This window comes from Candidatus Goldiibacteriota bacterium HGW-Goldbacteria-1, from assembly GCA_002839855.1.
GTDB lineage: Bacteria > Oederibacteriota > PGYV01 > PGYV01 > PGYV01 > PGYV01.
In genome coordinates this window covers 1-57,671 of record PGYV01000015.1, presented here as the reverse complement: position 1 = coordinate 57,671, position 57,671 = coordinate 1, and the positions used below count along the sequence as shown (strand labels likewise).

At 43.0% G+C, this 57,671-nt stretch carries 49 protein-coding genes (1 of these 49 running past the window's edge); all 49 read right to left on the bottom strand.

The features are described from left to right. Positions 1 to 116, bottom strand: the start of a protein-coding gene (locus tag CVV21_12260) for a hypothetical protein (GenBank protein ID PKL90568.1). The gene continues 613 nt to the left of window position 1, outside the view; 116 of the gene's 729 nt are visible here — the first part of the coding sequence; it begins with the start codon at positions 114 to 116; its stop codon lies off the left edge, out of view. A gap of 388 nt (positions 117 to 504) precedes the next feature. Continuing rightward, positions 505 to 1,866: a peptidase C69 gene (locus CVV21_12255; GenBank protein PKL90567.1), complete on the bottom strand. Its 1,362-nt coding sequence runs from the start codon at positions 1,864 to 1,866 to the stop codon at positions 505 to 507. Next, complete coding sequence (locus CVV21_12250) at positions 1,853 to 2,035, bottom strand: hypothetical protein (GenBank protein PKL90566.1); 183 nt, start codon at positions 2,033 to 2,035, stop codon at positions 1,853 to 1,855. The genes CVV21_12255 and CVV21_12250 overlap by 14 nt, the downstream gene beginning before the upstream one ends. Further along, positions 2,028 to 2,441 (bottom strand): ribonuclease H, encoded by a 414-nt coding sequence (locus CVV21_12245; GenBank protein PKL90565.1) that lies wholly within the window; start codon positions 2,439 to 2,441, stop codon positions 2,028 to 2,030. Before CVV21_12245 ends, CVV21_12250 begins: the two co-directional genes overlap by 8 nt. After that, the gene (locus tag CVV21_12240; GenBank protein PKL90564.1) at positions 2,438 to 3,280 is read right to left on the bottom strand and encodes a 3-deoxy-8-phosphooctulonate synthase; all 843 of its coding nucleotides are present in this window, start codon (positions 3,278 to 3,280) and stop codon (positions 2,438 to 2,440) included. Before CVV21_12240 ends, CVV21_12245 begins: the two co-directional genes overlap by 4 nt. Then, the gene (locus tag CVV21_12235; protein ID PKL90563.1) at positions 3,225 to 3,458 is read right to left on the bottom strand and encodes a hypothetical protein; all 234 of its coding nucleotides are present in this window, start codon (positions 3,456 to 3,458) and stop codon (positions 3,225 to 3,227) included. Before CVV21_12235 ends, CVV21_12240 begins: the two co-directional genes overlap by 56 nt. A 3-nt stretch (positions 3,459 to 3,461) precedes the next feature. Further along, positions 3,462 to 5,093: a CTP synthase gene (locus CVV21_12230; GenBank protein PKL90562.1), complete on the bottom strand. Its 1,632-nt coding sequence runs from the start codon at positions 5,091 to 5,093 to the stop codon at positions 3,462 to 3,464. A gap of 4 nt (positions 5,094 to 5,097) precedes the next feature. Continuing rightward, positions 5,098 to 5,826, bottom strand: a complete 729-nt coding sequence (gene kdsB / locus CVV21_12225; GenBank protein ID PKL90561.1) for a 3-deoxy-manno-octulosonate cytidylyltransferase — start codon at positions 5,824 to 5,826, stop codon at positions 5,098 to 5,100. 15 nt (positions 5,827 to 5,841) lie between these two features. Next, the gene (gene rfaE2 / locus CVV21_12220) at positions 5,842 to 6,333 is read right to left on the bottom strand and encodes a D-glycero-beta-D-manno-heptose 1-phosphate adenylyltransferase (GenBank protein PKL90560.1); all 492 of its coding nucleotides are present in this window, start codon (positions 6,331 to 6,333) and stop codon (positions 5,842 to 5,844) included. A 70-nt stretch (positions 6,334 to 6,403) separates the two neighbouring features. Further along, on the bottom strand, positions 6,404 to 7,387 hold the full coding sequence (rfaE1, locus tag CVV21_12215) for a D-glycero-beta-D-manno-heptose-7-phosphate kinase (protein ID PKL90559.1): 984 nt from the start codon (positions 7,385 to 7,387) through the stop codon (positions 6,404 to 6,406). Beyond that, positions 7,384 to 7,965 (bottom strand): phosphoheptose isomerase, encoded by a 582-nt coding sequence (locus CVV21_12210; protein PKL90558.1) that lies wholly within the window; start codon positions 7,963 to 7,965, stop codon positions 7,384 to 7,386. The genes rfaE1 and CVV21_12210 overlap by 4 nt, the downstream gene beginning before the upstream one ends. 112 nt (positions 7,966 to 8,077) lie before the next feature. Continuing rightward, complete coding sequence (locus CVV21_12205; protein PKL90557.1) at positions 8,078 to 9,061, bottom strand: hypothetical protein; 984 nt, start codon at positions 9,059 to 9,061, stop codon at positions 8,078 to 8,080. 120 nt (positions 9,062 to 9,181) lie between these two features. After that, positions 9,182 to 9,424, bottom strand: a complete 243-nt coding sequence (locus CVV21_12200) for a hypothetical protein (GenBank protein PKL90556.1) — start codon at positions 9,422 to 9,424, stop codon at positions 9,182 to 9,184. A gap of 4 nt (positions 9,425 to 9,428) precedes the next feature. Next, positions 9,429 to 10,649 (bottom strand): hypothetical protein, encoded by a 1,221-nt coding sequence (locus CVV21_12195; protein ID PKL90555.1) that lies wholly within the window; start codon positions 10,647 to 10,649, stop codon positions 9,429 to 9,431. Further along, positions 10,646 to 11,572 (bottom strand): hypothetical protein, encoded by a 927-nt coding sequence (locus tag CVV21_12190; protein PKL90554.1) that lies wholly within the window; start codon positions 11,570 to 11,572, stop codon positions 10,646 to 10,648. The genes CVV21_12195 and CVV21_12190 overlap by 4 nt, the downstream gene beginning before the upstream one ends. Before the next feature lie 229 nt (positions 11,573 to 11,801). Continuing rightward, a complete protein-coding gene (locus tag CVV21_12185) occupies positions 11,802 to 12,932 on the bottom strand; it encodes a hypothetical protein (protein PKL90553.1) in 1,131 nt (376 codons plus the stop codon). Next, positions 12,925 to 13,884: a hypothetical protein gene (locus CVV21_12180; GenBank protein PKL90552.1), complete on the bottom strand. Its 960-nt coding sequence runs from the start codon at positions 13,882 to 13,884 to the stop codon at positions 12,925 to 12,927. Before CVV21_12180 ends, CVV21_12185 begins: the two co-directional genes overlap by 8 nt. Before the next feature lie 38 nt (positions 13,885 to 13,922). Then, complete coding sequence (locus tag CVV21_12175; GenBank protein ID PKL90598.1) at positions 13,923 to 14,396, bottom strand: D-glycero-beta-D-manno-heptose 1-phosphate adenylyltransferase; 474 nt, start codon at positions 14,394 to 14,396, stop codon at positions 13,923 to 13,925. A gap of 4 nt (positions 14,397 to 14,400) precedes the next feature. After that, a complete protein-coding gene (locus tag CVV21_12170; protein ID PKL90551.1) occupies positions 14,401 to 15,387 on the bottom strand; it encodes a hypothetical protein in 987 nt (328 codons plus the stop codon). Continuing rightward, complete coding sequence (locus CVV21_12165) at positions 15,384 to 15,962, bottom strand: D,D-heptose 1,7-bisphosphate phosphatase (GenBank protein PKL90550.1); 579 nt, start codon at positions 15,960 to 15,962, stop codon at positions 15,384 to 15,386. Before CVV21_12165 ends, CVV21_12170 begins: the two co-directional genes overlap by 4 nt. Positions 15,963 to 16,272: 310 nt before the next feature. Beyond that, positions 16,273 to 18,012 carry a lipid A export permease/ATP-binding protein MsbA gene (msbA, locus tag CVV21_12160; protein ID PKL90549.1) on the bottom strand — a complete coding sequence of 580 codons (1,740 nt, stop codon included), beginning with the start codon at positions 18,010 to 18,012 and terminating at the stop codon, positions 16,273 to 16,275. Positions 18,013 to 18,206: 194 nt separating this feature from the next. Next, positions 18,207 to 18,890 carry a lipoprotein-releasing system ATP-binding protein LolD gene (locus CVV21_12155; GenBank protein ID PKL90548.1) on the bottom strand — a complete coding sequence of 228 codons (684 nt, stop codon included), beginning with the start codon at positions 18,888 to 18,890 and terminating at the stop codon, positions 18,207 to 18,209. A gap of 11 nt (positions 18,891 to 18,901) precedes the next feature. After that, positions 18,902 to 20,056: a hypothetical protein gene (locus tag CVV21_12150; protein ID PKL90547.1), complete on the bottom strand. Its 1,155-nt coding sequence runs from the start codon at positions 20,054 to 20,056 to the stop codon at positions 18,902 to 18,904. Positions 20,057 to 20,101: 45 nt separating this feature from the next. Then, positions 20,102 to 20,836, bottom strand: coding sequence for a hypothetical protein (locus CVV21_12145; protein PKL90546.1), 735 nt, complete (start codon positions 20,834 to 20,836; stop codon positions 20,102 to 20,104). 35 nt (positions 20,837 to 20,871) lie between these two features. Continuing rightward, positions 20,872 to 22,113, bottom strand: a complete 1,242-nt coding sequence (locus tag CVV21_12140; protein ID PKL90545.1) for a hypothetical protein — start codon at positions 22,111 to 22,113, stop codon at positions 20,872 to 20,874. Next, positions 22,110 to 23,342 carry a hypothetical protein gene (locus tag CVV21_12135; GenBank protein ID PKL90544.1) on the bottom strand — a complete coding sequence of 411 codons (1,233 nt, stop codon included), beginning with the start codon at positions 23,340 to 23,342 and terminating at the stop codon, positions 22,110 to 22,112. Before CVV21_12135 ends, CVV21_12140 begins: the two co-directional genes overlap by 4 nt. Beyond that, on the bottom strand, positions 23,342 to 23,989 hold the full coding sequence (locus tag CVV21_12130; protein PKL90543.1) for a hypothetical protein: 648 nt from the start codon (positions 23,987 to 23,989) through the stop codon (positions 23,342 to 23,344). The genes CVV21_12135 and CVV21_12130 overlap by 1 nt, the downstream gene beginning before the upstream one ends. Positions 23,990 to 24,097: 108 nt before the next feature. Continuing rightward, on the bottom strand, positions 24,098 to 25,165 hold the full coding sequence (locus CVV21_12125; protein ID PKL90597.1) for a ribulose 1,5-bisphosphate carboxylase large subunit: 1,068 nt from the start codon (positions 25,163 to 25,165) through the stop codon (positions 24,098 to 24,100). 50 nt (positions 25,166 to 25,215) lie between these two features. Further along, positions 25,216 to 25,533 (bottom strand): quaternary ammonium compound-resistance protein SugE, encoded by a 318-nt coding sequence (locus CVV21_12120; GenBank protein PKL90542.1) that lies wholly within the window; start codon positions 25,531 to 25,533, stop codon positions 25,216 to 25,218. Positions 25,534 to 25,563: 30 nt separating this feature from the next. After that, complete coding sequence (locus CVV21_12115; protein ID PKL90541.1) at positions 25,564 to 26,571, bottom strand: transketolase; 1,008 nt, start codon at positions 26,569 to 26,571, stop codon at positions 25,564 to 25,566. Then, the gene (locus tag CVV21_12110) at positions 26,571 to 27,488 is read right to left on the bottom strand and encodes a transketolase (GenBank protein ID PKL90540.1); all 918 of its coding nucleotides are present in this window, start codon (positions 27,486 to 27,488) and stop codon (positions 26,571 to 26,573) included. The genes CVV21_12115 and CVV21_12110 overlap by 1 nt, the downstream gene beginning before the upstream one ends. Before the next feature lie 107 nt (positions 27,489 to 27,595). Further along, positions 27,596 to 28,405 (bottom strand): hypothetical protein, encoded by an 810-nt coding sequence (locus CVV21_12105; protein PKL90539.1) that lies wholly within the window; start codon positions 28,403 to 28,405, stop codon positions 27,596 to 27,598. Next, a complete protein-coding gene (locus CVV21_12100; GenBank protein ID PKL90538.1) occupies positions 28,405 to 29,217 on the bottom strand; it encodes a hypothetical protein in 813 nt (270 codons plus the stop codon). The genes CVV21_12105 and CVV21_12100 overlap by 1 nt, the downstream gene beginning before the upstream one ends. Positions 29,218 to 29,235: 18 nt before the next feature. Beyond that, positions 29,236 to 29,625 carry a fluoride efflux transporter CrcB gene (locus CVV21_12095; protein ID PKL90537.1) on the bottom strand — a complete coding sequence of 130 codons (390 nt, stop codon included), beginning with the start codon at positions 29,623 to 29,625 and terminating at the stop codon, positions 29,236 to 29,238. Next, complete coding sequence (metF, locus tag CVV21_12090) at positions 29,618 to 30,493, bottom strand: methylenetetrahydrofolate reductase [NAD(P)H] (protein PKL90536.1); 876 nt, start codon at positions 30,491 to 30,493, stop codon at positions 29,618 to 29,620. The genes CVV21_12095 and metF overlap by 8 nt, the downstream gene beginning before the upstream one ends. 255 nt (positions 30,494 to 30,748) lie before the next feature. Further along, positions 30,749 to 31,582 carry a hypothetical protein gene (locus CVV21_12085; GenBank protein ID PKL90535.1) on the bottom strand — a complete coding sequence of 278 codons (834 nt, stop codon included), beginning with the start codon at positions 31,580 to 31,582 and terminating at the stop codon, positions 30,749 to 30,751. An 11-nt stretch (positions 31,583 to 31,593) separates the two neighbouring features. Further along, on the bottom strand, positions 31,594 to 32,628 hold the full coding sequence (locus CVV21_12080; protein PKL90534.1) for a gfo/Idh/MocA family oxidoreductase: 1,035 nt from the start codon (positions 32,626 to 32,628) through the stop codon (positions 31,594 to 31,596). Between the two features lie 351 nt (positions 32,629 to 32,979). Further along, positions 32,980 to 33,993, bottom strand: coding sequence for a hypothetical protein (locus CVV21_12075; protein ID PKL90533.1), 1,014 nt, complete (start codon positions 33,991 to 33,993; stop codon positions 32,980 to 32,982). 18 nt (positions 33,994 to 34,011) lie between these two features. Further along, a complete protein-coding gene (locus tag CVV21_12070) occupies positions 34,012 to 34,917 on the bottom strand; it encodes a hypothetical protein (GenBank protein ID PKL90532.1) in 906 nt (301 codons plus the stop codon). A gap of 411 nt (positions 34,918 to 35,328) precedes the next feature. Continuing rightward, positions 35,329 to 40,407 carry a hypothetical protein gene (locus CVV21_12065; GenBank protein PKL90531.1) on the bottom strand — a complete coding sequence of 1,693 codons (5,079 nt, stop codon included), beginning with the start codon at positions 40,405 to 40,407 and terminating at the stop codon, positions 35,329 to 35,331. A gap of 25 nt (positions 40,408 to 40,432) precedes the next feature. Continuing rightward, entirely contained in the window at positions 40,433 to 41,857 is a 1,425-nt protein-coding gene (locus CVV21_12060) for a hypothetical protein (GenBank protein ID PKL90530.1), read from the bottom strand. A 577-nt stretch (positions 41,858 to 42,434) separates the two neighbouring features. After that, a complete protein-coding gene (locus tag CVV21_12055) occupies positions 42,435 to 43,091 on the bottom strand; it encodes a hypothetical protein (protein ID PKL90529.1) in 657 nt (218 codons plus the stop codon). Between the two features lie 31 nt (positions 43,092 to 43,122). Further along, positions 43,123 to 43,782 (bottom strand): hypothetical protein, encoded by a 660-nt coding sequence (locus tag CVV21_12050; protein ID PKL90528.1) that lies wholly within the window; start codon positions 43,780 to 43,782, stop codon positions 43,123 to 43,125. Between the two features lie 89 nt (positions 43,783 to 43,871). Further along, on the bottom strand, positions 43,872 to 45,035 hold the full coding sequence (locus CVV21_12045; protein PKL90527.1) for a hypothetical protein: 1,164 nt from the start codon (positions 45,033 to 45,035) through the stop codon (positions 43,872 to 43,874). A 41-nt stretch (positions 45,036 to 45,076) separates the two neighbouring features. Next, positions 45,077 to 45,796, bottom strand: coding sequence for a hypothetical protein (locus tag CVV21_12040; protein ID PKL90526.1), 720 nt, complete (start codon positions 45,794 to 45,796; stop codon positions 45,077 to 45,079). 116 nt (positions 45,797 to 45,912) lie between these two features. Further along, entirely contained in the window at positions 45,913 to 48,225 is a 2,313-nt protein-coding gene (locus tag CVV21_12035) for a hypothetical protein (GenBank protein ID PKL90525.1), read from the bottom strand. Positions 48,226 to 48,339: 114 nt separating this feature from the next. Continuing rightward, complete coding sequence (locus CVV21_12030) at positions 48,340 to 50,778, bottom strand: hypothetical protein (GenBank protein ID PKL90524.1); 2,439 nt, start codon at positions 50,776 to 50,778, stop codon at positions 48,340 to 48,342. A 373-nt stretch (positions 50,779 to 51,151) separates the two neighbouring features. Continuing rightward, positions 51,152 to 55,234, bottom strand: a complete 4,083-nt coding sequence (locus CVV21_12025) for a hypothetical protein (GenBank protein PKL90523.1) — start codon at positions 55,232 to 55,234, stop codon at positions 51,152 to 51,154. Positions 55,235 to 55,735: 501 nt separating this feature from the next. Then, a partial coding sequence (locus CVV21_12020) for a hypothetical protein (GenBank protein PKL90522.1) occupies positions 55,736 to 57,671 on the bottom strand: 1,936 nt, incomplete at its 5' end.

Genomic DNA, 57,671 nt, shown 5'->3' with positions numbered 1-57,671 from the left:
AAACTTGATGATAATTCCGGCACCGCGTTACAGGTATTGCCGGCTGAATCAGCTGAATATGCCGCGGAAACAGTTAAAAATACAACTGCCACAGCCATTATCACAAACTTTTTCATCAGTTTCCTCCGTGTTTTTAAAAGCATTAATAATGTAACATACCAAAATTATGATGTCCACTTTTAATCTTTGCCTGTATTATTTGACGTAAAATAGGGGGGAAATGATTACAGTAAAACTAAGCATAAGCATATTAAGCAATTAAGCTATAGCGGAAGACCGCTAAGCAGAAGATCACTAAGCATAAGCGCATTAAGCAATTAAGCTATAGCGGAGAAATGTCTATGCATCGCTTATGCTTAATTGCTTATGCTTAATTGCTTAACTGCTTATAGCTTAACTTGCTTTCATTTTGATCAACTACCGCGGGCTAAAGACCCGCGTCTACCACTACCAAACCGACCTTCCAAGCATCCAACCTTCCAAGCATCCAAGCCTCTACCAGTACTACTTACTCCCCACCAGCAGCTGTGGAATACGCAGTGTTGGCTGGGCGTCTGAAACCGGAACTCCCTGCCCGTCTTTCCCGCAGGTGCCCACATCAAACCCTATATCATTACAGACAGCATCAATTGAATTTATAACATCCGCGCCTTTGCCCATTAACGTGGCATTTCTGACAGGCACTGTTACCTTTCCGTTTTCTATTAAATAACCCTCTTTGACTTCAAAAATAAACTCGCCGGTGACAGTATTTACCTGCCCCCCGCCCATTCTTTTCACAAAGATGCCTTCTTTGGTATCATTTATCAAATCTTGCGGGCTGCCGGTGCCGGGCGCTATCATTGTATTTCGCATCCTTGGAATGGGGCGGAACCTGTAAGATTCCCTGCGCCCGTTGCCCGTGGACTGCGTATTGTCTTTGGCCGCAGTTTCCCTGTCATACATGAAATTTTTTAGTATTCCGTTTTCTATAAGGACTGTTTTCTGCGCGGGAGTGCCTTCATCATCAAAAGAGAAAGAGCCGCGCTTGTTTGTAAGGGTTGCGTCATCAATAACCGTGATAAGGGGCGAACTTACCTTCTGTCCCATTCTGCCCTTATACTCTGACATATCTTTCTGTACAAGGTCGGCTTCCAGCGAATGCCCTACCGCTTCGTGTATCATTGTGCCGCCGGCTGTTGAAGACAGTATCACGGGCATCTGTCCCGCTATCTTTCTGTCAGTATCAAGCATGGATACCGCAAGCCCCGCGGCATCTTTAGCCCTGCTGAAAACTGTATTTTTATCAAGCACTTCAAACCCCGCATGGCCCGATATGACAGCGTGCGCGGTCTCTATTCTGTTTTCCCCTGCCGCAATAACAAAGATTATAAAAGACGTGTAAACACGTTTGTCTTTTACAAGGACCCCGTTATTATTTATTATTTCAACATCCTGTATCTTTTCCAGATAAGAGGCGTTGACCTGCCTTATCCCTTTATATCCCGACCTTATCATGTCATTTACTTCTTTTAACAGCAGCGTTTTTGCATCCACGGAAATTGTATCCGGCATGATTTTAACAGGATTAAAAACAGAAGGTTTCATTTCGGAGAATATAAAATCAGCGCATGAATTTTTTCCCGCACCGGCAATGGTATCAGCGACATTTTTAACGGAAGATATATTATTGGTAAAGCCATAGAATGTTTTATTGCCTTTTGTCCCGCGCAGCCCAAAGCCTTCATCCAGGCCCGACTGTACTTTATCAACACGGTTGTCTTCAAAGGTAATGCTTAATGAAGCGGACTTCTCATAGAAAATATCCCAGATACCAAAACCCGCCCCCGCCATTTTGCGGACGGCTTCATTATCAATCCTGCTCATCTTTTTGATTCCCTTTTCTTTCTTTCAGCACGGCAGCCATACCCCATACGATAATAAGAAGTGAAAACAGCCCTATATAAACAAATACAATATTAAAACCGTATTTAAGCATGCCGTAAACCGCAAGCGCGAATATTGTAAAAAAAATGCCGGTTAAAAGTTCATACATTGTGCAGCTTGCTCCCTCTTTTACTTCCCTCTTTGGCAAGTTTATCCGCGTCGCTGTTCTTTTCACGGCCTACATGCGTAACGGTAAATTTTGTTATGCTCCTGAATGACTGCACTTTAGCGTTAAGTTCTTTCAGTTTTTCGTCATTTATTTTATACTCACCGTTAATCTGTTTTACCGCAAGTTCGCTGTCTGAAAATATTTCTATCTCGTCAATTTCCAGGTCATCCGTCATTTCAAGAAGTTTTATTATTGCCATGTATTCAGCCACGTTATTGGTGGCCACCCCTATGGATTTTGAGACCCTTAATACTTCCTTTCCGTCTTCCTTTATAACTATGCCTATTCCCGCGTCGCCCGGATTGCCGCTGCTGGCGCCATCCGCAAATCCCACATATTTACTCATCTTTTCACCGTCTCAAATATATTTTTTAATTCCTCAAGAAACTTTTTAACAGATTTAAGCGGATACTGCGTGGCTTTGTCGCTTAAAGCTTTTTCCGGGCTTGGGTGCACTTCCATAAAAAGCCCGTTTGCCCCCGCCGCCACAGATGCCCTGGCTATTGTTTCCACAAACTCGCCGTCGCCGCCGCTGCTTGTGCCCGCCCCGCCCGGCCGCTGAACCGAATGCGTTGCATCAATTATAACAGGATACCCAAGTTTTTTCATTATGGCAATGGATTTCATATCCACCACAAGGTTATTGTACCCGAAAGAAAACCCTCTTTCAGTAAGCATTATGTTCTTATTGCCCTTAGCGAGGACTTTGTTGACCATATTTTCCGCTTCATAAGGCGATAAAAACTGCCCTTTCTTTATATTAACCGGAATGCCCGTTTCCGCCGCGGCATTTAAAAGGTCTGTCTGCCTGCAAAGAAAAGCGGGTATCTGAAGCACATCAACCACTTTTGCCGCCTCTATTGCTTCTTCCGGGGAATGCACGTCTGTTAAGACGGGAATTGACAGCTTCTTTTTTATGTTTCCAAGTATCCTTAACCCTTTTGCCATGCCCACGCCCCTGAATGCCGAAGCCGAAGTCCTGTTGGCTTTGTCATATGACGCTTTAAAAATAAAAGGGATGTTTAAACTGTAACAGATTTCTTTAAGCGCGGACGCGGTTTTAAAAGCCATGTCTTCATTTTCAATTACGCACGGCCCGCCTATAAAGAAAAAGTCTTCCTGCGACAGTTCAAAGAATTTTTTTAAACTTACCTTTTTGGCTGAACTTTTTTTCTTTGTCTTCATTGCACCAGTCCGTTATTATGTTTTTTAAAAGCTTTTCAAGCGGCATATTGTATTTTCTTGCAAGGTCCTGTATCGCGTTATACTTTTCCTGGGCGGACTTGTCGTGCATCTGCATTATTTTCAGCATATCCGCCTCTAACGCCTGCTTGTTAACCGGTTCCGGTTTCTTTTCTTCCATTCTTCACCCCTTTATTTCTTTTGCCTTTTTAAATTTATTTTTTGCCACGGACGCTTTTACGAACCCGTTAAAAAGAGGGTGCGGCGATACAGGTTTGGACTTAAATTCCGGATGATACTGTACAGCCACAAACCACGGATGGTTTTTTATTTCAACCGCTTCCGCTAAAAGCCCGTCAGGAGATAATCCCGAAACCGTCATTCCCTTTTCTTCCATACGTTCTTTGAATATGCTGTTAAATTCATACCTGTGCCTGTGTCTTTCAAATATCACTTTTTCTTTATACGCCGAATAAATTCTGGAACCCGGCTTTAACCTGCACGGGTATGAACCTAATCTCATCGTGCCGCCCATATCCTTTACGCACTTCTGTTCTTCTAAAAGCGAGATTATAGGATACGGAGTTTCCCTGTCAAATTCAGTGGAATTGGCGCCTTTTAACTTTAATACATTGCGCGCGAATTCCGTGACTGCCATCTGCATTCCAAGGCATATTCCAAAAAACGGCACTTTATTTTCCCTTGCGTACTTAATCGCGTTAATCTTGCCTTCAATTCCCCTGTTGCCAAAACCGCCCGGTACAAGTATGCCGGATACGCCTTTTAACGCTTTTGCTGCCGCGGGCGCTTTTTCTATTGTTTCAGAATCCACCCATTTAATATTTACCCTGCAGTTATTGGCAATACCGCCGTGCAGAATGGCTTCCTTAATTGATTTGTAGGCGTCCTGAACTTCCAGGTATTTTCCCACAACCGCAATTTCAGTTTCCAGCGCCGGTTTTTTTATCCTGCGGACTATCGCGTCCCATTTTTTCAGGTCGGCTTTACGCGCTTTTTTTATCTTAAGTTTCTCTAAAATTATATCATCAAGCTTCTGATTAAGATACATCCTTGGCACTTCATATATGGTGCTTACATCCAGCGCCTGAATCACGGCATTTTCTTCCACGTTGCAGAACAGGGCTATTTTATCCCTTTCGCCTTTTGATATTTTCTTTTCGCTTCTGCACAGCAGGATTCCCGGCTGTATTCCAATTGACCTCATGGCGCTTACGCTGTGTTGCGTGGGTTTTGTCTTAATTTCACCGGCAGCCCTTATATAAGGAACAAGCGTCAGGTGCGCAAAAAGCACGTTGTCGCGGCCTTCGTCAATCTGCATCTGCCTTATAGCTTCCAGAAACGGCAGGCTTTCAATGTCGCCCACTGTGCCGCCAATTTCAACTATCACCACATCTATATCCTTACGCGCGGCCATTTTTATCCTGTTCTTTATTTCATTGGTAACGTGCGGCACCACCTGTACTGTCTTGCCCAGGTAATCGCCTTTTCTTTCTTTTTCAATTATTGACTGATAAATTTTGCCTGTGGTTACATTATTAAGCGCCGAAAAAGAGGCCGATGTAAACCTTTCATAATGGCCAAGGTCAAGGTCGGTTTCCGCCCCATCATCAAGGACATATACTTCGCCGTGCTGAAAAGGGCTCATTGTGCCCGGGTCCACATTTATATATGGGTCAAATTTCTGCATTGCAATCCTTAAGCCCCTGCTTTCAAGCAGGGCGCCTATGGAAGATGCCGCTATTCCCTTGCCCAGAGACGATACAACGCCTCCCGTTACAAATATATATTTTGACATTTTTTTATCCTGTTATTATTTTTTTAAAGTTCGCGAAATCTTTGGGTGTATCTATTCCTACGCTCCTGCTTTTTGCCTTTATGACTTTTATCTTCATTCCGTTTTCCAGCATTCTTAACTGCTCCAGCTTCTCCACTGATTCGTAGCAGCTCTTCATGCTGTTCCACCGGTCAAGCACCATTTTCCTGTAGGCATAAAGGCCTATGTGTTTAAACACAGGAACCTTTTTGCCGTCCCTGGAAAACGGGATAACCGCGCGCGAAAAATATAACGCGCCGCCGTCCATGTCCGTTACCACCTTCACGCACGACGGGTCCTTTATATGCGAAGAATCCGTTATCTGCGATGCAATAGTGGCACAGTCATACCTGTCGTCATTGACAAGCACTTGTACAGCGGCATCTATAAGTTTCGGCTCCAGCAGGGGTTCATCCCCCTGTATATTGACAACAATGTCATTTATGTTCGCTTTAACCGTTTTTAACGCTTCCTGTATGCGTTCCGTACCTGACTTGCATTTGGAAGAAGTCATAATAACCAGCCCTCCTGACCTCTCCACTGCCTCTTTTATCTTTACGCTGTCCGTAGCCACGTACAGCTTTTTAAGCGATTTTGCTTTTTTCGCGTTTTCATAAACATATTCTATAAGAGTTTTGCCTTTTATCTTTTTTAACATTTTTTCGGGAAGGCGGGACGACTTTAACCTTGCCGGAATTATTCCTATAATATTCATATGACTCCTTAAATTTTACAGCGGTTTTGTCCCATACGCGCTTACTACTTTGCCTACAAGGTTAGTGGTGGATTTGCCCGCCTGATATTTTATGTTCATCACTTTGCCGCCGTTTTTTATCACTATATCACTGCCTATTATTTTATTCAGCGGCCAGTCGCCGCCTTTTACAAGTATGTCCGGCAATATGTCTTTTATTATATTAAAAGGGTCGTCTTCATTAAACACAGTTACGATATCAATACATTCAAGGCCGGACAGGGTTTCGGCGCGTTCTTTCTGATTTATCAGTGGCCTTTTTTCACCCTTTATACGCCTGACAGAAGCATCGCTGTTAATGGCGACAATTAATACATCGCCTTTTTTTCCTGCGCTCTGAAGAAGCCTTATATGCCCCACATGAAGCAGGTCATAACATCCGTTTGTAAAGACCACTTTTTTACCGGATTTTTTTATTTTTTTAACTTCTTCTATAAGTTTTTTTCTGCTGAAAATCACCTTGTTCATGGGGCTCCTAAAGTAACAGACAATAACGGCAGAACTTTATATAACTTTTCCGCTTCGCCTTATATTTATATTAACATTTGTCCTTAAGTTCATTAATTAATTCTTTTGCCGTAACCGCGTAAACGCCCACTTCGGCAACCGATATTCCTGCCGCTACGTTTGACAAAACCGCCGCTTCTTTAAAATCCGCGCCCGCGCACAGCGCAAGCGTGGCAACCGATATAACCGTATCCCCGGCGCCTGTCACATCAAACACTTCACGGGCAACAGTGGGTACGTGCGAAATACCGCTGTCTTCAAAAAGGGACATGCCGTCTTCGCCGCGTGTAATAAGCACCGCTTTTATAGCAAGCTCTTTTTTTAATTTACTGCCCGCGGTAAGAATATCTTTTTCTGTTTCAATATCAATACCTGTCGCGCCGGCTGCTTCTTTTTTATTAGGCGTGATAAGCGTGGTATTTTTAAAAAGGGCCATATTCTGGGGTTTGGGGTCAACCGCCACTATTTTACCCGCAGCTGCCTTCATTACGCCGTCCACTATTTCTTTTGTCATCATTCCCTTGTTGTAATCAGAAAGTATTATGCCGTCCATTTCTTTTATGACAGGCTTAAGTTTTGTAAGCATCTTTTCCCTTATAGCGGAACTGATGGCAAGTTTTTTTTCTTTATCAATCCTTACCACCTGCTGGTTATGCGCGATAACTCTGGTCTTTATTGTGGTAGGCCTTTTTGTGTCTTCAATAAGTGCGGTATAATTTACTTTATGGTCCCTGAAATATTTTTCAAGTTTGTGGGCATTGGCATCCGCGCCCACCACGCCGGCGCAATATACTTTGGCGCCCATAGCGATAAGGTTAATTATTACGTTGGCCGCGCCGCCGGGTTTTGATTCTTCGCGCGATACTTCCACCACCGGGATAGGCGCTTCCGGAGATATTCTGGAGACATTCCCCCAGATATATTCATCTATCATAAGATCGCCCACTACAAGTATCTTTTTCCCCTTAAACCTGCCTACTATCTTTTTAAGTGATGATATTTTTATGTTTTTCATATTTTTTCGCCGGCCAGCCTTTTTTCGGTGATGAAACATAAGGTATGAAGAAAGGTCATGTATGTTTCCTGAATGCGGGCGCTGCTTTTTGATTTTATATCCAGCAGTACGTCGCACATAGATACCATTTTCCCGCCGCCTTCGCCTGTAACACCAATTACTATAACACCCTGTTTTTTGGATTCTTCTATCGCTTTTATAACGTTGGGGGAATTGCCCGATGTGGAAAGCGCTATAAGCACGTCGCCTTTTTTTCCAAAAGCCTCTACCTGGCGCGCGAATATCATTTCATATCCCAAATCATTGCCGCAGGCGGTTATAATCACAGGGTCATTTGATAATGCCATGGCGGGATAAGCACGCCTGTTTTCCTTTAAACGCACAACAAATTCCGCCGCTATGTGCATTGCATCAGAAGCCGACCCCCCATTGCCGCATATCATTATCTTGTTCCCTGCAGCCAGGCAGCTGTGCATCGCGTCAGCTATTTTTGGGAGGGTGGTATCCTTGTGGGCTTCAAAACTTTTTTCCTGAACATCGCGAATTTCATCAACATTTTGCCTGAAATATTCTTTCATAATTTCTCCCTGTGGGTGATATATATGCTGGAATTAATTATAATTAGCGGTTCTTCTTCTTTTTCTTTTTTAACACCGTGCCTTGACTCATGACATTATGACAAATTTCACCTTATTTTATTAGCATTTCTTTTAAAACCGTGTATTTAATACGTATTTTATCTATTTCCTCGGCTTTCCACTTTATTGCCTTTATTTGTTTCTCCATTCTTGATATTGCTTTCGATACTGAACTTTGATGTATTTCAAGCATCCGGCCTATTTCCGCTCCGCTTAATCCTCCATCTGCTGACAGCAAATATATAAGGACTTTTTTATACACGTTCCAAGCCCCTTTTTTAGCCGTCAATAAGACCTCTGTTATTTGATAGAATTCACAAACTGCCCTTATTATTTCTTTGTAATCGAATATCTTTTTTATTTCGCTTCTTGTGTTTATTTCTTCAGACAGCTTCTTATTGACAAACAAAAGTTTTACATTCTTCACAAAACTTTTATCGCCTATTATACCTACCCCATACATACCCGTTTCAACCCGCACCTTATTTAGAACCTTAGATTTACACATATATTCTTCATAAGCCGCTGTGGCGGTTTTTGTATCTTCGCCAAAAAGAGAAAGAACATAATCACACTTTGCCGGGCTTTCCTTGTCCATCCCAACGTACCTGTTGTGGCTTGTCCATTTATACGTGCCAAGAATGCTTTCTATTTTCGCGCGAATCGGGTTCATATGTATATATTGAACCTGCCTTTTTACAGCCTCTCCCTTTTGAATTACAAACGCACTATACCTTCTTTCAAATACATATCCTTTTCTCTTATGCCTGATATTATAATATTTGCCATACCTCATGTTAATATAGTGCATTACCTGCGACAAATTAGGGCTGCTTGTTTCCGCAAGGATGTGATAATGGTTGCCCATAATTGCGTATGCGTGAATTGTAAAATCATATTTTTTTGATGCGCGGGTCAAGATATCCAGAAAGTGCTGCTTTTCTTTGTCGTCCTTAAAAATAAAACTTCTTTCATATCCCCTGGCACCTATATGGTATACAGCTCCAGGAAATATAATACGTAACTGTCTGCTCATAATTTGTTTTCCCCTCTATGTTTTGAAACAAAATATGCAAAACCACTCACAAATACGAGAAACCCTATATTTTATTGGCATTTATTCTTACAATGTCATGAGTCAAGGCACGGTGTCAGTTTACTTTTTTTGCGAGTCTCTACTTACAGCTGCGCCAGAAGGATAAAACGGATAATCCAAATCATTATTTTCAGGAAGTTCATCTGTATTTGAAGCCCTTGCGTTCCAATCATTACATGTCCATTTAAGATCTTTATAAAAATCGGCGTTAGATATTATCGCATTTCCATCCAAAGAAAATATCACCCATGGAAATAATAACAGCAGGAAGAAGAATAAATTTTTTTTACAATTTTTATCCATTTCATTATACTCCGTTTAACCGGATAACTCTTATCTTCTGATCACAATCTTGCTTTTTTGTACAACATATCAATTGAAAAATATATAAATTACCATTCTCGTCAAGCAGCAAGCTTTGTTCCCAATTCAGCAATAACGGTTGCGGCGCATTCCCACATTCATCAAACCATTCTTTTCCAAACATATATTTCCAATACGGATTAGCAAACAATAACTTTCCTTCTGCGTCAATTTTTACTATTGCCGTTTCCTTCCCTAATCCAGCATAAAACCAAATAAATATATTATTATTTGCGTCAGTCCCAATAAATTTACTTGATATTGCGCTTGGTGAGTTTTGCACTATTATCATTTTTATAACGCCTTTTTCTATTTTAAAACCTTTAACGTCTATCTGTTTTATTACAACTTCTTCCGTTTTATTGCTTTTTATCTTCTTATCACTCTTCCACTCTCCCCTTATACTCTTGCTTTCCCCAATTCTAACCCCTTCCTCATCTGCCCACATCTTCATCTTTCTTGTACTTTTTCCATTTATTTCTTTGGGAACATCTATTGTTTCAAGAACCTTACCGTTTTCGTCTATAGACTCTATTATACTAGATGCTGTATCACGAATATAAAGACCACTATTTATCGCTATTTCATTTTTAAATTTATCAAAACCTATCCCGTCACCTTCTTTTACAAAGTGGGTTTTAATCGTGTCTTTAATGGGTATCTGTTTTACACGAACACCTTTATCATTAAATTTATGTATTTTTTCAGCATACGTATCAAGAACGTATATGTTTCCTTTTGCATCAATTTTTACATCGAAAGCTTGCGGATATTCATTTAACTGAAGAAAATAGACTTCTTCCGATTTGAATTTCTTTTGTTCTTCTATAGTTTCCGGCATAACATATATCGGGGCTTCGAGGATTACTTTTGCTTCATACTTTTCCGGGAGTTTGTTTTCATCCACTTCCGACAGGTTAATTGTCACGACTTTTATCCCGTCTTCTTTATACTCTGTCACAACACCGGGAGACTGAATTTCGGTTTTTATGGTTTTGGATTCTTTAGTGTCAACAGAAACAGTTGCCGCCGTGGTTACCACGGGTACAGTAGTGGTATCAGCAGATGGCTGTGCCGTCTCCGTTACACCGTTTTTTCCCTGTGCGTACAGCAGACCCGCTGATATTACCCCTATAATACAAACCGTTAAAATTATTTTTCTCATTTCTTCCCCTCCTTTTTTGTCTTTACCCATTCAAACTTTACATCCTCATTTACCTTAATATTACTCATCACAATATTGGTCTTAGCCTTTCCCTGTGGGGAGGACATTTCCACTTCTGATTCTGCCGGCATTTCTATTTCCCTTTCTTTTACCCCTGCCACACCCGCACCCCTGTGCCGCGGTACGGCTCTTATTTTATGCCTGCGTTTTACCGTTACATGTCCAAGTTTTTCCCCTGCTTCATTATAAAATTCCTGCTCTTCCGTTATTCCCGAATCAAGGTTAATTTTTTCCACCCTTTTCGCTATCATATGCCTTTTTACGTTCTCTTTTTCATCCCTTAACTTTTGCAGATACTTTTTCTTTATCTTTTTATCCTTACCGTTCTTTGCCGGGATTTCTTCTGCTATCATAATATTCCTGTCAAAACCCTCTTTCATCAGCGCCATTTTCTTATTTTCATATTCCACAACCGCTTTATTCCCAAAAAACTCTTTTTTCACCCTTACCTTATAATCCGCGGTTTCTGCTTCCTTTACCCTTAAATCCCTTGGATGTTTTACGTCAGATGATTTATTCCCGTCTTTATCGGCAAACATTGTGTTAATTGAAGATCCGCCAAAACTTCCCAACCCCGCGTACTGCGACATAATAGCGTCTTTTTCTTCCGGGGTTAGCGTGAATGTTTTTGTTGTGCCGTTAGCCATTAAATAAGTAACCGAACCCGCCGCAGTATCCACCAAAAACTGCATCTGCAAAGCGCCTGTACCGGTTATCATAACTTCACTGTCGCCGTTTTCATTGGTTTGCATGACGTAATCATAAGTAAGGGTCTTCTTCATCCCGTCAAATTCAGTTTCAGAAGACACAGACGCGGCAAATGTCTGCACGCTGTCCTGATACCCCTGCTGCGCCGCCGCCACATCCGTGCGGAAATTGATTTTATATGTTATATTTAAATTAAAAGAACACGCGCCCTAAAAGGAAGCGACTATCCCGCCTGCTTCCGCTCGCAAGCTCGCTTTATTGCCGGGATTTCCGCTTCGCAGGCTCACTCCAACCAGGACAAAAACAAAACTGCCGGACAGCGCGGGAGCGCTGCCCCTACGAAAACAAATACCACATCATAACAACAAAAATATAAACCAATAACTACCTTGCCTGAACTACCGTTGCATTCTGAAGTTCCGCGTATATGGCGCCGATGGGGATTTTGCTTTCCACTTTTACCGGCACTTTATTACCGTCATTTGTCATCCAGATTACCACATCACCTGCCTGTTTAAAAATACCTTCAAATTTTAAAAAGGGCTGAACCACAACGCAGTCAAACGTGCCCGCGTCAACCGTCACTGTTTCATACCTTAATTTTTTCACGACAATCTGATAAGACTTACCGTCGTCCGCGCATACGTCAATATAAACCTCGTCATTTTTGCCCGGCGAAAGGTCAAAGGTGCGGTAGTAATAAAGTTCTGACAGGACATCCTGCGTGAATGGGACAATTTTATAGGTCTCGCCTGTATGCTTGGTGGCAATTGCCTTTTCGTGGTTGAATTCTATCGCGGTGTTCGCCCTGTAGGCGCCCTCTTCAAGTTTCTTGCTGTACTTCCACGAAAACAATCCCACTATATCTATATATGATTCAATGCGGTCGCGAACGCGGAAAAAGCTTTCAAAGAACGGCGCTGTCTGGGCAAGCGCGCCAAGCTTATATACTTTTCTGCCGTTTATTTCCACCATATTTTCAATTTCCAGAACCCCAATACCGGCTGTGACATTAAAATATTTTACGGCATACACAAGTTTTTCCCCCACGCCAAAAGCCCTTGTATTGGAAGAGACCCTGTATTCAAAACCGCTTTTGGACTTAACATTTGCCGGTACCGCTCTTGTAGGGGCCGGCATAACAGCGTATTTAGGCGCGGGGATTAATAGTTTTTTTCCTTCAAAAATCAAATCCGGATTATTAACCGAATTGGTATCAGCAATGGAAGGATACAGCGCCCCTTTACCATAATAACTTCTGGATATTTTCCACAAAGAGTCGCCCTTTTGTACAATATATTCACTTAATTCAACCTTTTCAGCAGCAGCGGCCGTTGCGGCAGAAGGCGTGGGTACGGGTGTTTCTTCCACCTGGTCCCTTATTATCTGCTCTTCATCAGTTGCTTTTACAACCGATATTTTTTTTGCGGCAGACGCGCATGAAATAAAAAAAACGCACAAAACCGCAGCCAATATAAGCACACCTGTTTTTTTCATTCCACCCTTCTTATCCATTAATCAGCCCTTTTATTTCAGCCTTTATTTTTTCCATATCCGGCGCTTCCCCATCCGGATTTAACTCTATTATAGCACTTTTATTGCCCAGTGCGCCCCACCTTGCACTGCTTATATGGGGTATTTCTTTGGGCGGAAAAAAACTTAACGTCTTAACTTTAAGCGCGGCTGCAATATGCATTGGGCCCGTGCTGCAGCTTACCACCAGCGATGACATCCCGATTAAAGCCGCAAAATCCCTTACATCCATTTTTTCATCAAGAATCTTTATCCTTTTATCATTGACAGAACCCGCGCCCGCTTTAACCATAATTTCTTTTTCTGATGCAGCGCCTGTTATAAGGACATCCGCTCCCGTTTCAACAGAAATCAGCGAGGCAATCTCCGCGTATTTTTCCGGGCTTAAGTTCCATGCTGAACCTTTACTTCCGGGATGAACTATTACAAACCTTTCTTTTAATCCAAGTTTTGCTGATACCTGCGCAGCCCTGTCTTTTTCTTCTTTTGCGGGAAAATAGTAATAACCTGCAGCCTGCTTTCCGCCAAGAAACGGCGCAAGCATAAGGTTGTAATCGGCTTCATGTTTATCCGATTTTTTTCTGCTTAAATTTATTCTTCTATTAAAAAAAAGAGGCGAATACCACCGCCTTGAAGTTCCGTATATTTCTTTTATGCAGCTTTTTTTTAACATCCTCGCGATTTCAAAACGGGGATAAGCGCATATTGCAAGGTCAAAGCCGCGGTCTTTTACCGACATCTGGACAAACTTAATATTTTCTTTATTATAATAGATTATCCCTTTTACGTCGGGATTGTTTTCCAGAAGCGTTCCCGCGTACAGCCCCGCAAGCACGTATGTTTCATATCCTGCCGCGGCCAGTTCATGAATAAGCGGAGTAGTCAGTAATAAATCACCTATTCCGTCCGTGCGGCATACCAGTACTTTTTTCATTAATCCCCCGTTTTTATGTCAATACCCGATACCGGCTTTTACTTATTATTACCGTATCTTTCAACTATTGTCTTAATGACATCCTTTGTGGAATGATTTTTCTTATCACCCACAATTACTATCTTTATTCCAAGTTCTTTTGCTATGCCTTTTTCCGGAACGGTATCTTTTGTATAGTCGGTGCCTTTTGCGTGGTAATCAGGCTTTATTATCCTTAAAGTTTTTTCCACTGTCTGTTCGCCAAAAACCGTGACAAAATCCACAAATTCAAACGCAGCCATAAGTTCCGCCCTGTCGCGCTGATTTACAAGGGGCCTGCCTTTGCCCTTTAACTTTCTTACTGACGCGTCTGAATTTAAGCCAAGTACAAGAATATCGCCTTTTGCTCTGGCGCCGCGCAGAAAACGCACATGCCCCACATGAAGAATATCAAAACAGCCGTTAGCAAAAACAATTTTCTTTCCTTTCTTCTTATATTTCGCGGCAATAACCGCTATCTTTTCCCTTGTCATTATCTTATTTAGCATTTTTAAGCTCCCTTTTTAATTCTTCCGCCGTGATTGTGGCTGTTCCGCGCTTCATTACCACCACGCCGCCCGCCACGTTTGCTGTTTTTGCCGCATCTACAAGCGATGCGCTGCACCCAAGCGAAAGTGCCACAACAGAAGATACCGTGTCACCCGCGCCGGATACATCCACTATTTCATCTGTGCCGTGCGCCGCGATAGATGTTATTTTGCCTTTTTCAAAAATCATCATACCTTTACTGCCTCTGGTCACTATCATGCCTTTTGCCTTCATGGCATCTGAAAGTTTTCTGATTATTTTTGTCACGCTTTTGTCGTCGTATTTTTCTATTTCCACCGCGGGCCCCGCCTCTGTTTCATTTGGCGTGGCTGCCGAAATATATTTGTATTTTCTTAAAGCGTACCTGGAATCCACCACCACTTTTGCCCCGGCCTTTGCCGCGGAATTAATGTATTTTATTATCCCGTCGGTTATCATGCCGCCGCCGTAATCCGAAACTATCACAGCGCAGACAGAAGGTAATAACCTTTTAATGTTTTCAATTACCTTCTTTTCCATCTCTTTTGAAATCCCGTTATCACTATACCTGTCAATCCTTACAATCTGCTGTTTAACGGTGTGAACGCTTCCCGCCATAACGCGCGCCTTTACCGGCACGGTATACTCGCCGGTCCTTACAATACCGGAAATATCTATGCCTTTTTCCTTCATCAGCCCAAGCAGTATGTCGGAATACCTGTCGGTACCGGCCACTGACACCGGCACAGGCACTGCGCCAAGGTCGGATATGTTCATAACAGGGTTTGCACCGCCGCCTGCCACATAGGTGCTTTTTGTGTGCCTTAATATAAGAACGGGCGCCTCTCGCGAGATACGCTCTGTCTCGCCGTAAATGTATTCATCAAGGATAAAATCCCCCAGCACAAGCACGCGCTTGCCGCGGAATTTATCCACAAGGGCTGTATATTTTTTCATTTGTCCTCCGTCTTTAATCCGGCTTTTATTTTTTTAGCCGCTGAATAAAGGTTTGCCGAGATGATATCCGGCTTTGTCTTTGTTTCAATCTTTAATACCTGTTTTTTCCCTTTGCCGGTAAGTACAAGGACAGTTTTTGTCCCGGCATTTTTTCCAAGTTTAACATCGGTCAGTTTATCGCCTATTGACCAGCTTTGTTTCAGGTCAATTTTGAACTTCTTAACCGCCATATCTATCATTCCTGTTTTGGGTTTGCGGCAGCTGCAGTCCATTTTATATTTTTTCACTTCAGCGTCAACGTGGTGCGGGCAGTAATAATAAGCGTCTATTTTTACGTTATGCGAGGCCAGAAGCTTATCCATATATTTGTGCGTGGCTTTTACAAAGTCTTCGCCATAAAACCCGCGCGCCACGCCGGACTGATTTGTAAGGACAATAAGTTTAAACCCGCTGTCCTGCAGCAGTTTTAAACCTTTCACGGTGTTTTTATAAAAACGGAATTTTTTAAGGTCGCTTAAATAACCCGGGTCATGAATTATGTTTCCATCCCTGTCAAGAAAGACCGCTTTGTTCATAAGTACTCCTGATTTTAGCCGCTAAGCATAAGCTATAAACACTAAGCAGTTAAGCTATAGCGGAACCTTTAAACATAGCACATTAACGGATTAAGCATTTAAGCTATAGCGGAAACTTTAAACATAGCATATTACCGGATTAAGCATTTAAGCTATAGCGGAACAAATTTCTTTGCTTTCGCTTCTGCTTAATTGCTTATAGCTTAATTCGCTTTCATTTCAATCAACTGCCGCGGGCTAAAGACCCGCGTCTACCAAATCTAAACCTGCATTCCAAGCATCCAAGCATCTAACCTTCCAAGCATCCAAATTATTCGTGCAGTTTAAACTGCATATTATAAAGTTTTGTATAAATCCCGTTTTTGGCAAGCAGTTCTTCGTGTTTGCCTTCTTCTTTTATTACACCGCCGTCAATTACCACAATTTTATCCGCGTTTCTTACCGTTGATAACCTGTGTGCAATGACAAATGTGGTCCTGTTTTTCATAAGGTTATTTATGGCTTCCTGCACAAGTATTTCTGATTCGCTGTCAAGGGATGATGTCGCTTCATCTAAAATAAGAATAGGCGGATTTTTAAGGATTGCCCTTGCAATAGCAAGCCTTTGCCTCTGCCCGCCGGAGAGGCGGACGCCCCTGTCACCTATCATTGTTTCGTACGCTTCAGGCTGCTTGACTATAAAATCATGCGCGTTGGCCGCTTTTGCCGCGTCCAATACCTTTGTTTCATTTATTTCCCCGTCCCCGTAAGCAATGTTTGCCTTTATAGTGTCATTAAAGAGTATAGTTTCCTGCGTTACTATTCCTATCAGTTTGCGCAGCGCTTCCTGTTTTATGTGCCTGATATCAATACCGTCTATTTTTATTTCACCCTCGTGCGGGTCATAAAAACGCGCAAGAAGGTCGGCAGTTGTGCTTTTACCGGAACCCGACGGCCCGACTACCGCAAAGACCTGCCCCTTTTTTATTTCCAGGTTAATTCCTTTTAATACATTTTCACCGGGATTATAAGCGAATTTCACATCTGTAAATGTTATGCTGTTTTTAAATTCAGGGTATTCCTTTGCACCCGGCAGGTCATTTATTTCCGGCTTTGTATCCAGTATTTCAAATACACGCTCCCCTGCCGACAGCGCCTGCTGAATGACATTATTCATATCATTTAATTTTTTTACCTGCGGATATAAACCGGTAATTGCCGCTATAAAGGCAAAAAACGTCCCTGTGGTAAGCGTGCCGTTAATTACCGCCGAGCCTGCCACAAAAATAATGGCCGCGATTCCAATAGCGCCAATTGTTTCCATTGTGGGTGATGACAGCGAAGATGCGCGCACCCCCCTCATGGTATAGTCAAAAAACCTCTGCAGGTCTGAATTAAAACGCCTGCGTTCGTACTCTTCCATGCCAAACGCCTTTACTATCCTGATGCCGTTAAAACTTTCATTTAAAACCGCGGTGATATCGCCCATTTTTTCCTGGGTGCCGCGCGCCGCAGCTTTCATTTTTTTGCCAAACTGAATAATAGGAAGCACAGCTATAGGGAAAACAATAATAGCCATTAACGCAAGAAACCAATTCAAATAAAAAAGAAGGCTTACAAGGCCGATAATGTTAAGGACGCTGCCTATAAGATTGCCAAGCACATTGGCCACCGCGCCCTGCATAAGAGTGACGTCATTAGTGATACGGGAGATAAGAACCCCCATTTTCTGATTATTAAAAAACCGCATTGAAAGGTTGGTGATGTGCCTGTAAAGCGAATTGCGCATGTCCCAGATTATTTTATTGCCTATCCAGTTAATAAGGTATCCCTGAATGTACAGAAACACGCCTTTAAGCGCGTATATTAATATAACCGCAATTGGAAGCAGCCGTATGTATCTTAACGCCTCTGCCTTGTCGGGATTGGCAAGAATCTTATCAATTACGGGCTTTATCACGTAAAAAGAAGCCGCTGTAAGCCCCGCGGTAATGACCATAACGCATAACGCGATAATGATACGGGCAAGGTAAGGTTTTACATATTGCAGCATTCTAAGGTATGTTTTCATGAGTCTCCAATAAAATGAAATTAAAATAATACCTTATATTATACGATTTTAAGGCTGTAATCAAGGAATTTAAGACAGCTGACAGGTTACAAGTTACAAATTACAGGTTTAAAAATAAAAACTGCAAGTTGTTAGCTGTCAGTTGTTACCTGCCAGCTGTCACCTGTCACCTGTCACCTGTCACTTGTTACTTATTACTTGTCCCCTGTCACTACCCCGTCTTCCAGGACAACCACCCTTTTGGCGTGTTCCATTACGCGCTGGTCGTGGGTGGAAAATACAAACGTCACGCCGTGTTCTTCGTTCATGTGCTTCATGATAGCAAGAATGTTAAGGCCGTTTTCTTTGTCAAGGTTTGCCGTGGGTTCATCCGCAAGTACCAATTTCGGATTTGTTATAAGGGCGCGCGCAACTGCTATGCGCTGACGCTGCCCGCCGGAAAGTTCATCGGGCTTATGCCCCACAAATTCCTGTAAGCCCACGTCTTCTATTATTTGCGCCACTCTCTTTTTTCTTTCTTCGGTTTTTACGCCCTGTATTATTAACGGGAATTCTATATTCTCAGATACGTTTAAAACCGGTATTAAGTTAAACGTCTGAAAGATAAAACCTATCTTGTCGCGCCTTAGCTCTGTTGCCTGTTTGTCTGTAAGTTTGGAAACATCATGGTTTCCAAAAAGTTTTACAAACCCGCTTGTTGGCGAATCAAGGCACCCTATAAGATTCAAAAGCGTGGTCTTGCCGGAACCGGAAGGCCCCACAATTGACATAAATTCGCCTTCTTTAACCTCCAGATTAACGCCTTTTAACGCGGATACTGTAGTTTTGCCCAGCTGGTAATCCTTTTTTGCATCTTTAATTTCAATTATATTTCCCATTTTTTCACCTCTTAGAAGTATGCATTAAACTTCAGATTTAAAACCGAACGCACCGGGTTTAACAGCACTCCCTGCGCGCTTCTTGAATCGCAGAAATTATACAAAAATTCCGCGGTAAAGCCGTAATTCTCGGAAGGGTTCCATACAAGCGCGGGAAAAGCATAAAACGCCCCGTCATCCGCGCCGTAAATACCGGTGGCTGTTAAAGTAATTGTATCAAGCCACGTATAACTTAAACTTGCACCGGCATAATGGCGTTTTGGCCACGCCATAAGCCCGCGGGAAATTGACATGTAAGTATCATTATCTATTACCCCTGCCGCGGCCGCGGCATAATCCGCGTTGTTCAACCCCCAGCCGTTATAATAATATTCAGCGGAAATGAAAAATGAATCCGACAGCCTTTTTGAAAGCCCGGCGGTTATCCCGGGAAGTATTTTTCCCGAATCAGACGGCTTTAAAACGTGCATGATATTGGGCGCATTTGACCGGTATCTGATTGCCGCGCCTTCCAGATTAACCACAAAAATATCAGCGTCCCAGGAAACAGCCGCGCCTATGCTTTCCACGTAATCTTTCAGATACGCGCCGTTAATAAAGATATCCGCAGTGCCAACAAGTTTATAAAGCTGAAAAGCATACGATACGGAATTTGGCAGCCCGCCTTCATCATTAGCAGACACTGCTGATACAATTACTGACGGCGTAAAAAACTCCCCTGAATATTCAAGCCTTGCGCTGTATGTGCCTTCTACCGTACTTTCAGGGTCAAGCGAATTTTTAGGAAGCTGCAGTACATCAGACGGATTCCACATATATCCGGTGCCCCATCTTACCCGCTGTTTCCCGAACGAAGCGGTAAACGGCCCATTTGACATAACCGCATAAGCATAGTTCACTGTAGTGTTAATAATACTTTCGTTAAGCGTCAGTTCTCCGTTTAAGTTCAGTTTTAAATCATCAAGTTCTTTTGTAAGAGTCAGTTCTGCTTTCTGCGCCACGGCAGACACAGGCATTTGCGGAATAAGATAAGACCCGCTTATTAAAGCCTGCCTGTAATACGCCCTGGAGTATGAACTTTCAAATTCCAAAGACATATCAAAATCATCCGCGCTTAACCCAGCCGCAAAAATAAAAACCATTAACAAAAACAATAACCTTTTCATTACTTCCTCCAAAATATTATTCTTTTGTTATTAAAAAAAACGTTTTTATTTTGCCATCTGTGTCTGGTCAAACTTGTAATCAGGCAGCGACTTTAATTCTTCCATGGATATAAAATCCACTTCCGTATACGCGCCTTTTTCAAGGACGTCTTCCATCTTCATGTGAAGCGGCCTTTTCAAGCCGGCCATTTCCCCTACTTTATCAAAAATCATCCTCTTCATAAGTTTGCCGGACATGCCGTAATAAGAAGCCTCTGTCGGCACCATAAGCGCCCTGTTTACCCATATTTCAATTTTTGCGTAAGCTACATCAGCCCTTTTTGCCGTAAGTTCAAGCAGATACAGGTCGCCTTTATTGTCTTTTATTACCGGTTCATAATCATCCGCCATCGTGGAATTCATAAGGTCTTCATTACTGAAAGAACTGCCCATAAAAGAATCCTTTTTACTTAAACGCACAGGCCTGGATACCGCGGGCACATACATCCATAAATTATCGCCTGTCATAAGTATTTTTTTGCCTTTATCCCTTGCAGGCGCTGTAATTTCCATAAGCGCTTTATCAGTGCCCTTAGAGTGGATAAGATACGTATAAGACAAAGCTTTCCTGCCCGGCCTTATTGTCTTCATACTCATTACCGATTTAAAAATCTTCGGATATAAAGAGTCATCTGTGGATTTTAAAAGTTCATTTGCAAGTTCTTTTGAATATTTTGCTTCAGCGGCAAAAAGCCCGGATGCCGCAAGCAGCACTGCCATGACAAACAGTAATTTTTTCATAAAGTCCTCCGTTATATTTTTTCATTAAACCGCGCTTATTTAACGCCTCTTTTTAACGCGTGTATTATATCCGTCTTTGCGGCGCGCGAAGCGGGAAACCATGCTCCGAAAGCCGCGGAGATAATGCATATCAGCCCCGATATAAGCCAGTCAAACGGCTCGCTTATCGCCTTCATAACAGGATCAAAAGGCATGGACAGCTCTTCCATCCCTTTTCCGCTCATATCTATACCTGTCACATTCATCTGATAGACCAAAGGAAGCACAAGAAGTCCGCCCACTATTACGCCTATAACACCCAATATCAGCCCTTCCACCAGAAACATATTTTTTATCTCTTTTTTCTGCATCCCAATAGCCCTTAACGTCCCTATTTCCGCGGTGCGTTCAAACACGCTTATAGTAAGCGTGTTTACTATTATAAAAAAAGATAAAAATATCAGGATAGCAAAAATGATTGAATAAACAACCAAGTCCTGCTGAATGGCAAAAATTATTTCCGGCGCTTCTTCCGCCCAGTCACGCACAATAAGCGAAGGATACTTATTCAGGAGTATTTCCTGTATCTCTTTTTTAACCTGCGCCGTGTACTTTTTATTCTCAAGCGCGATTTTAATTTCCGTTGCCGCGCCGTTCATGTTTAAATAATCAGACGCAAAATCAAAAGGCACAACCGCAATATTTTTTTCCATATATTCAAAACCGGCGGAATAAATGCCTTTAACTTCGGCATCCACAAGATTATTGGAATTATCCTTTGTCCTGGCGTAAATCATCATAGTGCCGCCGAGTTCAATCTGCATCAACTGCGACATTTTCTTTCCTATATATATTCCGGCATCAGTACCCAGCGCCGTACCCGACACTTTATCGTAAGCGCTTGTTACTTTCTTTTCATTCTCATAATCTATCCCTATAAACATCATTCCGGTTTTCTTGCTGCCGCTGCTTAGTGTCCCTGTGCTTACTATATGCTTGGCAGCCCCTTTAACCCTGCCCACCTTAAGAATATCTTCCACGACGTCATCCGGATTGCTTATGGCGATATCAAGGGGAATACGTTTTTTATCTTCAACGTAACCTTCCTTATATATTTTTAAATGGCCCACCTGCAAATCTATTGTCTTGTCTATCATCATGTTGTACTGCCCGCGGACCAGCCCCAGCACAAATATTAGCGCGATCATATTTATGGAAAAAGTCATCGCATTAAAGAATGTGCGCCTTTTGTGTTTTATTACGTTAAAAAATGCCATCTTTAAAGTTTTTTTGTTCATTCAAGCACCCTCAGTATCTCTACAGGTTTTCTGCGCGCTGCCGATAAAGCCGGATACAGCGAAGCCGCCACAGATATAAGCACACCGGTCACAAAAACAGCCGCTGCGGATTCAAATGTAAGCGCTGTCCCTATCATCGCGTCTATACCGCCCATGCTTTCCATCATATCTCCCATTTTTTCATAATTAATGGGGTGCTTCTGAAAATAAGCCACAATCGCCACAGCGGGCAGCATGCCTGCCGCCGTCCCGATAAGTCCAAGCGCGAAAGATTCCGACAAAATCATAAGCACAAGCTGCATCCTGGACACGCCCATTGCGCGCAGCACTCCGAATTCCGGCATCCTTCCCATAATGTTCATAAGGAAAGAATTTACTATGCCGAAAGCCGCGGCCACAAGAATAATAGCGCATATCATAAATGTCGCGACATCCATAGACTGAAAAGCGTATACAAGCATAGGCTGTTCGTCTTCCCATGAATTCACGGTATATTCAGGCGGAAGTTTTTCCCTTAACGCCTTTGCCGCGTCTTTGGCGGCAAGCGAGTCATTTAGATTAACAAACAGTTCTGTTGCCGTGCCTTCTATTCCAAGAAATCTCTGCGCCAGTTCAAGCGAACACAATATAAGTTTTTCATCTTCCGGCGGATTAAAGTTATTAAATATTCCGGTAATCACGCCTTCCACGGCGTTCATACCGCCGTAACTGTCCAGCCCAAAAAGCACTAAAGAATCCCCTTCTTTAACTTTCAGTATCTGAGCCATTTTATAACCGATGGCTATTTCATTTTCAGCCGAAGGATACCTGCCCTGCCTGATATTCTTCACGCGCGGAGCGTAAACTTCATCCTTTCGGGAAAGGTCTATTGCCTTAACCAGTGTTTCCTGGCTTAAATCTCCGGTGCTTGCAAGCACTCCAAAATTTATTTCCGCCCTTACATCCTTAAAACCCGGGATATCTTTAATTTTTTTCATTAACCCGTCGTTAATGGGGATATTGTATTCCACGGGCGAAAAATCAAGGTTCTCTTTATACATTTTGTTATATATTTTTACGTGTCCCACCAGATCAAGGCCTTCTTTTAAAAGCTTCATTTTAAAACCGTCCATATACCCGACTGTAAACTCCATGAAAAACACGCTGATAAAAACCGCAATAATAATCGTAAGCGAATTCCTTAGATTCTTGGTGATATTCCCATAAGCAAGTTTAAGAAAGAAAAACATTATTTTTTCTCCTTTTTATATATTCCGTCTTTAAAAACCCTGTAAATAAGCCCAAGCCTGTTTTCGTAGGCAGCTTCTATGTCATCCATTGTAAACTCGCCGCCTAAATCCGAAAGCACTTCCGAATCTATCGCGTAATCTATCCAGTTCCAGAGCCTGATAAATTCTTCCTGTGACAAAGCCAGCTTTGAAAAATCAACGCCTGAAAAAAACCTGCCGTAAAAAAACGCGACCTTCGGCTCCCAGCGCTCTTTCAAATGTTCCATAACATTCATTCCGCCCTCGGTCTTAACCCGCATAAGCACCTTAAACAGGCTTGTCTTCTTCCTGAAAAAAGAATATGTCTCTTTGGTTACCAGTTTCAGCCTTTCAAGAATGTCTTTCTCTTCCAGATAGTAATCCTTGGACTGTACATAACCAAAAAAATCCTCCAGAATGTGGTCTATAACTTCAACATATAACTCTTTCTTGCTGGAAAAGTACTTAAAAAGGCTGCCTTTTGAAATTCCCGCCGCCTTTGCCATTTTATTGGTGGAAGCATTGGTATATCCGGCTTTGGCGAACTCGTCTATACAGGCATGCATTATGCGCTCCTGTTTGTCCGGGCTTAACCTTTTAAATAAGTGCTTTTCCTGTATCTTTGGCAATCAATCCTCCAATGACCACGTGGTCATTAAATGATTTATACAAGATTTCAATTAAAAAGTCAACAATTAAATGACCACCCGGTCATATATCTGCCCCCAAGACACGGATTATATTAAACAGGAAATGAAATCCCTTACGCTTTTGGTTATATCATCACTGTGCCTGAATAATCCCCCGCCGATAAGAAATACAGCATCATTACCGTAGAATTGCTTAAGTTCTGCCGCGCGTTCAACCGTCATACCGCCGCCCGGCGCCGGCATGATGGACTTTGCTTTCCCAAATTTATCAGTACAGCCATTAACAATGCTTCTGCATTCCTCTTTTGAAAAAGAAAACCGTCCGCCGTAGCTTGGAAAGATAGCCGCGTCCGCGCCTGACAGCCTTGTAAGCTGCCCGTACAGGGCATAATGGCTTATACCAGAATTTTGGCATGATGTAAAACTGCCGGCAAAAGCCGGGTGAAAAAAGACAGGCACGTTTACTTTAGTATCCTTCGATACTTCAAAAATGGAAGCAAAACCTGAAAGCGCCCCTGAAATTATTACCGCGCCTGCTCCGCACTTTGACGCAAACTTTGCCCTCTTTAAAGTCTCTGCCCCGTCCCCTGTAACATTTGGCATATATACCGTATTGTATCCGGTCTGCTTATTTGCTTTCCTGACCGCTTCCGTGCACCTTTTTACCCTTTCATTAAAAGGTGAAAATTTCTGATCAGCAAGGCCATGGTCGTCTTTAATGATGTCTATTCCGCCAAGCGCAAATTTATATGCAAGTTCCGCCAGTTCTTTAACACTTGTTCCCATTGGCTTTAAAGCGGAACATACAAGCGGGCGTTTTTTATTGCCGGTTATTTTTTTTATCCCTTTAACCCCGAAACGCGGGCCGCTAAAAGTTTTTGACATGGCGCCTGTAAGATTAAATCTTTCAAGTCTGATTCCGGGTTTTATGCTGATATTGCCGAACAGGACATTTAAAAGCTGGGTTAATTCATTACCCGCCGCGGCAGACGGAAATAATATTTCCGCTTTATAAAAACCTTTTTTAATCTCACTTAAAGAACTTATTTTTCCGACAATATTTTCTTTGATACTTTTTTTCTTTATCAGGTCATAAGGAAATTCAACAGTCTGCTCCACGCAGATATCAAAAGCGCGCTCTTTAGCCTCCGCCATATTCCCCGCGGTAATGGCGTACTGCGCGGTAAACCATTTTGTCTTATCCACTATTTTCCCGCCAGCCTTAATCCGGCAACACCGGCCACCACCAATAGCAGGCTGATAATACGCATGGCGTTAACAGGCTCTGCCAAAAACACTATACCGATAATTGCCACGCCAAGCGCTCCGATTCCCGTCCACACCGCGTATGCCGTGCCCACCGGAATTGTCTTTAACGCGTATGAAAGCAGAAAGAAACTTATTACCATAAAAATAACGGTAATCACGCTGAACATGGGTTTTGTAAATCCCTGCGTGTATTTAAGTGTCAGCGCCCACGCCGTTTCAAATATGCCTGCAATAAACAGAATTATCCAGTCCATAGTGTTCTCCTGATTTTTTAACGGTATTTGTTAAAGGCCTTCGGCTTTTGCTTCGGAATGAACAGCTTCTATCCTGACTTTAGCAAGTTCATCATCGGAAATATTCAGCTTATTTCCTGTCAGTTTCTCCACAGCATGTATTATCGCAGCGGCATCAAAGCCGTGCTCTTTCATAAGATATGGCCTGCTTGCGCCGTGTGTAAAGGTATCCCTTAAACCCAGCCTTGCCATTCTTTTATTAATACCGCAGGCTACGGCTTTTTCCGCAACTATTGTACCCAGACCGCCGGTAGTAGTATGATTTTCAACCGTTATAACTCCGTATTTACCGGTATTAATTATGTCCGCGTACATTTTATTATTAAATGGTTTCAACGTGGAAACATGCACGTGATTTACAGACACCCCTTTTTTCTTCATAGCCGCACATGCGCGCAGGGTTTCTTCCGTGCAAATACCCGATGATATTATTGTCACATCCGTACCTTTGCTTACTATTCTGGGCGTGTCAAACTTCATGGGCTCATCCGCGGAAAAAAGGCGCGGCAGTTCGCCTCTTAACATTCTGATATAAACCGGGCCGTTAACATTTCTCATTACATCAAGCACGCTTTCCACATCTGTGGCGTCCCCTGTTTCAAGTATTGTCATATTTGGCAGCGCCCTCATTACAGATACGTCTTCAATTGCCTGATGCGTGGCGCCGCCCGGCGTTACAATTCCGGGAAGAAAACCAAACATTTTAACGGGAAGGTTGGGATATGCCACAGACATCGCAATCTGGTCATAAGCCCTTCTGTAAATAAAAACCGCGAATGTATGAACTAAAGGTATAAACCCTTCCCTTGCAAGGCCTCCGGCAACCGACATCATATTCTGCTCCGCAATTCCGCAGGAAATAAAACGCGACGGATACGTGTCCCTGAAAAGGTCAGCTTCGCACGAACCTGTAAGGTCCGCGGACAATACAAGGACATTTTCCCTGTCCCTTGCCCAGGACACAAGATTTTTCTGATGTACGCGTGATAGAATTTCCATTATTCCACCATACCCTTTAACACTTCTTCGTATTTAGCTTTTTCTTCAGCGCTTTTAAACCTTAAGTAATGAAGTTTGGGCGCATTCGCGCTTAATAAAGAAAGCCCCTGGCACGGGTCAGTTTCCGCAAGTATTACCAGCACCCTGCCGTCCGGCCTTAATTCCGCCCGGGACGCAAGTTCATTAATATTATGCCCGTACAATTTAAAAACCCTTGCCCCAAAAGCTTCCAGCCTTTTGTCCAGCGGGTCAATTTTCATAACTAAATTTACCGCGCCGTCACACTGCTGTTTATTTACATCCACAATTATCACCATATTATCAAGTTTATGATGTGACATGAACTGCAGCGATTCCCATGTCATTCCTATCTGAAATTCGCCGTCTGACATCATGACAATTACTCTGCCCTCTTCTTTTTTCATTTTTCTGGCAAGCGCAATACCGGCTGCCTGGCCAAGACCCTGCCCTAAAGACCCTGTCATTACTTCCATTCCGGGGGAATGCTCCGCGCCTATCATTTCAACAGATGACCCGTCGCGGTTAAACTGGTCAAGGGAATTTTCCGACATTCTGCCCGCCTCTATAAGCGCGGCATAAAGCACAAGCGAGTAATGCGTGGGAGATAATATAAACCTGTCATATTCAGGGTTTTTTGCGCCGTGCATATAAGCACCGGTGGAATATTTGGAATTTACAGAACCGGGCACTCCCGCATAGGGTTTTGGTTCAAGGGGGCCTTTGGAAGGTTCAAGTTTTAATATTTTGCTGTATAAAGCCGCAAAGATTTCCGCGGAAGAGCACGCCTGGCTCATATATCCGCCGTTATTTTTTATTGTATGTTCAAGCACCCGCCTTCTTATCCCGGATGCCATATTTTTAGCTTTTTCCTGCCAGCTTAATTCAGGTTTTGACATTATATCCTCCGTGTTATTAAGTAATATTAACAGATAACAGACAAAGGATAAAGTTAAAAATACGTGATGAAATTTAAACACTGCAAAAAAACACAAGACTTACAAACTCATTCTATCCCCAATAACGCACATGCATTCATGTGAAATATCTTCTTTCTGTCTTCTTCGTTATTAATACACAGTGTCAACTTTTCCGTTATCTCAGACGCCCTCACCCACGGGAAATCTGACCCAAATAATATTTTATCCGCGCCATGGGCTTTAACAACTTCCGTCAATAATTCCTCTTCCATAACCGTGCAATAAGCGGTGTCAAACAGGACGTTTTTTCCGCACAGATATTTCATGGCATCACCCCACATATTAAGCCCGCCCATGTGAGCTATTACAAGTTTTAACCCCGGATAAGTATCGATGACATTTTTAAATCTTTCAGGTATGCCTTTTATTTTTTCACGGTCAAAATCCGCCTCTGCTCCCGCGCCGGCGTGCTGCAGCATATAGAGGCCGTTTTTTTCGCACGCTTCATATATATCTTTCATATTATTATCATCCGGGTAGAAACCCTGTATCTGCGGATGCATCTTAACACCTTTTATCCCGCTTTCTGCCAGAAACTGCGCTTCTTCAAACACCAACTTGCCCATGGAAGGATGCATTGTACCAAGACATATTACATTTTTCTGTTTCTTATTAAATTCAATCATCATTCTGTTGACTTTTAAACACGCCTGATGCGACAAAGCAATAGGGGCATTTACCGAAACAGATATACCGTCTGCTTTCATAAACTTTTTCAGCCCTTCCAACTCCCCGTCATTACCTTCCAGTATCAAACCTTCCGATTTAAGATATTCTTTATCCGACGGACTTCTGTCATCAGTAAAAAAATGTGTGTGCGTGTCAATTATTCTCATTAAATATTAATACCCAGAAGTTTTTCGGCGTTTAGATGGTATATTTTTTCTTTAATTTCACTTTCAGAAAAACACCTTTCAATTTTCGTTATCATTTTCGCGGGGCGTTCCCACGGAAAATCAGAACCAAGAACTATTCTATCCTCTCCGTGGTCTTTTATTATGTTGGTAAAAGCAGTGTCTTCCATTTCATCACAGAATGCCGTGTCAAAATAAACATTTTTTCCGACTAAATACCTGTAAACGTCATCCCACAGGTGATAGCCGCCCATATGCGCAAGCACCATTTTTAGCTGCGGATAGGTATCAGCCACCCCGGCAAAACGCTGAGGCGTGCCTTTTACATCGTTCTCGTCAAAAGCACAGTCCGCGCCCGCGTGAAATAAAATTATCATGCCTAATTTGGCGCAGGTCTTATAAACTTTTTTTACCCTTCCGTCATCAGGGTAAAACTGCTGATACTCCGGGTGCATCTTAATCCCCTTAATGCCGTTATCGGATAAAAACTGAATTTCATCTTCAAAACTGCCTATTGTATTAAAATAAGGGTGCATTGCGCCAAAACAAATTATATCTTTATTCCCGGCTTTGTTGAATTCAACCATGCGCCTGTTTATTCCAACCACCTGCTGCGGCTTTGTGGCGGCAGGCACATTAACCGACAAAGTTATTCCGTCTTCTTTCATATACTGCCGCAGAGACAATAAATCACCGTTTCCATACCCTTTTATATTGCCAAGGTTTTCAAGATGCCTAATTGTTTTTTCCGCGATTTCATCAGGAAAAAAATGGGTGTGAAAATCTATTTTCATAGAAAACCTCTTATTTTATTATTGTCCTTTTATCATCTTAACAAGCATTATACCCGCAAACACCATAAGCACAGCGCCAATATTGTTCAGCAAAAAATTAAGCGCCGCGTCTTTATACATACCCGCGCCAAGCTGGTTATGCATTTCCAGCGCGTATGATGAAAAAGTGGTAAACGCGCCCATAAATCCCACCGCGAAAAAAAGCCACAGGTGGTTAAAATGCGGCACTCCCTGCACAGTGGAAAACAGGACACCTATCAGAAAAGAACCCGCAAGATTAACCGCAAGAGTGCCCCAATGAGAGATAAGAGTTCCCGGAAACGCCTGATTTACAAGGTGTGTTACAGCAAATCTGGCAACCGCGCCAAGGCCGCCGCCCGCCGCCACCATAAGTATTTTATTAAACATTGCCGTTCCTTAATTTGGAAATATCGGATTCATTATATATGTGCCTGTTCTGTTCCACCCTGTTCATGGTGTACAGATGAATACCGGGCACCCCGTTTTTTATAAGGTGGTTTATCTGCCCTACTGTATATTTTACGGTTTCATCACATACAGGGTTGTCAATAGCGCAGGTGGAAGTGGCGATTTTAAAGCGCTCCGGTATCTCCACTCCGCACATCTTTGTCATGCGTTCAAGGCTTGAAATCTTTGTTGCTGTCATTATTCCCGGCAGAACAGGCACTTTGATTCCCGCTTCCCTGGCCAATTTAACAAAATTGAAGTAATGGTCATCATTTAAAAACAACTGAGTGGTGATAAAAGAAGCCCCTGCTTCAACTTTATTCTTAAGATTTTCTATATCCACTTTTATATCTTTTGCTTCAGGGTGTTTTTCAGGGTATCCGGCTACACCCACACAGAAATCCCATTTATTCTTTATAAATTTAACAAGGTCAGATGCGTACTTGAAATCTTTCAGCGGGTCTTTAACACCTTCAGGCAGGTCGCCCCTTAGCGCCATTATATTCTGAATATTCTTTGATTGCAGTTCATTTAATATACCTGTAATGGAATCTTTTGTGGCGCCAATGCAGGTAAGGTGTGCCATGCAGGGTATTTTATAATGGTTTTCAATACGCTCCGCTATTTCCACAGTCCTTGAACGGGTGCCGCCGCCGGCGCCAAAGGTAATGCTTATAAAATCAGGCTTTAAATCCTTAAGCCCGTCCAGTGTATTATAAATTACCGATATATCCGAATCCGGCTTTGGCGGAAAAATCTCCATGGAAAAAACAAACTCTTTATTCTTTAATATTTCGCTTATTTTCAAGTTATTGCCCCTTTCAAATTTTATGAATGTTATTATATATTAATAGATAGGAAGTTTAAAGGCAAAAATTTTACCCGAATTTTGAAAAGCCCGTGCCTGCAGCCGCAGGTACAAAATGTGTTCTTAAATCCGGCCGCAATATATTGCGGCCCTGCGATATCATTTCCGGCATGTTTCTGACATTTCCTTCCGTACGCCCGTTTCAACCATTTTTAAACAAAGCATCTAACCATCCAACCTTCCAACCATCCGACCTTAATAGTATTTCCTTATCATTTCCTTCGCCCTTTTGACAGCCGCCCCAAAATACTCCATTTCATTCTTTGCCCTGTCCGGTTTTTCACCGCTTACAAATTCCTGCCCTTCATATTCAATTGCTATCCACCCGGTATATTGCGCGCCGCTTAACACTTTAAACACCTTATCAAGGTTAAAATCGGAGGTCTTTTTGCCGTCTTTGGATATAGCGTGGACTTTTAAGTGGCAATTTACCGTATATTTCATTGAAGCGGCTATTGCTTTATAAATATCCTTATCGTGCCCAAGGTAATTCCCGGTATCTACATTCATTTTAACAAACGGGGAGTTAACATCTTTTATGAACCTGACTGCGGACTTTGAATCCGGCAGAAAACCGCCATTGTTATGCGGCTCTACCGCAAGCGTTATTCCCTTTTTTTCGGCGTATTTTGCCGCAAGCTTCATATACCTTACAGCTGTGCCCCACATCTTTTCACGCATACCCGCGGGCGGCCAGCCAGCAAACACCCTTACATTCGGCGCGCCAAGTATATACGCGGTATCAATGCTTTTCTGAACGTATGCCAGATTTGATTTATTATCCTTATCATTCACATTGCCAAAGTTATTGCCCGGCGATATTGCGGAAAAATTTATATTTTTATCCGCAGCATATTTTTTTAATTTTAACAGGTGTTTCTCATCATGCGATTTCAAATGTTCCATAATAAATTCAATCCCGCCAAGGCCTTCTTTCGCATAAAGGTTAATCAAACCCATATCATCAATTTTTCCGGTTTCAAAAGAATAATGATGTGACCATGTAACAGCGCTTAGCTTATATGACATTTGCGTTCTCCCTATACCGTAAGTTTAACCGGCTTGCCGGTTTTGGCGGACTGCCTTGTGGCAATGACTGCCGCGGCGGATTTCATTCCTTCTGTTCCGTCTATAATGCACTTCTTTTTATTAAAAACACAGTCAATAAAATGCGCTATAGGGCTTGTGTTTCTGCTTTTCGCGGGAATCTTATACCTGATTTCTTTTACCGTATTGTATGGATTTGCCGGATTCACCGTCCACACGCGCACCCTCTGCGGGTCATAGTTGGACTGGTTTACCATCGCTTTTCCTTTTGTTCCGTAAACCTGCACCACAACTTCATACGGGCTGTTTGTCCAGGACGCTTCATATACGCCAATTGTACCGTCCGTAAATTTAATCGCGGCTTCCACGTTATCTTCAAGTTTTGCTTTCTTCTTTACAAGGTTTGCCATATAACCGGAGACCGACGCCACATTCTTGCCGGTGACAAAACGGATAAGGTCAAGGATATGTATTCCCACATCAACAGTAACTCCTCCGCCTGATTTTTTCTCATCAAAAAACCATGGCGAATCATCCGACCAGAATTCCGGCCCGGAATGGCCAAGCTTGCCGCGCACTGATACCACTTTTCCTATGATGCCGCTGTCCACTATATCTTTTAAAACTTCATGGCCGGGGTCAAAACGGTGTGACTGTTCCACCATTAAAACTTTTTTGGCCGCCTTTGAAGCCGCTATCATTGCTTTCATCTCTTTTACGGACATAGCCATTGGTTTTTCCACAAGTACATGCATATTATTTTTTGCCGCGAATATTGACATAGGCGCGTGTAAATAGTTAGGCGTACATACAGATACAGCTTCGCATCCGCACTCTTTTATCATCTTTTTGTAATCTGTATATACAGCCGGTATTGAAAACATTTTCGCAAGGCGTTCAGCTTTTTTCCTGTTTATATCGCATATTGCCGCCACTTCCACGTTCTTTAATTCTTTATACTGCGGAAGATGCGTCCTTTCCGCAATCTTGCCCGCCCCAATTACAGCCGCTTTTATCATTTTCATCATACTCTCCTGTTTATATGAATATTTACTTTTTTTATCGCATTATTAATGGAAACACTAAAACAGCTTCATGTCACAATGCCGATGCCATTAATATACCTGCCGCCTATTCCATGAATTTTCAGCGCCCGGACACAGTAAAAACTGATATATCAACAATTCCTTCTATAACATTATTTTTTTAAAATACCTGATTTGAATGAAATATACATCACGAAAGCGTTTTAGTCAATATTAAGGTTTAACGCAGATATGTTTGATAAAAATTTTTTAAATTTAGAAATAACCGCCCGAACAAGGTTCCCCGGATCTAAACCAAGCCTCCAAGCCTCCAAGCCTCCAACCTTCTGCCCTTTATATCTGAAACCTTATCCCTGTCATCAAGCTGAATACTTCCCCTGCCCATTCATACGTGACATTCCATTTAAAAGCAGCAATGCCAATTTCAAAACCCATTATCAGCCTTGCATCAAGCATTGAAGGCGTGCTTGAATATGGCGCTTTTACTTCCGCAAATTCTGTCGCGGTATTTCCCGGGTCTCCTGATTTTGTTATTGTTATATAACTCTCTATCCCCGCTGTTGTCCCATAATTTCCAAAATTAAAATTAAGACCAAGGCCGGCAAATGGGTTAAAGAAGAATAATTCTTTATTAAGGACAAGTTTCATTCCCACTGTCTGCACATTCCATTCAGAAGCAACCACCACCTGCCCGTCAGTTACAATGTCATAAGGCGTACCGTTAATTTCCGCCGTGTCCGAAGTATCCTGAGCAAGCGCAATCTTTACCCTTCCCGATAAGTAATCAAGGCTTAAAGCGCCGGTAACGCCAAACGGGGATGTTTCTGTCTGTTTAACCAGCATGTACCTTTGTTCCAGCCCGAAAATATAATGCTGAGCCCGCATTTTTACCTTTTCCTGATTTATCCCAAAATCCAGCGCAAGGAACCTTATTCCAAGGTCAGTCTCTTTGCCAAACAGCGGGAAGAAACCCGATTTAACATGAAAAGCTCCTGCAGGAAGGGGAATATATTTTGGAATATCCGCGTTGTCCGTATCTATCTGCGGAAGGTAATCATATTTAAGAGATTTAAGCCCCTCCACATTAAAACTTCCCGCCGATATCCCAAGCTGTGCTCCAAATTCCACGCCCGGTAACGTGCAGGTATTTCCCGGAAAAACAGTGCCTGCCGTGCCGTTTAATAATATCTGTTTTGTAAGCTCTGAATTTATAAACCCCGAAATCTTTGTCAGGTCATTTTTAAGATACCCGGTTTCTGACGTAAGCTGTTCAAGATCGGTAAAAACATCCGCGTAAACCGCAAAAGAAAAGAGACATATGATAAAACAAAAGATAATTTTTTTCATAGTTTGATTCCCCTGTTGTTATTTAAACCTGAAGCCCGCCTGTATTTTAAAAGTATTATCCAGCCTTTCAAAACCGTATGAAAAATCAAGCGACGCGGACATTGACCTTTCCGGCCCGAATACAAATCTGGAAAGCCCAAAACCCACAAAATACTCCTTATATGATTCCGGGTCAAGCACCTGCGTATAACCGCCGCGAAGGTCAAAGTGTTTAAAAAACGTTTTTTCAATCCCTATTTTAACAATGCCCAGATCCGCTATTTCTCCGGAAATCATAAATTCCGGCATTCTGTAGCTTACGCCAAAAGAAGAAGTAAGCGGTACGCCTTCCGTGTATGTTTCATACTGGTTTTTCCATGATATCCAGGAAAATGAATCCCTTATCATTACCCCGGCACGGATATTTTCATTTACCTGCCACATGGAAGACAAATCCAGCCCTATACCCCACGCGCTGCCTTTAATACGCTCTTCGCCTCCGGATATATTCTGATCGCCGTAACCCGCAAACATAAATTTCACATTGGCGCCAAGCGAAAACCCTGACAGCATCCTGTTAACCCACCCGAAATTCTCCGCGTAAGATAAAAAGAATGTCTTTTCATCAAATATCTCATCACCGGAAATTATCATGCCCGCGCCTAACCCGCGCATTCTGCTGATGGGAAAAATAAAAGAAGCGTAATTATACGGTATTATCCCTTTCTGCCGAAAATGCAGAAACGAGAAATCCTTATAATCCGACAGCACTATGCCGGCAGGATTGTAAAAGACCGCATTGCTGTCATCCGCGACAGCTGTAAACGCGCCGCCCAAAGCAGACGGCCTTGCCGTACCCACGTCCGTAAAAGCGCCCGAAACACCGGGATTGGCATAAACCGCGCCCGCCGTAAGAATAAAAAGTAAACACATCAATTTTTTCATCATAACCTCCATTATTAAACATAGCATATTAGCGAATTAAGCATTTAAGCTATAGCGGAACCTTTAACCTTTAAACATAGCACATCAGCGAATTAAGCATTTAAGCTATAGCGGAACCTTTAAACATAGCACATTAGCGAATTAAACATTTAAGCTATAGCGGAACCTTTAAACATAGCACATTAGCGAATTAAGCATTTAAGCTATAGCGGAACAAATTTCTTAATCTTTCGCTTATGCTTAATTGCTTATAGCTTAATTGCTTATAGCTTAATTGCTTATGCTTAATTGCTTATAGCTTAATTGCTTATAGCTTAATTGCTTATGCTTAATTGCTTATGCTTAATTGCTTATAGCTTAATTGCTTATAGCTTAATTGCTTATGCTTAATTGCTTATAGCTTAATTCGCTTTATTTAACAACCGCCACAGAGTACAGATACTGCTTCTTCTCTTTGGCGTCTTTTATTTCCACCTGGATAATATATCTGCCGTTGGCGCACCAGTTGCCCGCGCTGTCCCTGCCGTCCCAGTAATCATTATTTACAGCGCCCGCCGCCCTAAACTGCCTGTCCACAATTGACCTGACAAGTTTTCCGGCGACATTAAATACTTTTATTGTGGTTTCAACAGACGACCCTTCTTTTGTGCTTATTGCGTACCTTATCTTTAATTCCCCTCTTTTAGGTGAGAACGGATTAGGCGTTAATTCTGAAAAGTCCATCGTCAGCTGCCCCATTTCTGACAGCACTGCAAACTGCGACAACGTTGAAGACCCTGTACTTATTGAAGACCCTGATACTGTTCCGCCGATTGATATCCATGACAGGCTGTCCGCACTCCATATTCCCGTGCTGTAGGCACCGCCGTTATATTCAGCCGGTATAGGAAGCGTTATTGTACAATTCATATCAAAAATTACGCCTTCTGTAATTTTATAGATATTACCTATTGCCTTCACATCACGCGAAGTTCCATAAATACCTGATGCGGGTATCTTATACATGGTTATCCTGTCAAGCGTGTTCAGCGGAGAATACGCTCCCGCCGGTATCTGAAGGCCAAAACCTTTATAATCGGTGACATCCACCGCCCCCATTCCCGCGTAAAGTTTCTGGAATACCGGGCATTCGTAAGCGCCTTCGTATCCCTGCGCCGTGGCAATTATTGTTATCTGTCCGATATAATTTGTATCAGGCGTGAATACCCCTGCTGAAGTTATTGTACCCGCTTCCTGCGGCGACACCCTCCACGTAAATACGGCAGAAACCGACTTGCCGTCGCCATCTTTTAAGGCTGCCGTGAAATTATACGGCCCGCCGATGTTTGTGTTAAAGACGGGATTAAGCGGCCCCGTAATTGTAATACCGCCGCCTGTTATAGGAGCCATTGTAAACGAAGCGGTAACAGTGGTTCCCGCGGCTATTGAAATATATTCCTGCACAGGCGAAGATGAATACCCGCCTTTTACCGGAACAAGTGTGTAATTTCCCGCAGGCAGTACATACCAGAAAGTTCCCGTTAAATCGGTTGAAGCAGTGCCATATACGGTGTCCGGGAAAGACTGGTCATAAATATTAACCGTAACTGCCGGCATTGCATTTGAATCCTTGTCCTTTACTGTTCCCGCAACACCGCCCAAAGATACAGGGTCAAGTATCATCGTATATGCCTGCTGCGCGGTAACACCGGCTGTAAGATTAACCGTAGAATTAAGAGTTGTATACCCGCCTTTTGAAACTGTCACATTGTAATCCCCGGCGTTAAGCGCGGTTATTGTAACACCGCCGTCAGCGCCGGTTGTGCCTGAACCTGTATAGCCAAGGTTGGCGCCCGTACCTTCAAGATTAATAAACGCCCCCTGAAGCGCCGAACCTGTGCCTGTGACGTACGCATAAAGAGCCGCGGTTTTTTTCGTTAGCGTTAAATCAAGCCCTGTTGCATCCGCCAATGATACATCCACGGCCTGTTCAAGGACATCATAGCCATCCTTATATACAATAATGTTGTACGTCAGTGCTAAAAGCCCCGGTATTGAAAAATTACCCGAAGCATCGCTTACCGCGGATGTGACTAAAATATTATCAAACAACCTGTATACCTGAACCGTTGCCCCGGCTATATTTACAGTGCCGTCATTTACATTTCCGGAAATCGTCCTTGTCGCGTAAATTTGGCTTAATATTAATGTCCCTATATCTGTTATTCCGCTTCCAATTACAACACCTGAAGCCACAGCATCAGAATAGCCCGCCTGCGATACGGTGATATTATAAGTACCCGGAATAAGGGCCATGGTAAATCCGTTTACAGGCGACGGCCCTGATACCGCCTTTGTATTGCCGTTAGCTGAAACAACAGCCACAACAGGGCTTACATCAGTCGTGGCTATATTCATCTGAAGCGTGCCGTAAGCAACGGTCATTGCCCTGTCAAAATTGTAAACAGTTCCCGGCGCTCCCACGGTTGCAACATCGTCAGATGTGGAAGTGTATCCCGCTTTTACGCACTGTATTCTGACAGAATCACTTAATCCCGGTATGCCCACAGAATAATTACCGGAACCGTCAGTTACCGCGTTAATTGTGGCTCCCGGCGCGGTTACGGTTATTGCAACTCCGTTAAGCGGATTAACACCGTCTGTTATTATGCCTGATATTATTTTAGCATCAGGAATAATCTGTAAATTCACCGTTTTTGCGTTATATGTTGTATTTAAAGCGTCCACAGAATCCGTAACCGAATCCGAATTCACATAACCCGCCTTTGATGCGTAAACCGATATCCCTCCTGTCTTAACACCTGAGAAATAAACCCCGTTTGTATCCGTTAAAACAGTCTTTGTTACTCCTGACGCGTTTAAGATATAAACAGCCGCTGAATTCACGGGGTTAACCCCGTCTGTTACAACGCCTGTCAGGTAACCTGTATCAGGAATCAGAGTCAGGTTATTCCCGTTTGATACCTGCCCCGGAGAAAGTGTAAGCACAACATCAGAAGAATCATTAAATCCGTTTTTTGAAGCATAGACACTGAAAACCTGCGGATTAGCCATAATGGAAATAGAATAATTTCCCAAGCTATTCGTTAATGCCGTCTGAGTAACCCCCGGACCCACGGCAAAAACCGCCGCCCCGCTTACAGGCGTTCCCAAATTATCACGTACAACACCATTGATTACGCAGGCGTTTGGAGACAGCACAAAATCTATATCATTTAAAGTCTGCCCCGCACCGATTATTATAGGTTCATCACCGTCTGACGAATATCCGGTTTTTGATGTTGTGATTGTATAACTGCCTGATATCATGGAAAGCGAATAATTGCCCGCCGCGTCAGTATATACAGTTGTAACTCCGTTTGAAACAAAGGCGCCTTCAAGCGGCGTTATGCCGTCTGTTGTCACCGTACCGTTTACAAAAGAGCCGTTTTCTGACATTGCAAAATCATTACCCGATGATGTGTTTCCGCCTGATACAAAAGAAACATTTCTTGTCCCGTCTGACGTATAACCGCTGTAATATGCGTCAACCGTAAAATCACCAATGCCGGTGCTTATGGAATACGCTCCAAAAATATCGGTATAAGTTTCTACAGGACTGCCCGCAGAAGGCACAGCCCGCACCAACACACCCGCAAAAGGCGCGCCGTTTCTTGACACAATACCGGTTATCATATTTGCCTCAGGAGACATTGTAAAATTCCTTATCTTTGACTCTCCAAGCGCAACTGACAGCGCCGAAACAGGCGGCGGCACAAAACCTGTCTTACTTACGGCAATTTCGTAGCTGCCGTCCGGCAGCGAAATAAAATAATTACCCGATGAATCTGTTGTGTCAGTATAAGTGTTGGAAACATCTGATACCGTCACCACTGCACCCGCTATTCCCTGCGCCGTATCATTTGTAACCTGCCCTGAAACAGAATTCAGATTTTTAACCATTATAATAGGAGATGATTTAATCACATCATAATTACCTGTCATCGTTCCATCAGGAACAAGTTCTGTTATTACAGTTTCTGCATAACCTGCTTTAACAGCGGTAATCTGCCACGGGCCGTAATTATCAAGATAAAGGACAAAAGCGCCGTTTGCCAGCGTGGAAGCGGCGGCTGTCACGCCGTCAAGCTTTGCTGTTAACTGCACTGCCTGCAGCGCGTTCGCCGAATCATCGTTAATACTTCCGGTAAGAGAATACGCGCTTCTTGTGATGGTAAATGTTTCGCTTACAGCGCCTGCAACTGTCACACTGAAATCCTGCGTATTATACCCTTCTTTTTTCACTGTAAACTTATACGTTCCGGCAGGCAGATCAACGTAAAAAGTTCCGTCATCCATACACATATAGGGATAAAGATTTACCGAACCACCGGCCGTCGTTTCAATAAAAAGAATTGCCCTGGGTACCGCCTCTGTTCCAAGAGAAGTAATTTCATTTACTGTTATATCCACCGTAAATGCAGTTGTCTGATAATAAAAACCCCTTACATCGCTTTTTACGCCTTTGCCCGTGGAATCAAAAGCCACCACATACCATTCATATAACGAATTATAAAGCCCGATGTTTCCGGGAATATTTATCTGCGTATCAAGTGTTTCTCCGCTCCAAACCGGTACGCTTGCAGAACCTATAATTTCACCGCTGCCTTCTTCTTTTCTTGACAGAAAAACTTTATATCCGGATGCGCCCGACACGCTGTTCCAGGAAAGGTTTATAGGCGCCGCGGTAAATGTAACGCCGTCCGCGGGAAGATTTAATACCGGGGCTGAAACCCCCGCAGGCACATTAACGGTAAAAACCCTGACACCGGAGAACACTTCTGATATTAAAGAAGGAGAGCCGCTGTAATTATTAACCACAGCCCAGGAATAAGTAAGCCCCTGCGCCAAAGGCGGCGGAGCAAGTTTATCAAAGTACCCCGAAGGGTCAGGCTGCGGGTATTCTATGCTTGTCTGATCAGTGGTGGCCGCCCAGATTACGTTTGCGGTGATTGAAACAGAACCGGAACCAAAATCTATTTCCGCCTTATTGTCAAACATAAACACCGTATAATAAGGGACACCTGCAACCGGCTGCCAGCTTAATACCGGGTTAAGGGTTGTTAATACCGCATTATTCGCGGGCGCAATATACTGCGGGGCATTGGAAGATTCAACATAAAGTTTAAATTCGCGCGAAGTTTCATTTATAACCGTATCTGATACGCGGCAATAGTAGACACCGCCTGTCATGCCATAATCCTGCGGCACAAATGACGCTTCTCCAAGGGCGGCCTGGTTTATCTGCCCAAAATATGATGACGGAGAAGTTCCAAAAACAATCTTACAGGTGCGTGTTATAGGGCTTGCCGTAAAACCGTCATCCCACCGCACAGTGACAGATTCATCATTTGGTATTAATACCTTCGGGTTTTCGGTCACACGCGGCAGCGAAAACGCCGACGCGGCAAACACGGATATTAACAAAAATGAAATAATAATTTTTTTCATCAGGCACCTCTTTTATATTTTTACGCTAAAAATTATATGTTACAGCTGATTTTAAAACCGGAAAAGGCACTGCCATAAATTCCATTTCCGCGTCTATGTATTTCCCTATTGGTATTACCATACCCATTGATAATACCGGTATCGGGAACCACGAAGTCTGTTTGGTTATCTCTCCGGTATCTTCATTTTTTATTTCTGTACCTTCATTTGAAAGTATTATTCCGCCGCCAAGCTGGAAGCCGCCAAAATTAAAACCAAGGCGGAAAGCGTCCATCATTGTCAAATGCACTTTATCAGCGCCATACGAAATATAAAAAGGGTCAAAGTAATGTGTGTAATTGAACGCTATAATTACTCCCGGCTTCCATGCAAGCGTTACCCTTGCAAAAGAAGGCAGTTTAACTTTCAGTTCTTTATCTGACCCGTCCATTGCTTCTTCCTGTGTCAGCGTTACATCAGAAATATCTATTGAATCCGGAATGGTGTGATATTTTATATCCAGCCTGCCTTTGTATTTAAGCTCCGGCTGAATTGAAAAATCAATTGCGGTTTCCACCGAATCGTCCGGCGAATGAAGCGATGTCCCAAACCTTAACCCCCAGCTTTCAGCCCTTAAATCCCCTGCTGCGGTTGCGTTTAAACTGTTATCAGGCCGTGTGTTAAATTCATAATCATTGCCGGAATACCGCGCAATTGCATCCACCTGCGCGCCGGCATCCGCGAAAAAGCGCGATTCAATGCGTTCCAAAACAGCGCCCACGGCCCAGATAGGCGTTATTTTTCTTGCCAGCCCGAATGACGTCACCACATTTCTTATATCCATATTTACAAGCGCGTTTACTTTGGCGCGCGCGTCCACGTCTATCATGGAATTTTCATCATCCGTCATATTAATTAAAACTTCCGTACCGTTTAACAGCATGTCAAATTCCATCGTAAATTTCTCTTCCCTGGCAAGGCCAAAACCCGCGCCGTTATCCGCAAAAGGCACCATTATTTCAAGGGAAGTTATTCCGGGCGGCTGGCCTATGTGCCCTTTTATAGTATCTATTGTGGTTGTAACACCCGCGGTTTTTGTCATGTCCTGAAACGATTCTTCAAGATTTTCATTTATTATGCTTTCAACGCTCTGCCCCGCAAAAGAAGCTATCATTCCCGTATCCATTCCCAGCGAAACAGGTATAAGCCCAAGAGAAGCAGTTGCTGTTTTCATAAATGCAAGGCAGGCAGGATTGTAAGAGGTAAAACTTTGATGAAAATCAAGGGTGGAAACCGTACCGCCCGCCCTTAAACCGTCGCCGCGCGAGCCGTAAAAAGCGTCTGTCTGAATTGCAGCGCGAAAATCAACAGAGCCGCCGTAAAATTCCCTGATTGTCATCACTGTTTCCGCGAAAACGGAACAGAAAGATAATAAAAACAAGAAGAAAAAGATGAATATTTTCTTTTTCATATACCCTCCAGGTTATTGATTTTTTATATTATACCCTATAAACAGATGATTTTAAACCGCATTTTTAAATTGGTATTTAAAATACATCTCTGTTTTTTATACGCTTAAGCATTTATTAAAATCTTAGCTTCCAACCATGTAATATCAAATACAGTTCAACTGCCGCGGGCTAAAGACCCACATCTGCCAAAATAGTATTAAACATCAGGTTTGGTAGCCGCACCCTTTAGGGTGCGTTGTTTAGATTTTTTCACTTCCACAACCTCACCCTGAAGGGTGCGCCTACCAGAACCAGAACAAGATCGAATCCAAACCAACTGCCGCGGATTGTCGTCTCCGCTATAGTGCCGGAAAAGACCCGCGCCTACCGGAACACAACAAAACCCAAATTAACTACAACTGCCCCGGGCTAAAGCCCGTGCCTACCACAACATTAAAAAACACAAAAATCAAAAAAACGAGACACAATGCATTGTGTCTCTACAGTAGAAAACAAAACTATAAACTATAAACTATAAACTTTAAAATAAAAAAGGCGGCCGTGAAGGCCGCCTTTTGATAATTAAATTGATATAATCTACTTAAGCCAGATATCATCCAGATATATTGTACCCTTACCCTGCATTCCGCCAAGCTGAACGCCTATAACTCCTATTGCAGAAGGGTCTAAGTCATTATTCCCGGCCTGAGAGCCGGAGTATATGTTCTTAAAGAATTCATCAAAAGGAATTTCATAATAAGCCCACTTTCCCGCGCCTGTCTGGCTTGGCGAATTCCAGTATTCACCATCGCCGCCGTTTGCCGCGGCTTCATTTACAAAGAAATAAAAAGTGGTATTTTCCGGAGCAAGCACCCATGCCGTAATAAACTTTCTTCCTGCGGCATCAATATAACCTTCTGTGGCATACGCGCTTGCAAGCGCGGCGCCGCAGCCCCATTCAGAACTTGTACCTGTGTCATAAGCGGAAGCTGCAGAACTGCTTCCGTTATATTTTTCATCGCCTGTAACCGCAAACTTTGACATATTTGCAGCCGCCTGTGTGTTGGCGTAAGAATAAGTCATTGGGATGTTTCCTCTTTCAAAATCATCAAAAAGCACCGGTTTTACTTCCGCCCCTGCAGCAGCCTTTGAAACCCTTGCGGTACCGGGCTTTCTAAATGAAATCACGCCCGCGCAGGAAGTAATTAAAAACAATATCGCTATGAATGAAGAAATTACAATTGTTTTTTTCAATTCAGCCTCCGAAATAAATTAGTTTCTGCTGTTATTTAAAGTAAATATCATCTATATATACGGTGCCTTTGCCCACAGAGCCCGAAAACTGCAGCCCCACAGTACCCATTGCCGTCATATCAACCGCGTTATTGCCTTCCTGATTTCCTGAATAAATATTCTTGTAAAATTCATCCATGCTTACTTCGTAAAGGTCCCACTTTCCGGTGCCTGTCTGGTTAGGTGAATTCCAGAATTCCCCGTCCCCGCCATTGTCCTGCGCTTCGTTGCAGAAAAAGTAAAAGGGCATACCAGCCGGTGCTTTTACCCAGATAGAAAAAGTGTCCCTGTCTTTTGCATCTATATATCCGCCGCCATACGCGCTTTGGGTTCCAATTCCAACTCCCCATGCACCGTCCGCGCCGGTATCAAAGCTTGAATACGCGGAATAATTTCCGCCGTGCTTTTCATCCAGCGTGGCAATAAATTTTTCAGCCGACGCGTTTCCGCCGGTATTGGCATATGAATAAGAACCGACAGCAGTGCCGGCTTCAAAGTCTTCAAATAATACAGGTTTAAATTTCTTCTTTTCGGATTTGGCCGCTATCTTTCCGCCTGAAATTCCGGGTGTCTTGACTTCTATAACACCGGCACAGGAAGTTAAAACAAATAACACGGCGGTTATACTTGATATTATAATTGTTTTTTTCACTTTTAACTCCTGATTGTTTATATGAGTTCTATCCGGCCGCGACTATTACCCCGCGGCCGGAAATATACTAATGTTACCTTAATTATTTATTAATAAAGTTCTATATCGTCAATCCATAATTCGCGGGAGTTAGGATAACGGTTATCTGCCGCGGGATCTCCGAATGTCTGGAACTGTATCTGTTTTACATGCTGAAGCACAGTAGCGATAGCACAATCGCCGCCCGGCGCAGAACAGTCTGCCGCATTAACCAGCGGGTTACTCCATGTTTCATAAGCAAGCGACGTAAAAGGTATTTCAATTAACGTCCAATCCGTGGCGCTGGCCACAATATTAAAGCCTGCGTCATTGGCCTTTGTATAACTTGCCGAAGACATAATCGCAGCTTCTTCGCCGACCGGCATTTCCGGATGATACTTTCCGTCACAGTTAAGCTGGTTGGTAAATGGTATCTTAACCCTCCAGTTCATTCCGTCGCCTTTATACCAGAACCTTATTCCGGTAAAGCCCGATAAGTCCACTTCCTGACAATCTATCGGATCGTCAATAAGCCCGGCAACACCGGTCATTCCTGTAGCATAACCTGTGGCGCCTTCACCCGCTGTAGGCGTTAACTGGCAGCCCATTCCGATAAAACCAAACCTGAATACGGTTGTTTCTTCAGCAGGATTATATATAGTAATCGTTCCTGCTCCGGTACATGTGGTATCTAACCACCAGCTGCCCGAACCGCCTTCACAGCCTGTTACATAACCGGTAACACGTGCAGCATAACCCTGTCCGTAAGGAGAACCGGAATAACCGGGAGCTGACATTACAAAAGGTTCAGGAGAAACAGCTTTTCTTTCAGCCCATGTATCAGACATAGGCCAAACGTAGGATGTTCCATTATTCTGCTTTGAGTTATCGTCATAAGTTATCCAATAACCGCCGGAATTTAAAACCGGTCCGCCTGTTACCTGGAAATCATTCTGGTTTGGCCCGTAAATGTCTTCACAGTCATCTATCCAGCCTGCGGGTTTTGGAATAGGCGTGTTTGTCGGAGTGCTGGTAAAAGTACGTGTAAATGTATTCGTGGGAATAGATGTGTCCCATGTATCTGTTGCTGTAGGTGTATTGGTAAATGTTGCTGTATGTGTAGCCGTTCCTAAATCTTCCGGAGCGACCGGAACTGTCCTTTTCTTGCTGCAGGCGGAAAATATTATCCCGACCGCGGCAAGTACCACTATTACCGTTACCAGAGCTTTTTTCATATTCGGCCTTACCTCCCTCAATTTTATCTTTCTTTAAATTATTATTTTAATACCGCGGTTCCCCAACCGGCAGGATTCTTGTAACTTTCAGCGTATCCCGACCATGTGAACTGAAGCTTTCTTGCAGCGCCTTTTGTTCCCTGATCATCTATGCTTATGTCAAAAGAAATTTCATTTCCGCTTGCCACGTTCCATGCAGGGAAGAAAGAAGCAGGTACCATTGCTTCAAGAATGTATCCGCCTTTTATCTTTTTCGCTTTTATTTTTGAACCCTCAACACTCTGCTCCATATTAAAGCAGAATACTTCCGGTTTGTTTATTACTTTTCCTTCTTTGTTTACTTTCCCCGGGTTAAAACCAATCTGATAATCTGATTCCGTGTACATTTCCCTTTCCGGGTCTGAATTGTCAAATCCAATAAATACTTCAACCGCATTGCCGTTCCACATATCTTTACCTACGTTATTATTAGCAATACCTTTAGGGCTTTTGATTTCTGCCGCCACATAAAGCGCGTCTTCAGTAAAAGCAACATATACTTTTCCTGACTGAACTTCTTTTCCTGCCCATTCCGCTTTGCCGTGCGTTAACATCTTTGCGCTGTCAAGAACAACGGGTTTAACTGCCGCCCAATCAGCAAGCGAGCCGTCAATTGTAAAACCTTCTGATACAATACTAATTGTTGTGTTTGGCTTTTCCGCGTAAACAAAAGCCGCCGAGAAAGCCAGTACCAATACTGCCATTACCGCAATTTTCTTCATTTTATTGCCTCCTTTAAAGATATTTTTTATTGTTTCTTTCTGTCAGTTTGACGGTATTACCTGACAAAAAGTTTACATTAAAAACAAGCATATAACTATTCAATTATACCCTATTTTTAGAACAGAATGCTTATCTTTGCGCCAAGTTCCTGCGCGTTATAACTGTTATAATCAGAGAATTTTGTGCCTATCGGTTCCCCGTAATAAATAGCATCTTCCGCTGTTTTTACCGTCCTGTTGTCTTCTATAAGGGTATTTGTAAAATATATACCCATTGTTACAGGTTTTGCCACTTTAAATTCCACTCCGCCGCCAAGGCTTGTGATTGTATGGTCATATCTTTCAGATATAAATGATGCAACGCCTCTTGGCATAGGCACCCTTGACAGAGTTGATGGAGTTTCCGCCGTAGCAAATAGAATACTGTCAGTTCCTTTTATCACATTACTTTTAAAACCAAAATATGCAAGTAATTTCTTTTTAATAATCTGATATTCTAAGCCAAGATCAATTCCCATGGAATCATAGGCAATCTTGGAATTGCCAACAGCATCATTTTTCACACTTTCCATTTTTATTCCACCCATCACAGCTAACTGCCAATATTCGGCCTTTGCCCCAAATTCTATAACAGAAAAGTTTTTAGGTTTATTCTTGATAAACGGCTCCGGCTCCGATGCCATTTCAAAATTAAACTTCGGAGAAATCATACCGTCAAAATAATCACCTTTAAGTCCAATTCTAATACCCGACCTGTTTGGCGTTGAATCACCATAAGGATTTGTTGCATTTTCATTCAGCGGATAATAAAGTAAATTGCCGCTTCTCATAACTCCGGTACCGTTAATATAATTGGGAATTGATGCAATACCCATTCCCGCTTTATGCAGTACAATAACAGGGTTATACATGGTAAAAGGATATATTTCGCCGCCAATTGTATAAGCAGGCGGAAGCCCGACACCGGGATTAATATTCCACGTATTATTCTGGGTAAGATATCCAAAATTATCGCCTTCATTATATATTCTTGTCTGCGAGGCATACGCGGTAAATGAATTGCCCACATTTTTGTAGCTTATTTCAACTGTAGTGTTAAAATAATTAGCTTCTATGCCGGCTTTTATAGCAGTGCCTTCGGCATAATGATGGCTTGATTTTGTAACATACTGATACGTTGCGTTGTCATAATACCATTGCGCCCACTGCTTGCCTTTTTTAGGCGTATACATTGATTTCGCAAATTCACCCAAAACCTTTACATAGCCGTCTTCATCCCCTTCTCCAAATTGATATTTAAACAGGCCGTCGCCTGATATTACATAATTATTGAATACATCCTTTCTAAAAGGATCTAAATTCTGTGCCGGGGTTAACTGGGTTCCTGTATCCTTGGCATCAGTAATTTCATTATAGTTTACGCCGACTTCAAGCATATCCTTAAGCGAAAAATCTGTTGCGATTCTGCCGCCTATCATATACCGATCATGAACATACGTTACCCCGCCGTACCCGGGTTTATTTGATTCACCCAGCCTTGCACCAAGCACCATCATATTAACATCAACCGAGTCAAACAGTTCAACTATTGTCTGAAGCTTACCGCCGTTTAACGGCCAGGAATTATCCAAAAGGTAAAGTTCATTTTTATTCATATCCCTTTTATCAGCAAAAACCTTGGCTTCAAAAGGCCTTTCGTCATCAACCGCCCATAAAGTGAACGGGGTCTGTTTCCCCTGAAAATCTCCGAATACAAACGATACCGGCATATCTCCCTGAATAAAAAACCTTCTTAAACCATAAACGTCCTTGCTGCCCCAGAATCCGCCAAACATATTTTCCAGCCTGAATGTGGCTTCCGCGTAAAGGTCTTTTCTTGCGCGAAGGGAGAACTTTAAATCAACATACTGTGTTATAGGCCTTACGCGTTCAACGGGAAGTCCGGCTGACTGAAACTGATTCCCGAATAACAGAAGGTCTGTCATGTAAGCATTAGATTCGCCGTTTATCCTCATACCTATTGAATTCAAAAGCTTATCCTGCTTCATTTCTATCTCTTTTTTCTTGGCGCTTAAATCGCCAATTGTATTTAAAATATCATCAAGTTTTTTCTCGGTGCGCATCATATCAGTCATGTACGCCTTGACAAGGTCGTATAACTTATTAATCTTGCCCATCAGATCGCTGCCGCCCGATGACGAATCGCCTGCTGCCGCGTAAAGGACGTTATTAACGCCGTTGTTGATATAGTCAACAACTTCCGCGCGTGTAAGCGAGTCTTTTTCAAGCGGCATTGTTATTATCCCGCTTTCAGAGAGCTCTTTTATATTCTTATAAGACCAGTGATCCTTTCCAATAAGGTCATCCGCGGCAAAAACAAAAGCCGGGACAATAAAAAGCATTAATACAACCGCAATTTTCTTTAACATTAAGTGTACCTCCATATATTTAGTAAATATTTTTTATCTTTAAATACAAGACCTTCATTACAAGCCTTACGCGGACAGCGCAGGAGCGCTGTCCCTACAAGTACAAAAAAATGCTTAAAAGAAGTTTTTAACTTCCATAAACAGGAACCAGCCGTCAAAGTCCTGGGTTTTCCAGGCGCTTGTAGGTGTGTCCCTGTAATCCTTGTAATATAAATCCTGGTGGAAGAACCTTTTGGCCCTTATATATAACGACGTCCTTGGCGCAAAGTCATAATCAAGGCCAAGGCCGTAGCTGTTATCAAGATATTCAACAGGCTTTTTAATATCCCTGTTTGTAAGCGCTACAGACTGCGAAGAGGACCAGCGTTCTATCGAAGCTTCTGCCATTAATCCTATCTTTCTTGTCGGGTTAAAGTATATGAACCCGCTTAAAAGATTCTGCGTGAAAAATGCTTTTCTGTCGCCAAATGTTACCATAAGGTCAGCGCCCGGCCATACAGTCACAAGTTCACCGTATGCCTGAACAAATAAATTATCTTTCATACCTAAAATCTTATTGAGCTGAAGTTTTAATTCAACAGAGGCATTATTGGTGTATTTCTTTGAACGGTCAAGCGGGTCAACATCAAGAACTATTACTTCTTTGTTGGTAAGCCACTTGTCTGTTATAAGATAACGTTTTCCGCTGTAAGTTCCAATTCTATGCAGTCCGCCTGTTAAACCATCCGGATCATTATACTTCCAGAACCCTGAAAAATCTCCACTATTATCCGGATATCCATAACTGCTATAAAATAGATGCCACCACATAGGGCCTGTAAGCCTGTTTCCCGAAACAAAGTGGTCAACATAAAGCCTGTTTGTGGTCGGGTTTATCTGCGATGCTGTGCCGTAAGTGAAGTTTAAAAAACCTCCCGGTATAGGCACGCTTGCAAGCAGGTCAATTCTCTGGGCATTATTATAAAGAAGCGTAGGGTCGCCGGAATAAGAGTGCCAATCCAGTTTTGCATGCCTTGAATCATCCGGCGGGGTGTTAAGCTGGTAATATGTAGTGTCAATGATAGCAGAAGCATCTGCTATATATGTAGGGTCAATTTTAGAATACTTGCCTGTAATTGTCGCGTGGGTTTTAAGTTTACCCTGCACATAAGCCGCGCTGCCCGCCGCGTTTACCCTGGGCGAATATAAGTCAATAGGGTCAAAAGGCTTCATCCAGCCGTGGTAATCTGAAAATTCGTATTCCCCGGTTAATTCAAAAATATCCATAAAGTTTAACTTGGCGTCGCCGCCTACTATTGTGTTCGCCTTCAAATAACCGTCAGGCGCAAGAGGATAGTTATAATCAGCGGGTGTCTGCGGGTCGCTTGATATGATTTCACTTTTATCATTTGAAGTGTTAAAAAAGTTAACCGCAATATGCGAAGCTTTTAAAGGACCAAATTCCAGCGGCTGCAAATACCTTCCCGCGAATTCATAAAGGTAAAGCACATCATAGAATTCTTCAAATTTTTCGGCTTTGCCTGCCATAAGCTTAAGCCTGCCTTTAGTGCCGAAGAAATCGTTGTTGTAAAGCGCTATACCCATAAAGCCGTGTTTTGACCAGATATCGCCGCGCGCGACAAAGGAGTGCAAAAACGCGTTTTCATAATGGCCTTTTGTGGTCTCTTCAAGCGCGTAATGGTCGCGGTCAAATAAAGCCGGCCTGTTTGAAAGCACGGATTTTGCGACAAACGGAGTAATATCTTCCCAGAAGAACCCTGTGGAAATAGCCCATCCAAAAGCGCCTATATTGATTGTGTATTTGTCAAGGAATCTCTGTCCCGTCCCCCAGTATTCGGGATAATTCATTACCGGCGTGCCGTCAGAAAGAATAAGTTTCTTTTCTGCTTCGTTCCAGGGTTTTTCAAAGGTAAGGTTTAATTTAAAGTTAATGTCCTGCGTTATTACGCCTTCTGTCCACAGCTGCATGAACGTTCCGCCAAGTGATGTATGGTGCACGGGAGAGACGCCAAAAGCTTCAACGTCCTGCCAGCGCGCGGTTAACATACCCTGCACTTTAAACGGAGGAATACCGCGGTATGTGGTCTTTTCGTGTTCCATTCCCGCTTCTATTGTTTCCGGATATATCTCTTCTATGTATGCTTTAAAGCCAGCTATTTCCGGGTTGGAAAGAAGTTTTTCCGCGGCCTGAACCCTTTTTCTCATCTCTATTGTTTTGTTATAAATTTCAAATGCTTTTGCCCTGTAAATATCAAAATATTTTCTTAACATGGCTGTCTTGCCCTGCGTATTGGTGCCGGGGGCAACGCTTGTGGCGGCTATAATATTATTTGCGCCTTCCACAATATACCTTGCTGCGTCATACGAGCTCATTGGTATTGTTTTAAAAGTATCCGGCATTACGGATGTAATTACACCCGACTGCGCAAGCAGGTAAAAATCATGATAGATGGGGTCTGTCTGAGGAATGATTAAATTCTCTGTGTCTGTTAAAGCAAATACAGACGCGGAAAAAACAAATATTAGGATAAGTGGAATTGCAATTTTTTTCATGCTTATCTCCTTAACAAAATTTCCCTGTTTTGTAATAATGTCCGCTTATTATAGCAGAAATTTCAGTTCGGTCAATTAATTTTTAACGTATTAATCATTAAATTTTAACGTTAAAATTCGCTATAGCTTATTAACGAATTAAGCAATTAAGCTATAGCGAAACAAATTTCTTCCGTTTTCGCTTCTGCTTAATTGCTTATAGCTTAATTCACATCCATTTAAATCAAATTCCGCGGGCTAAAGACCCGCGTCTACCAGAACCAAACCTAAACTTCAAACAGCTTAAATATCTTTCTATTCAACTGCCGCACCCTAAAGGGATGCGCCTACCAATACCAAACCTCCAAGCCTTCTAAGCATCCAAGCCTCTATATTATTTCATAATAATAATCTTATCCGTCTTTGCCCTTGCTTTATTGCCTTCCGCGTCTTCCGCGGTTATGGAGTAATAGTACGTTCCCCTTGCCAGCTGCCTTAACATATATTCCGGCAGCTCTATAACATTATAGCCCTGCATTAAATTCCTGTCTGATGTGTTTATTTCCGCGTATTTTACAAGCCTTGCGGAAACAGTGTATATTTTAATTTTTATTACCTTTGCCTGTTTTGTAATTAAGAACCTTATTTTTACCGTACCATCCCCGCTTACAGGATTGGGATATATAAGCGGTTTTTCAGGTATTGAAATTTTGCCGTCAGGCGTAGGCGACGGCGTCCATACCGGGGTGTGAGTATGCGTGACCGTAGGTGTATTGGTAAACGTCTGCGTGGATGTATATGTATTTGTTGATGTCGGAACAGTTGCAGTGTGCGTATTTGTGGCCGTATGTGTGTTTGTGAAAGTTGAAGTTGGAACTGTTGGCGTATGAGTATTTGTGAATGTATTTGTGTGCGTATGCGTGAATGTGGCTGTGTTTGTATTGGTAAGCGCAGGCACAGTTGAAGTATTGGTATGCGTTGCAGTGAATACAGCTGTATTTGTGTTTGTGGCGGTATTAACCGCGGTATAAGTGTAAGTAGGAGTATTAACTTCAGTATTTGTGTGTGTGGCTGTGTTAACCGCCGTGTATGTTTCAGTCGGAGTATCAACAGGAGTGTTTGTTTCCGTTGCCGTGTTTTCAGCGGTATTAGTTGCCGTATATGAATAAGTGGCAGTGTATGTCAGCGTTGCCGTATCCGTAGCCGTGTAAGTCGGCGTATTTGTATATGTTTCAGTCGGCGTGTTTGTGTAAGTCTGTGTGTTTGTAGCGGTATCTGTCGCAGTGGGTGTATTTGTGTCAGTTGCGGTATTGGTAAATGTGTTTGTACACTGTGGAATTGTTGTCGGTGTTATTAAAACTCCGGTAAATACATTATTTGTTTCATCAAGTTCTATAACATTATCAAATATATCCGCTGTTATATTTACAGCGCCCGAAGGCACATACTGCATCCAGAACGAACCGCTTCCACCCGGCGGAAGGTCTGATACCGTAACAGTATTGCCGTCAACATCAATTACAAAAGCCGCTGACGGGTCGCTGCCCTGATTTCTGTATGTTACAAGTATTCCCTGCGCCTGCATTCCCGCGCCGATAATGCACGGCACAGGATTCTGCACGGTAATTGAAGCTGACAGGATTACAAGATCCGGCCCGCCGGGTATCGGCGTGGCGGTTGCCGTATGCGTGTGTGTGTCTGTAGGCGTATTGGTAAAAGTATTCGTCACGGTAAAAGTACGGGTAAAGGTGGACGTAAAAGTATCAGTTGCTGTAAATGTATTTGTGTGCGTATTGGTATAAGTGTTTGTTATTGTATGCGTATAAGTGGAAGTATCAGTCGGCGTATTTGTTGAAGTGTGGGTGTTTGTAAACGTATCAGTAGGCGTGTTTGTTAAAGTGCTTGTATTTGTAAACGTGCTGGTTGCTGTATTTGTAAAGGTGGCTGTATTCGGTATAGGCGTATTTGTCGCGGTGTAAGTGTTTGTCCGCGTATTTGAAGCCGTATAAGTATATGTGGCCGTAGGCGGTATCGCCGTGTTGGTTGCAGTAGAGGTGTTTGTGTTGGTATTTGAAGCCGTATTTGTATATGTGGCTGTCGGCGGAATTGGTGTGTTGGTTGCCGTGAAGGTATTTGTGCGTGTATTTGAAGCCGTATAAGTATATGTGGCCGTAGGCGGTATTGGCGTATTTGTCGCGGTATGTGTGTTTGTGTTGGAAGCGGTGGGCGTATTGGTTCTTGTATTGGTGGATGTGTAAGTGTATGTGTGGGTGTTTGTTGCCGTATGCGTGGATGTATAAGTTCTTGTATTTGTGGGTGTTGATGTGGTGGCGTCCGGGCAGCCCGTTGCTCCCGTACAGACATGCCTGCCTGTCGCCGTATCCCGCGTTGTATTGCTTACGTATTCACATACCAGGTTTGTTCCCTGATAAAGCACGTGCCCGCTGTTATTCTGATAAGTGGTCCATGTTTTTTCTATCTTCGCATAATCATCGCATTCAGCATCAAAAGGCGTCTGATAACCGTCCCTGTTAAGCCTGCCCTGCACAATAATATATCCGCCGTTGGCAGGAATATCCGTTGCAGGAAAAGAAATAACAACTTTTTTTGTGCCGCCCGTGCAGGTTTCACCCGCAGAGGATGCAAGCGTGGGGCTTATTGACGAATACCCCGAACCGTCCGCATTATATTTTGCCGCAGAATCTATTGCGCCTGCTATCGTTCCTGTTGTCCCAAGCCAGATAACAACCGTAATATTTGAAGCACTAACCGCCGTAGTTTCCCAGTTTGTAATCCTATAATCAAAACCAAAAGAATTATCCGTACACGAAGCCACGCTTCCATTAGTTTTTACTTCAAGGTTAAGCCTGCTTGTCAAGGGCGGTATTGGAGTTATCGTCGCTGTTGCTGTAGCGGTGTACGTGAAAGTCTTTGTCCACGCCGGGTCAGGCGTGTTTGTCTTTGACGGAGTGTGTGTGTAAGTTGGTGTTGCCGGATTGCTTATCGCAATATACGCCGCGACAGAACCCACAAAACCTGCGTTATAATCAACACCCACTTCATTTGCCACATAATCATCTATCTTGTCATTATAATTACCGCACGATGAACGCGGCCCGCCGACAAGCGCGCCTTTAAGCTGATATAAATATGGAACGCTTCCGGGGCTTGCATTTTCCTGCGGCCATTTGGTATCGGCGTCAGTTGTCCTTCCAAACGCGGCGCGGTGATGCGGGTGCGCGACCGAACCGGCTGCAGCATTATCCGGATTGGTGTACCCTATTAAAAAAGACCTGCCCGCGGGCGCACCCGGAGAGCCGGCTATATCGCCATGAGTTCCCAAAACAAAATCAATATTATTTTTTAAAAATGTAACCGCGTTTGTTTTTTCCGTACCTGTGGCTATATTGCTGTAAAGCGCCGCTATATAAGCCATATTGGCGGCGTATCTTAATGAGCCCCATTCCGTCTTAAAAGCATACGAACCTGTACCGCAGGTCACCATTGACGCCCTGTAGCTGTCCACTTCTGTTTTTAACTTTGCAAGCTGACTTGTGTCGCCGGCTTTATATAATTCATAAGCGGCAATAGGTTCCGTGTGGTCATAGCAGAATATCCAGTTGGTGGGCATTGTGTAGCTGTTGCCTGTAAAACCCTGCGCCTTTGTAAGATACGTTGAAGCGTCAGCGGAATTTCCCCTTGCCACAGCAGCTTTTCTTATTGCAATGGCGCCCCATGCCATATCATCGCCCCAGTTGCCTGCCGGATAATAACCTCCGCCGCCAACGGCGTTAGGGCTTGTTTCTCCCGTGGCAAGATACGCTTTGGCTTTTGTATAACAGGTATCGGCATAAGCTGAATCATACGGCGCATAAGCTATTGCCATAAGCGCCAATGCGGCAGCAGAGTTTCCGGCAATATTGCTGGCGCCGGAACCTGCAAAACTTACAGGCCTTCCGCCGTCTTTTTCCCCGCCTTCTGTAACATTGTAAGTATTGCCATAATAAACAGGTTCAGACATATGTTTGTGATCATAATCGCCGTTGCCTTTCTGGTAATAAAAACCGGCGCCTGTGTGCGCTTTTATAAGCCAGTCCGTCATAATTTTAGCTTCATCAAGGATATCCGGAATTCCGTTTGCGGGAGGCGCGGAATTTGCCTGAGTATATCTGTCTTCATGTGACGGTTTAAATTCAACATAAGAGTGAAGAAGAACCGACGCGGCATAAGGCGCTGTCTGCCCGAATAATACATGGTCACCGCAGTCGTGCCAGCCGCCTGTCAGGTCTCTGCTTACTGTCTGCCCGTCTTTTACATGGCATGCGCCGTGTATCCACGAACCGGTATTGCCGCATCGCTGCGCGCCGTAATAATATGTGGATAAATACAACGCCTGCCTGTAATCATGCGCCGCAAAAAGGTTAACAGAAGATAATACGGCAATAATTGCCGCTACTGTAATTAAGGCTTTTTTCATTGCTGTGAACCTGCCTGTTTAGATTAGCAGCCTAATGTATATAATTTACCATATATTTAGACAATTAAACGTATAAAAAGTTTCGTATTTTGAACAAGGTTTTGTATTGTAAAACGATTGAAATGTATCGTTAATCATGGCATATTTCACGATTTTCAGCATCTATTTTTGCGAAAAAGCAGGTGAAAAACAAATATCTAACCGCACCTAAAACCGCAATATTTATTAACAAAAAGTCACTCAACTTTTATGCTATTACAACACCTGCAGTCAAGAGACGCCCTACAGATACAAACCAACTGCCGCGGATAATATCGCATGAAGTTTGATATAGATGCGATATTAAAGACCCGCGTCTACCAAACCCAAACCATAAACAAATAACAAAACAAAAAGCCGGACAGCGCGGGAGCGCTGTCCCTACAAAAACAAAAACATAAATACAAACAAAAAAGGCGGGATGAATATCATCCCGCCTTTTTGTATGTCAGTTATTGCTTATTATTTTACTATTATTATCTTATCTACTGAAGATCTTGCTTCTTTGCCTGCGTCATCTTTTACCATTATTACATAGTAATAGGTACCGTTTGACAGGCTCTTGAAGTATTCGGCCGGGACAGTAATAATATTGTCGCCTGCCGTAAGGCTTCTGAAGCCCCTGTTAATTTCTGAGGCAGGTACTTCAAGCTGTTTTACAAGCCTTGACGATGACGTGTACATCTTAAACGTTACTGTCTTGGCGTTCTTTGTGATAAAGAACTTAATATTAACATCCCTGGTTGCATCTGCCGGGTTTGGATAGCTGAAGAACGGCTTATCATCAGGTATTTCAAGGTCTGAATCCGGCGTTACAACAGGTGTCGGTGTTAATGTCGGTACTCCGGCGTTTGTTAATACCGCGATATTGCTTCCGGACATATCCGTATTACCGCTGTCTGTATTTGTCACCTTTACGTTAAATACGTAATTACCCGAAGGTATCGTGGCAAACCATGACGCAGGTATTAATACTGTGTGTACGCCGATACCAAGTTCATCCGTTAATGTGTAAATACCTATCGGGTCTGATGAACCGGCAGAAGCCAGTATAATCTGAACCTGCTGCGCAGATTCAACACCAATCTGGAACTGTACGGGAACTGTTGTAAGCGACGGTATATCAATTAACGAAAGAACCGTCACATTACTTACCGTTATATTTCCCGGAACATCCGTTGCCGTAGGTGTTGCCGTAGGCCCTGTAGGAGTGTTTGTTACTGTGGCTGTATATGTGTTTGTATTTGTATGTGTGTGTGTAGCTGTGTGTGTATTTGTATTTGTGGCGGTCGGACCCGTCGGTGCCAAAGACCATGCTCTGCTTGCACTGGAAGCCATTGCCATCTGCCCAAGCCCTGAATTCATAACCGTTACCCTTACAATATAGATGCCGTCAGGTATTCCGGTAATCCCTGCCGTGGAAACATTTATAGACTGAGCTCCCGGAGCAATCGTTGTACCGCTGTTATAAAGTGTTGCCACTGCTGTTCCGCTACCGTCAACAAGTTCTATTAACGTGCTTGTCGCGTTCTGTCCGGTGATGTTAAAGTTTACAGTTACAGTGGAAACCGAAGGTATTGTTATCGTACCTGTACCCGGAACCAGCGTAACAGTATCAACGCCAAGAACCGCTACGGTATTTGTAAATGTTGCTGTCGGGCCGGGTATTGTGTTTGTATTTGTTGCCGTGTGTGTGTTTGTTGCCGTGTGTGTATTTGTTGATGTCGCGCCCGCAGGTACTGTATTGGTCGGTGTTGCAGTATTTCCTGTAGGAGGCGGTGTCGGGCATACAGCGCAACCATAGATGATTAAATCATCTATCCAAAGATCTGCTGTTGTTGTTCCTGTGGTTGCGTTAAAGCTTGTCTGGAACTGTAATGCTTTTGCATTTGCAAGTACTTCAAGTAAAGGATACGCAGTACCCCATCCCGTTGCCTGAGCAAAAAGTGTAAACGGAATATCAATTAAGGTCCATGCTAAAGGGGCCGTAAAATCATAACGATAGTCGTTGTATCCGGTTAAAGAAGCGTCCGCGGATGTCGTATAAGGTATCTTAATATGATACGCTTTATTATCGCCTTTTGCATAAAACCTTACGCCGGTGCATCCCGAAATATCAGTTACCTGACCAGTGCCTTCAGGAGGCGCGCCTGCCATTGAATTTAACTGCGAACCCATTCCTATTGAAGGATAGTCATTGTTTGCCGCTGTTATCGGGCCTACTGTTCCTGTAAAGTTAGCAGCCATAGCCGAGCCATTATATCCGCCAGCTGTCATTGCAAATGTTCCGCCGCCTGCTGTTTCCGGTACCGGAACAACTGCCGCGCCTGTGCCGTCCTGATATGTGTACCAGTATCCGCCGAACAGGTTGGTGTTGTCCCCGTCTTCAGCGTCTTCC

Bases quoted from the DNA above. Each gene is read 5' to 3' on its own strand.
- CVV21_12155 (PKL90548.1), bottom strand. From the start codon at position 18,890: ATGGGAAATATAATTGAAATTAAAGATGCAAAAAAGGATTACCAGCTG.
- CVV21_12065 (PKL90531.1), bottom strand. From the start codon at position 40,407: ATGAAAAAAATTATTATTTCATTTTTGTTAATATCCGTGTTTGCCGCG.
- msbA (PKL90549.1), bottom strand. From the start codon at position 18,012: ATGAAAACATACCTTAGAATGCTGCAATATGTAAAACCTTACCTTGCC.
- CVV21_12125 (PKL90597.1), bottom strand. From the start codon at position 25,165: ATGGCGGAGGCTAAAGAGCGCGCTTTTGATATCTGCGTGGAGCAGACT.
- CVV21_12175 (PKL90598.1), bottom strand. From the start codon at position 14,396: ATGACAAGGGAAAAGATAGCGGTTATTGCCGCGAAATATAAGAAGAAA.
- CVV21_12030 (PKL90524.1), bottom strand. From the start codon at position 50,778: ATGAAAAAAATTGCAATTCCACTTATCCTAATATTTGTTTTTTCCGCG.
- CVV21_12135 (PKL90544.1), bottom strand. From the start codon at position 23,342: ATGTTTTTCTTTCTTAAACTTGCTTATGGGAATATCACCAAGAATCTA.
- CVV21_12230 (PKL90562.1), bottom strand. From the start codon at position 5,093: ATGTCAAAATATATATTTGTAACGGGAGGCGTTGTATCGTCTCTGGGC.
- CVV21_12255 (PKL90567.1), bottom strand. From the start codon at position 1,866: ATGAGCAGGATTGATAATGAAGCCGTCCGCAAAATGGCGGGGGCGGGT.
- CVV21_12105 (PKL90539.1), bottom strand. From the start codon at position 28,405: ATGAGAATAATTGACACGCACACACATTTTTTTACTGATGACAGAAGT.
- CVV21_12060 (PKL90530.1), bottom strand. From the start codon at position 41,857: ATGAAAAAGAAAATATTCATCTTTTTCTTCTTGTTTTTATTATCTTTC.
- CVV21_12240 (PKL90564.1), bottom strand. From the start codon at position 3,280: ATGAAGACAAAGAAAAAAAGTTCAGCCAAAAAGGTAAGTTTAAAAAAA.
- rfaE2 (PKL90560.1), bottom strand. From the start codon at position 6,333: ATGAACAAGGTGATTTTCAGCAGAAAAAAACTTATAGAAGAAGTTAAA.
- CVV21_12150 (PKL90547.1), bottom strand. From the start codon at position 20,056: ATGAAAAGGTTATTGTTTTTGTTAATGGTTTTTATTTTTGCGGCTGGG.
- CVV21_12110 (PKL90540.1), bottom strand. From the start codon at position 27,488: ATGTCAAAACCTGAATTAAGCTGGCAGGAAAAAGCTAAAAATATGGCA.
- rfaE1 (PKL90559.1), bottom strand. From the start codon at position 7,387: ATGAAAAACATAAAAATATCATCACTTAAAAAGATAGTAGGCAGGTTT.
- CVV21_12245 (PKL90565.1), bottom strand. From the start codon at position 2,441: ATGAGTAAATATGTGGGATTTGCGGATGGCGCCAGCAGCGGCAATCCG.
- CVV21_12035 (PKL90525.1), bottom strand. From the start codon at position 48,225: ATGTTAAAGAAAATTGCGGTTGTATTAATGCTTTTTATTGTCCCGGCT.
- CVV21_12235 (PKL90563.1), bottom strand. From the start codon at position 3,458: ATGGAAGAAAAGAAACCGGAACCGGTTAACAAGCAGGCGTTAGAGGCG.
- CVV21_12200 (PKL90556.1), bottom strand. From the start codon at position 9,424: ATGGATAAAAATTGTAAAAAAAATTTATTCTTCTTCCTGCTGTTATTA.
- CVV21_12080 (PKL90534.1), bottom strand. From the start codon at position 32,628: ATGATGAAAATGATAAAAGCGGCTGTAATTGGGGCGGGCAAGATTGCG.
- CVV21_12085 (PKL90535.1), bottom strand. From the start codon at position 31,582: ATGTCATATAAGCTAAGCGCTGTTACATGGTCACATCATTATTCTTTT.
- CVV21_12045 (PKL90527.1), bottom strand. From the start codon at position 45,035: ATGAAAAAAGCTCTGGTAACGGTAATAGTGGTACTTGCCGCGGTCGGG.
- CVV21_12250 (PKL90566.1), bottom strand. From the start codon at position 2,035: ATGTATGAACTTTTAACCGGCATTTTTTTTACAATATTCGCGCTTGCG.
- CVV21_12070 (PKL90532.1), bottom strand. From the start codon at position 34,917: ATGAAAAAATTGATGTGTTTACTTTTTATTCTTACGGCGGGCGCGGTT.
- CVV21_12040 (PKL90526.1), bottom strand. From the start codon at position 45,796: ATGAAGAAAATTGCGGTAATGGCAGTATTGGTACTGGCTTTCTCGGCG.
- kdsB (PKL90561.1), bottom strand. From the start codon at position 5,826: ATGAATATTATAGGAATAATTCCGGCAAGGTTAAAGTCGTCCCGCCTT.
- CVV21_12115 (PKL90541.1), bottom strand. From the start codon at position 26,571: ATGGAAATTCTATCACGCGTACATCAGAAAAATCTTGTGTCCTGGGCA.
- CVV21_12100 (PKL90538.1), bottom strand. From the start codon at position 29,217: ATGAAAATAGATTTTCACACCCATTTTTTTCCTGATGAAATCGCGGAA.
- CVV21_12165 (PKL90550.1), bottom strand. From the start codon at position 15,962: ATGAACAAAGCGGTCTTTCTTGACAGGGATGGAAACATAATTCATGAC.
- CVV21_12095 (PKL90537.1), bottom strand. From the start codon at position 29,625: ATGTTTAATAAAATACTTATGGTGGCGGCGGGCGGCGGCCTTGGCGCG.
- CVV21_12210 (PKL90558.1), bottom strand. From the start codon at position 7,965: ATGAAAGAATATTTCAGGCAAAATGTTGATGAAATTCGCGATGTTCAG.
- CVV21_12025 (PKL90523.1), bottom strand. From the start codon at position 55,234: ATGAAAAAAGCCTTAATTACAGTAGCGGCAATTATTGCCGTATTATCT.
- CVV21_12120 (PKL90542.1), bottom strand. From the start codon at position 25,533: ATGGACTGGATAATTCTGTTTATTGCAGGCATATTTGAAACGGCGTGG.
- CVV21_12185 (PKL90553.1), bottom strand. From the start codon at position 12,932: ATGGATAAGAAGGGTGGAATGAAAAAAACAGGTGTGCTTATATTGGCT.
- CVV21_12145 (PKL90546.1), bottom strand. From the start codon at position 20,836: ATGAAAAAATTACTGTTTGTCATGGCAGTGCTGCTTGCGGCATCCGGG.
- CVV21_12140 (PKL90545.1), bottom strand. From the start codon at position 22,113: ATGAACAAAAAAACTTTAAAGATGGCATTTTTTAACGTAATAAAACAC.
- CVV21_12205 (PKL90557.1), bottom strand. From the start codon at position 9,061: ATGAGCAGACAGTTACGTATTATATTTCCTGGAGCTGTATACCATATA.
- CVV21_12195 (PKL90555.1), bottom strand. From the start codon at position 10,649: ATGAGAAAAATAATTTTAACGGTTTGTATTATAGGGGTAATATCAGCG.
- CVV21_12180 (PKL90552.1), bottom strand. From the start codon at position 13,884: ATGAAAAAAGTACTGGTATGCCGCACGGACGGAATAGGTGATTTATTA.
- CVV21_12170 (PKL90551.1), bottom strand. From the start codon at position 15,387: ATGAAAAAATATACAGCCCTTGTGGATAAATTCCGCGGCAAGCGCGTG.
- CVV21_12075 (PKL90533.1), bottom strand. From the start codon at position 33,993: ATGAAAAAAATTATCTTTTGTTTTATCATATGTCTCTTTTCTTTTGCG.